At 65.5% G+C, this 57671-nt stretch carries 52 protein-coding genes, 1 tRNA gene and 1 pseudogene (1 of these 54 running past the window's edge); 22 read left to right on the forward strand and 32 right to left on the reverse strand.

The annotated features are described in order from the left end of the window. Positions 1-322: 322 nt before the first annotated feature. From surE to NX778_RS07300, 5 genes are all read right to left on the reverse strand, one after another. Positions 323-1060, reverse strand: a complete 738-nt coding sequence (surE, locus tag NX778_RS07280) for a 5'/3'-nucleotidase SurE (RefSeq protein WP_258811059.1) — start codon at positions 1058-1060, stop codon at positions 323-325. Between the two features lie 126 nt (positions 1061-1186). Further along, positions 1187-3457 (reverse strand): tetratricopeptide repeat protein, encoded by a 2271-nt coding sequence (locus NX778_RS07285; RefSeq protein ID WP_258811060.1) that lies wholly within the window; start codon positions 3455-3457, stop codon positions 1187-1189. Positions 3458-3466: 9 nt separating this feature from the next. After that, positions 3467-4075 (reverse strand): toll/interleukin-1 receptor domain-containing protein, encoded by a 609-nt coding sequence (locus NX778_RS07290; RefSeq protein ID WP_258811061.1) that lies wholly within the window; start codon positions 4073-4075, stop codon positions 3467-3469. Positions 4076-4313: 238 nt separating this feature from the next. Then, complete coding sequence (gene yoaA, locus NX778_RS07295; RefSeq protein WP_307727980.1) at positions 4314-6377, reverse strand: DNA repair helicase YoaA; 2064 nt, start codon at positions 6375-6377, stop codon at positions 4314-4316. A gap of 20 nt (positions 6378-6397) precedes the next feature. Beyond that, positions 6398-6595 carry a YdcH family protein gene (locus NX778_RS07300; RefSeq protein WP_258811062.1) on the reverse strand — a complete coding sequence of 66 codons (198 nt, stop codon included), beginning with the start codon at positions 6593-6595 and terminating at the stop codon, positions 6398-6400. A 184-nt stretch (positions 6596-6779) separates the two neighbouring features. Here NX778_RS07300 and NX778_RS07305 point away from each other — a divergent pair, with 184 nt between their 5' ends. After that, positions 6780-7586, forward strand: a complete 807-nt coding sequence (locus tag NX778_RS07305; RefSeq protein ID WP_258811063.1) for a PP2C family protein-serine/threonine phosphatase — start codon at positions 6780-6782, stop codon at positions 7584-7586. A 60-nt stretch (positions 7587-7646) separates the two neighbouring features. On the opposite strand, the gene NX778_RS07310 is transcribed toward NX778_RS07305, so the two are convergent. From NX778_RS07310 to NX778_RS07335, 6 genes are all read right to left on the reverse strand, one after another. Next, positions 7647-8336: a hypothetical protein gene (locus NX778_RS07310; RefSeq protein WP_258811064.1), complete on the reverse strand. Its 690-nt coding sequence runs from the start codon at positions 8334-8336 to the stop codon at positions 7647-7649. 20 nt (positions 8337-8356) lie between these two features. Beyond that, complete coding sequence (gene zapE / locus NX778_RS07315) at positions 8357-9454, reverse strand: cell division protein ZapE (protein WP_258811065.1); 1098 nt, start codon at positions 9452-9454, stop codon at positions 8357-8359. A gap of 141 nt (positions 9455-9595) precedes the next feature. Continuing rightward, complete coding sequence (gene lpdA / locus NX778_RS07320; protein ID WP_258811066.1) at positions 9596-11029, reverse strand: dihydrolipoyl dehydrogenase; 1434 nt, start codon at positions 11027-11029, stop codon at positions 9596-9598. Positions 11030-11190: 161 nt separating this feature from the next. Then, positions 11191-11517, reverse strand: a complete 327-nt coding sequence (locus NX778_RS07325) for a PspC domain-containing protein (RefSeq protein ID WP_258811067.1) — start codon at positions 11515-11517, stop codon at positions 11191-11193. Positions 11518-11577: 60 nt separating this feature from the next. Continuing rightward, a complete protein-coding gene (gene odhB, locus NX778_RS07330) occupies positions 11578-12816 on the reverse strand; it encodes a 2-oxoglutarate dehydrogenase complex dihydrolipoyllysine-residue succinyltransferase (RefSeq protein ID WP_258811068.1) in 1239 nt (412 codons plus the stop codon). 81 nt (positions 12817-12897) lie between these two features. After that, positions 12898-15753 carry a 2-oxoglutarate dehydrogenase E1 component gene (locus NX778_RS07335; RefSeq protein ID WP_258811069.1) on the reverse strand — a complete coding sequence of 952 codons (2856 nt, stop codon included), beginning with the start codon at positions 15751-15753 and terminating at the stop codon, positions 12898-12900. A gap of 358 nt (positions 15754-16111) precedes the next feature. Between NX778_RS07335 and NX778_RS07340 the strand changes: the two genes are divergently transcribed. The 5 genes from NX778_RS07340 to NX778_RS07360 all read left to right on the forward strand — a co-directional run bounded on the left by NX778_RS07340 (position 16112) and on the right by NX778_RS07360 (position 19449). Continuing rightward, on the forward strand, positions 16112-17629 hold the full coding sequence (locus NX778_RS07340; protein ID WP_258811070.1) for an ATP-binding protein: 1518 nt from the start codon (positions 16112-16114) through the stop codon (positions 17627-17629). Next, positions 17626-18282 (forward strand): response regulator, encoded by a 657-nt coding sequence (locus NX778_RS07345; protein WP_258811071.1) that lies wholly within the window; start codon positions 17626-17628, stop codon positions 18280-18282. Before NX778_RS07340 ends, NX778_RS07345 begins: the two co-directional genes overlap by 4 nt. A gap of 87 nt (positions 18283-18369) precedes the next feature. Next, positions 18370-18807, forward strand: a complete 438-nt coding sequence (locus NX778_RS07350; RefSeq protein ID WP_258811072.1) for a hypothetical protein — start codon at positions 18370-18372, stop codon at positions 18805-18807. 58 nt (positions 18808-18865) lie between these two features. After that, entirely contained in the window at positions 18866-19252 is a 387-nt protein-coding gene (locus NX778_RS07355) for a BlaI/MecI/CopY family transcriptional regulator (protein ID WP_258811073.1), read from the forward strand. Continuing rightward, entirely contained in the window at positions 19249-19449 is a 201-nt protein-coding gene (locus NX778_RS07360; protein WP_258811074.1) for an oxidoreductase-like domain-containing protein, read from the forward strand. Before NX778_RS07355 ends, NX778_RS07360 begins: the two co-directional genes overlap by 4 nt. Positions 19450-19521: 72 nt before the next feature. On the opposite strand, the gene NX778_RS07365 is transcribed toward NX778_RS07360, so the two are convergent. Further along, positions 19522-20484, reverse strand: coding sequence for a porin family protein (locus tag NX778_RS07365; RefSeq protein WP_258811075.1), 963 nt, complete (start codon positions 20482-20484; stop codon positions 19522-19524). A gap of 169 nt (positions 20485-20653) precedes the next feature. Here NX778_RS07365 and NX778_RS07370 point away from each other — a divergent pair, with 169 nt between their 5' ends. Next, a complete protein-coding gene (locus tag NX778_RS07370; protein ID WP_258811076.1) occupies positions 20654-21241 on the forward strand; it encodes a CHRD domain-containing protein in 588 nt (195 codons plus the stop codon). Here the strand turns inward: NX778_RS07370 and gluQRS are convergent. The 3 genes from gluQRS to NX778_RS07385 form a co-directional block, all read right to left on the reverse strand. Beyond that, positions 21238-22149, reverse strand: a complete 912-nt coding sequence (gene gluQRS / locus NX778_RS07375; RefSeq protein ID WP_258811077.1) for a tRNA glutamyl-Q(34) synthetase GluQRS — start codon at positions 22147-22149, stop codon at positions 21238-21240. The two genes, NX778_RS07370 and gluQRS, sit on opposite strands and share 4 nt — an antisense overlap. 63 nt (positions 22150-22212) lie before the next feature. Next, positions 22213-22701: a nuclear transport factor 2 family protein gene (locus NX778_RS07380; RefSeq protein WP_258811078.1), complete on the reverse strand. Its 489-nt coding sequence runs from the start codon at positions 22699-22701 to the stop codon at positions 22213-22215. Continuing rightward, complete coding sequence (locus tag NX778_RS07385; RefSeq protein ID WP_258811079.1) at positions 22698-23723, reverse strand: proline iminopeptidase-family hydrolase; 1026 nt, start codon at positions 23721-23723, stop codon at positions 22698-22700. Before NX778_RS07385 ends, NX778_RS07380 begins: the two co-directional genes overlap by 4 nt. Before the next feature lie 135 nt (positions 23724-23858). Between NX778_RS07385 and NX778_RS07390 the strand changes: the two genes are divergently transcribed. Beyond that, the gene (locus NX778_RS07390) at positions 23859-24233 is read left to right on the forward strand and encodes a hypothetical protein (RefSeq protein ID WP_258811080.1); all 375 of its coding nucleotides are present in this window, start codon (positions 23859-23861) and stop codon (positions 24231-24233) included. A gap of 119 nt (positions 24234-24352) precedes the next feature. Here NX778_RS07390 and NX778_RS07395 read toward each other — a convergent pair whose 3' ends face one another. After that, entirely contained in the window at positions 24353-30493 is a 6141-nt protein-coding gene (locus tag NX778_RS07395; protein WP_258811081.1) for an Ig-like domain-containing protein, read from the reverse strand. Positions 30494-30853: 360 nt separating this feature from the next. On the opposite strand from NX778_RS07395, the gene NX778_RS07400 reads away from it, so the two are divergent. Continuing rightward, on the forward strand, positions 30854-31099 hold the full coding sequence (locus NX778_RS07400) for a DUF3297 family protein (protein WP_258811082.1): 246 nt from the start codon (positions 30854-30856) through the stop codon (positions 31097-31099). Between the two features lie 54 nt (positions 31100-31153). Here NX778_RS07400 and NX778_RS07405 read toward each other — a convergent pair whose 3' ends face one another. The 9 genes from NX778_RS07405 to NX778_RS07445 form a co-directional block, all read right to left on the reverse strand. Beyond that, on the reverse strand, positions 31154-32080 hold the full coding sequence (locus NX778_RS07405; RefSeq protein WP_258811083.1) for a hypothetical protein: 927 nt from the start codon (positions 32078-32080) through the stop codon (positions 31154-31156). Between the two features lie 127 nt (positions 32081-32207). Next, positions 32208-32603, reverse strand: a complete 396-nt coding sequence (locus tag NX778_RS07410) for a hypothetical protein (RefSeq protein WP_258811084.1) — start codon at positions 32601-32603, stop codon at positions 32208-32210. Positions 32604-32984: 381 nt separating this feature from the next. Further along, entirely contained in the window at positions 32985-34286 is a 1302-nt protein-coding gene (locus NX778_RS07415; protein WP_258811085.1) for a citrate synthase, read from the reverse strand. Positions 34287-34332: 46 nt separating this feature from the next. Next, positions 34333-34599, reverse strand: a complete 267-nt coding sequence (locus NX778_RS07420; RefSeq protein WP_258811086.1) for an FAD assembly factor SdhE — start codon at positions 34597-34599, stop codon at positions 34333-34335. 173 nt (positions 34600-34772) lie between these two features. Then, positions 34773-35483: a succinate dehydrogenase iron-sulfur subunit gene (locus tag NX778_RS07425; protein WP_258811087.1), complete on the reverse strand. Its 711-nt coding sequence runs from the start codon at positions 35481-35483 to the stop codon at positions 34773-34775. 51 nt (positions 35484-35534) lie between these two features. After that, the gene (gene sdhA, locus NX778_RS07430) at positions 35535-37313 is read right to left on the reverse strand and encodes a succinate dehydrogenase flavoprotein subunit (protein WP_258811088.1); all 1779 of its coding nucleotides are present in this window, start codon (positions 37311-37313) and stop codon (positions 35535-35537) included. Positions 37314-37315: 2 nt separating this feature from the next. Beyond that, the gene (gene sdhD / locus NX778_RS07435) at positions 37316-37681 is read right to left on the reverse strand and encodes a succinate dehydrogenase, hydrophobic membrane anchor protein (protein WP_258811089.1); all 366 of its coding nucleotides are present in this window, start codon (positions 37679-37681) and stop codon (positions 37316-37318) included. Then, on the reverse strand, positions 37681-38106 hold the full coding sequence (gene sdhC, locus NX778_RS07440; protein WP_258811090.1) for a succinate dehydrogenase, cytochrome b556 subunit: 426 nt from the start codon (positions 38104-38106) through the stop codon (positions 37681-37683). Before sdhC ends, sdhD begins: the two co-directional genes overlap by 1 nt. A gap of 198 nt (positions 38107-38304) precedes the next feature. Beyond that, positions 38305-39069: a GntR family transcriptional regulator gene (locus NX778_RS07445; protein ID WP_258811091.1), complete on the reverse strand. Its 765-nt coding sequence runs from the start codon at positions 39067-39069 to the stop codon at positions 38305-38307. A gap of 266 nt (positions 39070-39335) precedes the next feature. Here NX778_RS07445 and NX778_RS07450 point away from each other — a divergent pair, with 266 nt between their 5' ends. From NX778_RS07450 to NX778_RS07470, 5 genes are all read left to right on the forward strand, one after another. Beyond that, positions 39336-40325, forward strand: coding sequence for a malate dehydrogenase (locus NX778_RS07450; RefSeq protein ID WP_258811092.1), 990 nt, complete (start codon positions 39336-39338; stop codon positions 40323-40325). Positions 40326-40419: 94 nt separating this feature from the next. After that, positions 40420-41409: an HpcH/HpaI aldolase/citrate lyase family protein gene (locus NX778_RS07455; RefSeq protein WP_258811093.1), complete on the forward strand. Its 990-nt coding sequence runs from the start codon at positions 40420-40422 to the stop codon at positions 41407-41409. Further along, positions 41409-41909 carry an MliC family protein gene (locus NX778_RS07460; protein ID WP_258811094.1) on the forward strand — a complete coding sequence of 167 codons (501 nt, stop codon included), beginning with the start codon at positions 41409-41411 and terminating at the stop codon, positions 41907-41909. The genes NX778_RS07455 and NX778_RS07460 overlap by 1 nt, the downstream gene beginning before the upstream one ends. Before the next feature lie 56 nt (positions 41910-41965). After that, positions 41966-44674 (forward strand): aconitate hydratase AcnA, encoded by a 2709-nt coding sequence (gene acnA, locus NX778_RS07465; protein WP_258811095.1) that lies wholly within the window; start codon positions 41966-41968, stop codon positions 44672-44674. Between the two features lie 205 nt (positions 44675-44879). Beyond that, positions 44880-46136, forward strand: coding sequence for a DUF2863 family protein (locus NX778_RS07470; protein WP_258811096.1), 1257 nt, complete (start codon positions 44880-44882; stop codon positions 46134-46136). Positions 46137-46431: 295 nt separating this feature from the next. On the opposite strand, the gene NX778_RS07475 is transcribed toward NX778_RS07470, so the two are convergent. From NX778_RS07475 to NX778_RS07500, 6 genes are all read right to left on the reverse strand, one after another. Beyond that, positions 46432-46701 carry a hypothetical protein gene (locus NX778_RS07475; protein ID WP_258811097.1) on the reverse strand — a complete coding sequence of 90 codons (270 nt, stop codon included), beginning with the start codon at positions 46699-46701 and terminating at the stop codon, positions 46432-46434. 118 nt (positions 46702-46819) lie between these two features. Next, the gene (locus NX778_RS07480; RefSeq protein WP_258811098.1) at positions 46820-47977 is read right to left on the reverse strand and encodes a serine hydrolase domain-containing protein; all 1158 of its coding nucleotides are present in this window, start codon (positions 47975-47977) and stop codon (positions 46820-46822) included. After that, positions 47974-48450: a CYTH domain-containing protein gene (locus NX778_RS07485; RefSeq protein WP_258811099.1), complete on the reverse strand. Its 477-nt coding sequence runs from the start codon at positions 48448-48450 to the stop codon at positions 47974-47976. The genes NX778_RS07480 and NX778_RS07485 overlap by 4 nt, the downstream gene beginning before the upstream one ends. 4 nt (positions 48451-48454) lie before the next feature. Next, on the reverse strand, positions 48455-49576 hold the full coding sequence (locus NX778_RS07490; protein WP_258811100.1) for a M14 family metallopeptidase: 1122 nt from the start codon (positions 49574-49576) through the stop codon (positions 48455-48457). A 79-nt stretch (positions 49577-49655) separates the two neighbouring features. Continuing rightward, positions 49656-50021 carry a hypothetical protein gene (locus tag NX778_RS07495; protein WP_258811101.1) on the reverse strand — a complete coding sequence of 122 codons (366 nt, stop codon included), beginning with the start codon at positions 50019-50021 and terminating at the stop codon, positions 49656-49658. Between the two features lie 193 nt (positions 50022-50214). Next, positions 50215-50526, reverse strand: coding sequence for a KGG domain-containing protein (locus NX778_RS07500; protein ID WP_258811102.1), 312 nt, complete (start codon positions 50524-50526; stop codon positions 50215-50217). Between the two features lie 329 nt (positions 50527-50855). On the opposite strand from NX778_RS07500, the gene NX778_RS07505 reads away from it, so the two are divergent. The 8 genes and pseudogenes from NX778_RS07505 to NX778_RS07540 all read left to right on the forward strand — a co-directional run bounded on the left by NX778_RS07505 (position 50856) and on the right by NX778_RS07540 (position 57106). Beyond that, positions 50856-51908: a hypothetical protein gene (locus tag NX778_RS07505; RefSeq protein ID WP_258811103.1), complete on the forward strand. Its 1053-nt coding sequence runs from the start codon at positions 50856-50858 to the stop codon at positions 51906-51908. A 262-nt stretch (positions 51909-52170) separates the two neighbouring features. Next, positions 52171-52692 (forward strand): annotated as a pseudogene (locus tag NX778_RS07510) (ATP-binding cassette domain-containing protein); the annotation flags it as partial. A 16-nt stretch (positions 52693-52708) separates the two neighbouring features. Beyond that, positions 52709-53716, forward strand: coding sequence for a glycosyltransferase family 2 protein (locus NX778_RS07515; protein WP_258811104.1), 1008 nt, complete (start codon positions 52709-52711; stop codon positions 53714-53716). A 9-nt stretch (positions 53717-53725) separates the two neighbouring features. Then, on the forward strand, positions 53726-54343 hold the full coding sequence (locus NX778_RS07520) for a glycosyltransferase (RefSeq protein ID WP_258811105.1): 618 nt from the start codon (positions 53726-53728) through the stop codon (positions 54341-54343). Beyond that, a complete protein-coding gene (locus NX778_RS07525) occupies positions 54340-55101 on the forward strand; it encodes an SDR family oxidoreductase (protein WP_258811106.1) in 762 nt (253 codons plus the stop codon). The genes NX778_RS07520 and NX778_RS07525 overlap by 4 nt, the downstream gene beginning before the upstream one ends. Next, positions 55092-55661, forward strand: coding sequence for a D-glycero-alpha-D-manno-heptose-1,7-bisphosphate 7-phosphatase (locus tag NX778_RS07530; RefSeq protein WP_258811107.1), 570 nt, complete (start codon positions 55092-55094; stop codon positions 55659-55661). The genes NX778_RS07525 and NX778_RS07530 overlap by 10 nt, the downstream gene beginning before the upstream one ends. Beyond that, positions 55658-56722, forward strand: a complete 1065-nt coding sequence (waaF, locus tag NX778_RS07535; RefSeq protein WP_258811108.1) for a lipopolysaccharide heptosyltransferase II — start codon at positions 55658-55660, stop codon at positions 56720-56722. Before NX778_RS07530 ends, waaF begins: the two co-directional genes overlap by 4 nt. 307 nt (positions 56723-57029) lie before the next feature. After that, positions 57030-57106: transfer RNA gene (locus NX778_RS07540), tRNA-Pro, on the forward strand. Positions 57107-57150: 44 nt separating this feature from the next. On the opposite strand, the gene polX is transcribed toward NX778_RS07540, so the two are convergent. Continuing rightward, positions 57151-57671, reverse strand: the 3' end of a protein-coding gene (polX, locus tag NX778_RS07545; protein ID WP_258811109.1) for a DNA polymerase/3'-5' exonuclease PolX. It continues 1213 nt past the right edge of the window; the window shows 521 of its 1734 coding nt (coding positions 1214-1734); the start codon falls outside the window, past its right edge — the gene reads right to left on this strand; the stop codon is at positions 57151-57153.

Here is a 57671-nt window from a genome sequence, read left to right on the forward strand (position 1 = left end):
CGGGGGGGGGGGGGGGGGGCGGGGGGGGGGGGCGCCCCGGGCGGGGGGGCGGGGCCCCCCCAGGCCGGGGTGCGGCCGGCGCTGCCCGTGGTGAACGCGGGCGCGCGCAGCGGCGCGGCGGTCGGCTGGGCATAGGCCGGGGCGCGCGGTCCGGGCTGGAGCGTGGCGCGCGGCACGCCGCCGGCGACCGCGGTGCGGGCCGCGTTCTGGGTCGCGGTCTGCGGCGTGGCCACGGTGGGCGCCGGCGCGGCGTTCTTGCGGCCAGTCCCCGTCACCGACGACAGCGGCAGCGGGAAATTGCCGGGGGCGCCGGACCGGTCCTTCATGCGAGCTCCCGCGCCAGCTGTTCGAGCTGGGTCCGGTGGGTCAGGTCGATCTGCAGCGGGGTCACCGAGATCTGGCCCTGCGCGGTGGCGTAGAAATCGGTGCCCTCGCCGGCGTCGCGGCACGCGCCGGGCGCGCCGATCCAGAAGATTTCGCGGCCACGGGGGTCCTGCGAGCGGATCACCGGCTCGGCCTGGTGGCGGCGCCCGAGGCGGGTCGGCACCAGCGGGCCCAGCTGCTCATACGGCAGGTTCGGAATGTTCACGTTCAGCAGGTAAGGCGCAGGCAGCGCGTCGAAGCGGCGCAGCACGATCTCGCGCGCCACGCGGGCGGCGGCGTCGACGTGCTCCCAGCCGTGGTGAACCTGCGAGAAGGCGATCGCCGGGATGCCGAACAAATAGGCTTCCGTGGCCGCCGCGACCGTGCCCGAATACAGCGTGTCGTCGCCCATGTTCTGGCCGTTGTTGATGCCGGAGACGACCAGGTCGGGACGGAAATCGAGCATGCCCGTCAGGGCCACGTGGACGCAGTCCGTGGGCGTGCCGTTGACGAAGTAAAAGCCGTTGGCGGCCTTGCTGACGGACAGCGGCCGGTCCAGCGACAGCGAGTTCGAGGCGCCGGAACGGTTGCTGTCCGGCGCCACGACGGTGATGTCGGCAACGGCGGCAAGCGCCTCGGCCAGGGCATCGATGCCGGGTGCGAGGTAACCGTCGTCATTACTGATTAGGATGCGCATACAGCGATTTTACCTGAAGCAACGCCGCCATCGCTCGTTCAGCGCCAACATAACTAACACTTAATACCCTGACTTTACTATTCAGAAACCTCCTGTAACAAGTTGGTAACGCTCTTGCCGATGGGTTCAGCGCATGGCCAGCGGCCGCCCGGTGCCGGCCTCGAACAAGGCGCCTTCGAGGCAGGTGACCTCCTCTTCCTTGAACGAAATCCAGGCGTCCTTATCCTCGTTTTGTAAATACACCTGCTTGATCATCTTGGCGCCGCGCCGGCGCAGCGGATGCGCGACACTGGGCCGCAGGATCACCTTGCGCAGGCTGTCGGCCAGGGCGCGGGCCTCGCGCGCGCTGCGGTTGTCGATCAGGCGCTGCAGCTGTGCCAGCTTGTCGTCGAGCGATTCGCCCGCGCCCAGTTCCCCCAGATCGGCCAGCGTGTGGCGCTGCCCGGGCGCGAACGCCTCGTGCGGCCCGGACGGGATCGAGTGGATGGCCTGCAATCCCCTGCTCACCTGCTGCACGCTCTCCTCTATCCGGGCAGCCAGGCGCAGCGGGACGCTGGGCGCGTCGGGCGGCGCGGGACCGAAGCGCCGCGCGCGGGCCTGGGCCAGCGTCTCCTGCATGCCGCGCACGGCGTCGAGGTCGCCCTGGGCCGCGAAGATTTCCGCCAGCACCTCGCGCGCCTGCGTGGTGGCGGCCGCGTCATGGCCGGCATGGCGCTCGCGCGCGCGCAGCACGTCTTCCTGCAGCTTGCGGGCATGCGCCAGGTCGCCCAGTTCGCACAGCAGCGCGGCCAGCTGCTCGGTGCAGCGCAGCGTGTCCTCGTGCTCGGTGCCAAGCAGGCGCTGGCGGCCTTCGAGCACGCGCTCGTACAGGGCGCGCGCCCGGCTCAGCTCGCCCTTGCGCCGCAGCGTGTCGGCCTGCGCCGCGACGCTGTCGAGCGTGGCCATGTGGCCGGCGCCGTGGCGCGCTTCGCAGCTGTCGGCGATGTGCGCCTGCAGTTCCAGCGCCTGCTCGACGTCGCCGAGCCGGGCCAGCGTGGCGGCCAGCGCGGCGCCGGCGGCCAGCGTGTCCGGATGATCCGCGCCCAGCACGCGGGTGCTGTCTTCCACCAGCATCTGCATCATGAAGCGCGCCTCGTCCAGCTTGCCGCCGTCGCGCAGCAGGGCCGCCAGCGCAGCGCGGGCGCAGCGGGTTTCCGCCGCATCGTTGCCAAGCTGGCGCTGGCGCAGTGCCAGGCTCTCTTCCAGCAATTCCTGCGCCTGGCGCGCACGGCCCTGCTCGCGGTACAGCGCGCCGAGGGCGGCCAGGTCGCGCGCCAGCGCCACCCCGGCCGCGTCGGCGCCGGCCTCGGGACCGGCGCGCGCCGCCTCGACCGCCGCCAGCAGTTCGATCTCGGCGCGCGCTTGCCACGGGAAGCGTCCGGGCGCGACCCAGGCCAACAGGGTCTCGAAGCTGCGCGTCAGCGAGAAGCGGTCGGGATCGGCTTCGGGATGCAGGCCGAGATGTTCGCCGCCCGCGGTGGCGCTGGCCAGCTGCAGCTGCACTTCGTCGAGATAGCTGTCAAGCGAGAGCCGGGCCAGGCCGTAGCAGGCGCGCAGCAGCTGTTCCAGCGCTGCCTGGTAGCCCGGCACGCCCTTGTGCGGATCGCCGCGCCGCCACAGCATGCGGCGCGCGCTGTCGCCGCTGTCGACCGCGCAGGGCAGCGGATACACCAGCAAGGGCCGCTGCTCCTCCTCGTGGCTGCAGCGGTAGTCGATGGCGCGCATGACCACGCCGGCCATGCCGTCCAAGCTGCGCTGGTTGGGCGTGAACAGGCCGACCAGCTTGTCCGGCAGCAGCGTGGTGCACACCGACACCGCGGCCGAGCGCCCGCCGCGCGCATCCACCAGCACGTGCTGAAAATGCTGCGCGAGGTGGGCGGCGAAACCACGGAACAGCGCCGGGCAGGCGGCGAACAGGCCGTCCCAGTCCATGCGGTCGGCGCGCTCGCCGTAGCTGTCGTCGAACACGCCGGCGCGCATCAGGTACAGCGGGCGGCTGTCGTCGACCCGCTCGATGTAGGCTTCCCAGTCGATCGCCTCGAGCGCGAGCTGCGCGCGTTCCTCGTCGCCGGCTTCGGGATGGGTGCGCGCCAGGCTGTCCAGCTGCTCGCGGCAGGCGCCGAAATATTCCAGCACGCCGGGCCGCTGGCCGCCCCGGCCGAACAGCTGGTGCAGGGCAGGCGCCTCGGTGTCCCAGTCGATCATCAGCACCGGCACGGTCGCGTTCTGCCTGCTCGCCAGCAGCACCGCCATGCTGCACAGCGCGACACTGCGGGCGGTGCCACTTTCGTAGGAATAGAAAGTGGTCACGGCGCCGGGCGCGCTGATGGGCGGAAGCGTTATGCGATTAATTTCCATGTTGCTCCTCTATTTTTTTGGGAAGGTCAGAACCGCTTGTTCTCGCCACTCGGGTGGGACATCGGGGAGCACGAATCGGTTGCAGTCATGTCCCGGCGGCGTGTACATTTTTTGGTATTGGTAGTGGGCGGCGATGCGCTTGACCATCTTGTCGATGTCGGGCAGGAAGTCCGGGTTGGACTTGATGTCGGCGGTGGCCATCGTGAAGTGCGAGAAGTCCACGTACAGGCTGGACTCCGTGACCTGCGGCGGCAGGCGGTCGGGATGGCGGGTCATGATGACCGGGATGATCAGGTGGCTGGGCATCGGGTACCAGCCGCTGCGTTCCTCCTCGAGCTTGCGCATGGCGGCGTATTCGCGGCGGGTGTAGGCATGCGCCTCGTACTTGGGTGTGTAAATGAGGATCATGCAGACGCTCTCGCACATCGCGCGGGCGATCTTGCGGTCGAGGTCATCGCCGCCGCCGAGTTGTTCGGTGTCGACGAACAGCTCGTCTTCGTTGTCGAAATACGGCTCGAGATAGCAGCGCAAGGCATCGGCCAGCGCTGCCTTGAACTTGTTCATCAGGTCGTGTTTGCCGTGGGCATAGCTGAAGAAACAGCCGTAACGGATCGCCATTTCATCCCCCCGCAAAATATGCTCACTGGCGCGCTCGCACCCGCAACTTTAACAAGGTGGGGATGGGGGATTTTGCGGGTGCACAAACGGCCGGGGGCGCGTGCAATCAGGCACGTCGTCCCGGCGCAGGCCGGGATCCATCGCCCCGTTGGGCAGTCGACATGTCGAACGCCGCAGGCCCGCAAACCCAGCATGGGTCACGGCGGGAACGCCGGGTCCGGAGCCGGGACGACGATGCTTACGTTTGCGACTTATTCTGCTGGCCGGCCGGATGGGTGTGGAAGAACTCGATGACTTCTTCCTGAACACGGGTACGCTTGAACGGCGGCAGGCTCTGCCAGATGCGCCTTCCGTACGGCTTGGAAATGATGCGCGGATCGCAGATCATCAGCACGCCGCAATCCTCGACGTCGCGGATCAATCGTCCCGCGCCCTGCTTCAAGGTAATGATGGCTTCCGGCAGCTGATGGTGCATGAAGCCGTTCATGCCCTTCTTCTCCATCACCTCGATGCGCGCGGCCAGCACCGGATCGTCCGGCGGCGCGAACGGCAGCTTGTCGATGATGACCAGCGACAGCGCATCGCCGCGCACGTCCACGCCTTCCCAGAAACTCTGGCTTCCCACCAGCACCGCATTGCCCGCGTTGCGGAAGGAATCGAGCAGCTCGGTGCGCCCGCGCTCGCCCTGCACGAACAGCGGAAAATTCAGCCCGCGCACCTCGAATTCGGCACGCAGTCTTTCCGCCACGCGATTGACCGCGCGAATGGTCGTGCACAGGAAGAAGGTGCGCCCGCCGGCCGCCTCGATCACCGGCAGCGCGCAATCGACCACCGCATCCGTGTAGCCCATCGCGTTCGGTTCCGGCAAGCCGGTCGGCACGTACAGGATGCCCTGCTCCTGGTAATTGAACGGGCTGGGCCAGGTCTGGGCCGGCTCCCCGGTCAGCCCCATCTGCGCGGCGAAATGCTTGAAGTCGTTCTTCACCGCCAGCGTGGCCGAGGTGAAGATCCAGCTGCGCGGCGTGCCGGCGCGCTGGCCGGCGAAGATCGGCGCGATCGACAGTGGCGTCTTGTGCATCTGCAGCGAGGACGAGAAGGCCTCGACCCACAGCACGGCCTGGTCGCCCTCGACGTCCTTGCCCTTGCCGTCCGGCTTCCATTCGTCGAGCGAGGCCGCCAGTTCGACCGCGCGCACGCGGCATTGCTCCACCGACTCGGCACGCTCGGCCTGCCCTTCCAGCACGTCGATCATGCCGGCCAGCTCCTCCTTGAGCTTGTCCAGCGCCGGGAAGAACGGCGAGCTGGGCGCGATCTGCGGCAGCGACAGGCGCATGCTGTCCTGCGGGAAGGTCAGGCGCAGGTCGCGCGCCGCCTTCTCGACCACGGTGACGACTTTCGCCCAGTCGGCGCCGCCGCGCGCATGCGCGAGGCCTTCGGCCAGCACGTCGCGGCACAGCTCCAGCACCTGCGAGGTCGATACGCTCTTGCCGAAGAACAGGGTCGCCGTGTCCGGCAGCTGGTGCGCCTCGTCGAAGATGATGGTGTTGGCCGACGGCAGCAGCTCGGCCACGCCGGTATCCTTCAGCGCCACGTCGGCGAAGAACAGGTGATGGTTGACCACCACCACGTCGGCCTGCTGCGCCTCGCGGCGCGCCTTCATCACGAAGCAGTCCTGGTAGTACTGGCACTCCTGGCCCATGCAGGTGTCGCGGGTGGAAGTGACCAGGTTCCACACGCTGGCCGTTTCCGGCACCTTGGTCAGCTCGGCCTTGTCGCCCGAGCCGGTCATCTTGATGAAGCGCGAGATCTCGCGCAGGTGCCCGACGTCGTCGCGCGAGGTCAGGCGCCCGTTCTGCAGCGTGCGCTCCAGGTGGAAGTGGCAGACGTAGTTCGAGCGGCCCTTGAGCAGCGCCACCGACACCGGCGCGCGCAAGGCCATCCGCACGTTCGGAATGTCGCGCAGGAACAACTGGTCCTGCAGATTCTTGGTGCCGGTCGACACGATGGTCTTGCCGCCCCACAGCAGGGCCGGCACCAGGTAGGCGAAGGTCTTGCCGGTGCCGGTGCCCGCCTCCGCCATCAGGGTCGATTGGTTCGCGATCGCGTTCGCCACCGCCTTGGCCATTTCGGTCTGCGACTGGCGCGGCTTGAACGCGCCCACCGCGGGCGCGAGCGGGCCGCCGGCGCCGAACAGCCGGTCGATCTCGGCATCGTATTTGCCGGGCGGCGCCTCAAGCACGGAGGAAAGCGATGGGCCGGGCTCGCCGGCTTCGGCGCCCGGTGCGGGAAGATGGTCAGTCAACTCAGGAACCTGGTGTGGACTCAGGCCGGCACGTCCGGCACGAGTTGCATTTTCAGCAGTGTGATGTGGTCTTTCAGCTGCAGTTTACGCTTTTTCAGGCGGCGCAGTTGCAGTTGGTCGGCGTGGCCGTCAAGCGTCAGCATGGCAATCACCGCGTCGAGGTCGCGGTGTTCCACATCGAGTTCGATTATGCGGCGCTGGATCTCCTGGACGTCCATGGCGAGCTGTTCCCAACAGGTTGTTACAAATAGTTCTGCTGGCGCGGTCCGTTGCCCATTAGAATCAGTGTGGCACAACGTAATGACGACTTGCAACATTTGTGTTTGTCAGTGCATAGTTTAATCTAGGCTGAGGTTGCCGCCAACAATCATTGGGGCCAGCGGTGACGGAATCGTCAAGTTTATGAGTTCATACAAGATCGAAGCGGGCACCGCGCAACATATCGGAAGCCGCCCACAGCAGAACGACCGGGTCGCCCTGATGACCGGCGCGCGCGCCCCCGGCTATGTGCTGGCGGTGCTGTCGGACGGCATCGAAGGCGCCCATGCGTCGGAACAGGTGCTGCACACAGCCAAGCACGTGTTCGACCAGTTCAAGCCGGGGGACCGGCCGAGCCTGGAGCGGCTAGGCGAGCTGATGCATGAAATCGTCGCCGAAACCAATCTCATCATCAAGATGAACGCGGTCGCGCACAAGCTTGATGCCATGGCCAGCTTCGTCGCGCTGGTGCTCGGGCCGCACGGCGACGCGGTGTGGGCGCACGTGGGCGATTCGCGGCTGTACCGCTTCGCCGACGGCAAATGCCTGGCGCGCACCAGCGATGCGGCCTATATCGAGCATCTGCAGGCCAGTGAGAACCTGCCGGCGGAGGCGGCGCGCAACCACCGCAAGTCCACCTTGCTGCTCAATATGATGGGCAATCGCAGCCGCGAGCCCTTCGTCACCATCGGCGGCGCCACCGGGATCGGGCCGGGCACCGTGTTCGTGCTGGCGTCAGATGGCTTATGGCATTACTTCGCCGATGCCGAACTTGGCGCGGCGACCGCGCGGGCGACGCCGCGGCAGGCTTCCGAAATGCTCATCAACAAGGCCAGCGAGCGCTCGCAGGGGCGCTGGGATAATTGTTCGATGGTGATTGTGAAGCTGGTGAAGCAGGAGGAGCCGGAGGTATCGCTGTCGCGCGCGCCTGTGCGGGCGCCACGCAAGTAAAAACCGTCGTTCCCGAGCTCGCCGGCCGCCTTGGCGGGAACGACGGTTTCAAGGGTGGGGTTACTGACCGTTCGGAGCGGGCTGCTGCTGCGGCGCCTGCCGTAGTGCGTCCGCCTTCTCGCCCTTCGCCTTCGCTTCCTTGGCGCGCTTTTCCTCCAGGCGCTCGCGCACGCGCCGCTGGCGCTCGTCCGATTCCTTCTTGCGCTCCTCGTAGGCGCGCACATTGGCCGCGCGCCTGGCGGCGTCGGCGGCTTCCTTCTGCTGCTCCTGCTTGATCTTCGCTTCGTGCTGGGCGACCCGCTCCGTCACCGGCGAAGGACGCGGCGGCGGCGCTTCGGTGACAGCACGCGGCGGCGCCGGAGGCTGCGCGGCGAGGCGCGCCTCGTCCGCGCGGTACCTGGCATCCGCTTCGGCCAGCGCACGGTCACGCTCATCGACGCGGACCTGGCGCTTGAAGCGCTCGGCATCGACCTCGATCGCGTGCTGCGCCGCCAGCGCGGTGCGGTGGCGCTCCTTGGCGTCGTCCAGGCAGCGGGTGACGAAGAACTTCTGGTAGCAGACGCGCTCGCGCTCGACGAAGCGGGCCTCGATCGCGGCCCGTTCCCGGGTCACGGCGGCCAGGCGCTGGTCGGCTTCCGCCACCGAGGTGGGCGGCGGCATGGTCGGCCCGGCCGCCACCACCGGCTCGTTCGCGCAGCCGGCCAGCAGCAAGCCGGCGCACAGCGCGGCGGAGAATGCCATCAGTTTCATCAAAGTCCTTTCAGCCATCTTCAAGCGATCGAGTCGGCCACCGCGCGCCGCTCGGAGAGCATGTATTCACGCGATTGCATCTCAATGATACGCGAGACCGTGCGGTGGAACTCGTTCGACAGCACGCCCTTGGTATAGAGCTCGTCGGGCGGGACCTCGGCCGACATCAGCAGCTTGACCTTGTGGTCGTAGAACACGTCGATCAGCCACGTAAAGCGGCGCGCCTCCGACGACTGCGCCGCCGACATCGCCGGCACGCCCGACAGGATCACGGTGTGGAAGCGCGTGGCCAGTTCCAGGTAGTCGTTCTGCGAGCGCGGGCCGCCGCACAGGGTCGCGAAGTCGAACCAGATCACGCCGCCGGCGCGGCGCAATGCGCGGATCTCGCGTTCCTCGATGTGCACGCGCGAGTCTTCGTCGGCGGTGTCGGCCAGCGCCGCGTAGGCGTCGCGCAGGGCCTTGTCGGAGGCCGCGTTCAAGGGCATGTAGTAGGCCTGCACCTGCTCCAGGGTACGGTGGCGGTAGTCGATGCCGGCATCGACGTTGAGCACGTCGAGCTTTTCCTGCAGCAGCCGGATGGTGGGCATCATGCGGTCGCGGTGCAGGCCGTCCGGATACAGCGTGGAGGGCTCGTAGTTCGAGGTCATGACGAAGGTGACGCCGTTATCGAACAGCGCCTTCATCAGGTTATACAGGATCATCGCGTCGGCGATGTCGGAGACGTGGAATTCGTCGAAGCAGATCAGGCGGTACTTCCTGGCGATGCGGCGCGCGACTTCGTCGAGCGGATCGGCCACGCCTTTGAGTTCGTCGAGCTGGCGGTGCACGCCGCGCATGAACTCGTGGAAGTGCAGGCGCGTCTTGCGCACCACCGGCACCACCGAGTAGAAGCTGTCCATCAAAAACGACTTGCCGCGCCCCACCCCGCCCCACATGTAGACGCCGCGCGGCACCTCGGGACGGTTGATCAGGCGCCGGAAGCTGGTCGAGCGCTTGGCTTTGTATGCCACCCATTCGTCGTACGCCTGCTGGAGACGGTCGACCGCGCGCTGCTGCGCGGGATCGGATGTATAACCGCGCTCTTTCAGCGCGTGCTGGTAGTACTCCTGGACGTTCATGGGCAAGGCTTTGTAATTGGGCCGACATGATCGCCGACCTCGAAAAACCGTCGTCCCGGCGAAGGCCGGGACCCATACTCCGCTTCCGAATCCGGACAGTCAGCATGGGTCCCGGCCTGCGCCGGGACGACGGGGTGATGCTTAGAAGTTCAGCGAACGCTTGTCAACCGCGAGCGCTGCTTCCTTGGTTGCTTCCGACAGCGACGGGTGCGCGTGGCAGATGCGGGCGATGTCTTCCGACGATGCGCGGAACTCCATCGCCACCACGGCTTCGGAGATCAGCTCCGAGGCCATCGGCCCGATGATGTGCACACCGAGGATTTCGTCGGTCTTGGCGTCGGCCAGGAACTTGACCATGCCGTTGGTATCGCCCAGCGCGCGCGCACGGCCGTTGGCCATGAACGGGAAGGTGCCGGCCTTGTACTGCACGCCTTCGGCCTTGAGCTGCTGCTCGGTCTTGCCGACCCACGCGATCTCCGGCGAGGTGTAGATCACCCACGGGATCGTGTTGAAGTTGACGTGGCCGTGCTGGCCCGCGATGCGCTCGGCAACCGCGACGCCTTCTTCTTCCGCCTTGTGCGCCAGCATCGGGCCGCGCACGACGTCGCCCACCGCCCACACGTTCGGCAGGTTGGTCTTGCACTCGTCGTCGACCACGATGAAGCCGCGCTCGTCGGTTTTCAGGCCGACCGATTCCAGCCCCAGGCCATTGGTATTCGGGACGCGGCCGATCGACACGATCAGCTTGTCGAACACGGCCTTCTGCGCTTCGCCCTTGGCGTCGGCGTATTCCACGGTGACGTTGTTGTCGCCCTTGGTGATCGCACCGATCTTGCAGCCCAGGTTGATCGACAGGCCCTGCTTGGTGAACAGCTTCTGCGCTTCCTTGGCGATGGTCTCGTCGACCGCGCCGAGGAAGGTCGGCAGGCCTTCCAGCACGGTGACCTGCGAACCCAGGCGGCGCCACACGCTGCCCATTTCGAGGCCGATCACGCCGGCGCCGATCACGCCCAGCTTGGCCGGGACGCCTTCGATCGCCAGCGCGCCGGTGTTCGACAGGACCAGCTTCTCGTCGAACGGGGTGCCCGGCAGTTCGCGCGCGTTCGAGCCGGTGGCGACGATCACGTGCTTGGCCTGCAGGGTCTCGGTGGACGGGCCGGTGACATTGATGGTGTAGCCACCTTCCGCAGCGCCGGCGAAGGTGCCGCGGCCGTGGAAGAAGCTGACCTTGTTCTTCTTGAACAGGTAGATGATGCCGTCGTTATTGGCCTTCACCACGCCGTCCTTGCGCTTCAACATCTGCGGCAGGTTCAGCGACAGGCCGGAGACGTCGATGCCGTGCTCCTTGAAGGCGTGGCCGGCGTGCTCGAAGTGCTCGGACGACTGCAGCAGCGCCTTGGACGGGATGCAGCCGACGTTGGTGCAGGTGCCGCCCGGAGCCGGGCCGCCCTTGGCGTTGGCCCACTCGTCGATGCAAGCGGTGTTAAAACCCAGCTGCGCCGCGCGGATCGCGGCGATGTAGCCACCAGGACCGCCGCCGATCACGACGACGTCGAATTGTTTTGCGTTGCTCATCATTGATTCCTTGTTTTGCGTTCAGCGCCAGCAATCACCACGTCGTCCCCGCGCAGGCGGGGACCCATAGACAGCTCGAACAGTGGTGCACTCGCCGCATGCCTGCAAACTCGGCATGGGTCCCCGCCTACGCGGGGACGACGGCTCTGAAGATATTGGTCTTATTCTTCCGGTACGAAAATCCAAAGCAGCAGGTAGATGCCGAAGCCGACGCCGAACACGCACACCGACAGCACGAACATCAGCCGCCACACCCACGACTCCACTTCCGTGGCCGCCGCGAGGCCGCCGCACACGCCGCCGATCCAGCGATCGGTGCGCGAGCGGCGCAGGCGGTTGATGTTGCTGGGCGCGGGCTGGGCTTCCTTCTCGAGGCTCGGCCCCGGTCCGGCGGACAATACCTTGGCCTTGGCCTGCTCGTACTCGGCATCCGTCAGGACGCCAGCCTCGTGCAGTTCGTGCAAACGCTTGAGTTCATCGGCGATCATCGATCACTCCCAAAACAGTCGGTCGGCACGCGCCGCACGGCAGGCCAGCGCGCTTGTGGATTACAGGTCGAGCAGCAGGCGGGCCGGATCTTCCAGCGCTTCCTTCATCGCGACCAGGCCCAGCACGGCTTCGCGGCCGTCGATGATGCGGTGGTCGTAGGACATCGCCAGGTAGTTCATCGGACGGATCACGATCTCGCCGTTCTCGACGACAGCGCGGTCCTTGGTGGCGTGGATGCCCAGGATCGCCGACTGCGGCGGGTTGATGATCGGGGTCGACAGCATCGAGCCGAACACGCCGCCGTTCGAGATCGAGAAGGTGCCGCCGGACAGGTCGTCCAGGGTCAGCTTGCCGTCCTTGGCCTTGGCGCCGAATTCACCGATCTTCTTCTCGATGTCGGCGATCGACAGCTGGTCGGCGTCGCGCAGGATCGGCACCACCAGGCCACGCGGCGAACCGACCGCGATACCGATGTCGAAGTAGCCGTGGTAGATGATGTCGTTGCCGTCGACCGAGGCGTTCAGGATCGGGTACTTCTTCAGCGCGGCCACCGCGGCCTTGACGAAGAAGGACATGAAGCCCAGCTTGACGCCGTGCTCTTTCTCGAACTTGTCCTTGTACTTGTTGCGCAGGTCCATGACCGGCTTCATGTTCACTTCATTGAACGTGGTCAGGATCGCGTTGGTCGACTGCGACTGCAGCAGGCGCTCGGCGATACGGGCGCGCAGGCGGCTCATCGGCACGCGCTCTTCCGGACGGTCGCCCAGGTTGGCGGCCGACGGTGCAGCCACTTGCTGCAGGGCCGGCTTAGCGGCCGGGGCCGGGGCGGCGGCCGGCTTGGAAGCGACGGCGGCCAGGGCATCGCCCTTGGTCACGCGGCCATCGCGGCCGGTGCCGGCCACTTGCGCTGCGTTCATGGCGTTGTCGGCCAGGATCTTGGCGGCGGCCGGCATGGCCACGCCTGCCTTGGATGCCGATTCGGCGGCGGCCGGTGCGGCTTCAGGCGCTGCCTGGACCGGGGCCGCTGCCACTTGCTGCGGGCTGGTCTGGGCCGATGCCTCGGTGTCGATGATCGCGATGGTCTCGCCCGCGACGACGGTGGCGCCGTCGCCCTTGATGATCTGGACGATCACGCCGGCCGACGGGGCCGGCAGCTCGAGCACGACCTTGTCGGTCTCGATGTCGATCATGTTTTCATCGCGCGTGACAGCCTCGCCGACTTTCTTGTGCCAGGCCAGCAGGGTCGCCTCTGCAACCGACTCCGACAGCTGGGGGACCTTGACTTCAACTTGTGCCATTTGTAACTCCGTAAATTATTCTTTAGCGCGTCGCGCTGTGATCTGCATTGCGCCGCACACGGGGTACGGCGCATCCTGGGCTTACTTGGTCAGAACAAAACCCTTGACCTTCGCGAACGCGGTCTCCAGCAGTTCCTTCTGCTGCGCGACGTGCTTGTCGCTGTAGCCGACTGCCGGCGCCGCCGATGCCGGACGGCCGGCGTAGGACAGGCGCTGGCCCGACTCCATGCTCTCGAAGACGTTGTGCTGGATCTGGAACCACGGACCCTGGTTCTGCGGCTCGTCCTGCGCCCACACGACATCGGTCGCGTTCGGGAACTTCTTCAGTTCGGCCGAGAACGACTTGTGCGGGAACGGGTACATCTGCTCGACGCGGATGATGGCCACGTCGTTTGCATTGCGGGTCTTGCGGGTGTTGACCAGGTCGTAGTAGACCTTGCCCGAGCAGGCGATCACGCGCTTCACCTTCGACGCGTCGATCTTCTCGTCCACTTCGCCGATCACGGTCTGGAAGCCGCCCTTGGCCAGTTCGCCCAGTGCCGAGCCGGCGTCCTTGTTACGCAGCAGCGACTTCGGGGTGAAGATGATCAGCGGCTTGCGGAACTGGCGCACCATCTGGCGACGCAGCAGGTGGAAGATCTGCGCAGCGGTGGTCGGCTGCACGACTTGCATATTGTTGTCGGCGGAGAGCTGCAGGAAACGCTCGATGCGTGCCGAGGAGTGCTCCGGCCCCTGGCCTTCGTAGCCGTGCGGGAGCATCATCACCAGGCCCGAGGCGCGGCCCCACTTGACTTCACCCGAGGCGATGAACTGGTCGATGACGACCTGCGCGCCGTTGGCGAAGTCGCCGAACTGGCCTTCCCAGATGGTCAGGGTGTTCGGCTCGGCGGTCGAGTAGCCGTATTCGAAGCCCAGCACCGCCTCTTCCGACAGCACGGAGTCGATGACGGTGAACGGCGCCTGGTTGTCGGACACGTTCTGCAGCGGCACGTAGGTGCCTGCATCCCACTTCTCGCGGTTCTGGTCGTGCAGCACGGCGTGGCGGTGCACGAAGGTGCCGCGGCCGGCGTCCTGGCCCGACAGGCGGATCGCGTAGCCCGAGGCCACCAGCGATGCGTAGGCCAGGTGTTCGCCCATGCCCCAGTCGAGGTTCATCTCGCCGCGGCCCATGGTGGCGCGGTCGGCCAGCACTTTCTCGACCAGCGAGTGCAGCTTGAAGTTTTCCGGCACGGTGGTGATGCGCTGGGCCAGGCGTTTCAGCTCGGTCATCGGCACCGCGGTGTCGGCGGCGTCGGTCCACTTCTTGCCCAGGAACGGCGCCCAGTCGACGGCGTACTTGTTCTTGAAGTCGGTCAGCACCGGATCATTGGTGTGCTTGCCGGCGTCCATGGCGTCGCGGAAGCCGGCGACCATGGCGTCGGCGAAGTCCGCTTGAATAGTGCCTTGCGTGGCCAGCTTGTCCGCGTACAGCTTGCGGGTGCCCGGGTGCTTGGCGATCTTCTTGTACATCAGCGGCTGGGTCAGGGCCGGGGTGTCCTGCTCGTTGTGGCCCAGCTTGCGGTAGCAGACGATGTCGACCACGATGTCCTTGCCGAATTCGGCACGGTAGTCCATCGAGATCTGCGAGGCCAGCACCACGGCCTCCGGGTCGTCGGCGTTCACGTGCAGGACCGGCGCCTCGATCATCTTGACGACGTCGGTGCAGTACAGGGTCGAGCGGGTGTCGCGCGGGTCGGAGGTGGTGAAGCCGATCTGGTTGTTGATGACCAGGTGGACGGTGCCGCCGGTGCCGTAGCCACGGGTCTGCGCCAGGTTCAGGGTTTCCATCACGACGCCCTGGCCGGCGAACGCGGCGTCGCCGTGCACCAGGATCGGCAGCACCTGCTTGCCGTGCGGGTCGCCGCGGCGGTCCATGCGCGCCTTGACCGAACCTTCGACGACCGGGTTGACGATCTCGAGGTGGGACGGATTGAAAGCCAGCGACAGGTGCACCGGGCCGCCGGTGGTGGTGATGTCGCTCGAGAAGCCCTGGTGGTACTTGACGTCGCCCGACGGCAGGTCGTCGGCGTGCTTGCCTTCGAATTCCTCGAACAGCTCGGCCGGCGATTTGCCCAGGGTGTTGACCAGCACGTTCAGGCGGCCGCGGTGGGCCATGCCGATCACGATCTCCTGAACGCCTTGTTCACCGGCGCGCTGGATCACTTCATCCATCGACGCGATGAAGGATTCGCCGCCTTCGAGCGAGAAGCGCTTGGCGCCGACATAGCGGGTGTGGAGGTAGCGCTCCAGGCCTTCGGCCGCGGTCAGGCGCTCGAGGATGTGCTTTTTCTTTTCGGCGCTGAAGGTCGGGGTCGAGCGGATCGACTCGAGCTTCTCCTGCAGCCAGCGCTTTTCGGTCTGGTCGGTCACGTACATGAACTCGGCACCGAGGGAGCGGCAGTAGGTATCGCGCAGCATGTTCAGCAGGTCGCGCAGCGAAGCGCTTTCCTGGCCGAAGTAGGTGTTGCTGATGTTGAACACGGTGTCGAGGTCGGCTTCGGTAAAGCCGTAGAACGACGGTTCGAGTTCAGGAATGGGGGGACGCTCGGTGCGCTGCAGCGGGTCCAGGTTGGCCCAGCGCACACCGACGTTGCGGTAAGCTGCGATCAGCTGGGTGACGGCGACGGCCTTGCGGGCGGTCTCCGGATCGGCGCCGGCGGTGACGGTGCGGATCGGGCCGTGCTTGGCGCGCTCGGCGAAGGAGGCGATCACCGACGAGTGGTCGACGTCCGGACGGCTGGAACCGTCGACGGCCGGGACGTGCTGCATGGCGTCGAAATAAGCACGCCAGTTGTCGGGGACGGAGCCTGGGTTATTCAGATAGGCTTCGTACAACTCTTCCACGTACGGCGCATTACCGCCGAACAGGTACGAGTTGGCTTCGTATTGCTGCTTCATTCTTGCTCACCTTTCTTCGCGTTTCGCGATTGTGGCGGGTTAATTCAACCTTCCGCGACACGGCCTGACCGGTTAGCGGATCGCACTTACTACATCAAGTTGTGGGGAAGGACTAAAAACTACAGAATCCGGGTGCTTGGGAAAGCTGCTCAGAATAGCACGCGACATTGTATCGCAACATCCCACAGTGCGGAAAAATGCCTATGTTTCAGCGCTTTCGCCACGCTGCAATACGCGGGAAAACCGAATTTTCCACGCCCTGATGAGCCGGACGGTTACCGGAATCCGTATAAAGTTTCTCTACCGCCACGATTGTCTTGCAATTACACTCACAGTTTTCTAGCTGGACATTACCATTTTGCGCTTTTCGATCGGCCACCGCCTGTTCCTGTCGGTTTTGCTCGCGATCCTCGTGGTGGCGGCGGCCGCCATCGCCCTCATGCGCCACAAGGTGATGGGCAGCTTCTCGGAGTACGCGGTCCAGATCGAGCTGGATCGGCTGGAGGAATTGTCGCAAGACCTGGCGCGCGGCTACGGGAAGCAAGGCTCGTGGGACTTCCTCCCGACCGGCGATTTCGCGCGCCAGCGCTTCATCGCGGCCGAGATGCGGCGCCTGCAGGGGGCGCGCGCGCAATCGACGGGCATCACGGCGCCGCCCGCTCCTCCCGCGCCACCTGCGCCGCCCGCCCCGCCGGCGCCGGCGCCCGCCAATCCGCTTGCCGTGCCGCCCCTGCCCGCGCTGCCGGTGCCGCCGGCGCCGCCGGTCCCCGGAGCCGGGATCGACCAGCTCGGGCTGCAGGACCGGGTAACGCTGCTGGACGCCTCCGGCCGCTACCTTGCGGGCCGCAAGCAGGGCGCCGAGCCGGGCGCGCAACGTCCGCTGGAATGGGCCGGCAAAGTGGTCGGCTACCTGCGCGTGGCGCGCGTGATGCGGCCCAGCGACGCGCTGGCCGCCGCCTTCCTCGGCGAGCTGAAATCGAGCCTGTGGGGGATCATCGCCGCCAGCGTCGCGCTGTCGGCGCTGGCGGCGGTGGCGCTGGCGGCGCACTTCCGCAAGCCGATCCGCGGCCTGGCCGACGGCGCGCAAGCGCTGGCCGAGGGCCGCTTCGACACGCGCCTGCCGGTCACGCGCAGCGACGAGCTGGGCGAGCTGGCGCACAGCTTCAACCGCCTGGCCGAACGGCTGGGCGCGGCCGAAACCTCGCGCCGCCAGTGGGTGGCGGACACCTCGCACGAACTGCGCACGCCGCTGGCCGTGCTGCGCGCCCAGCTGGAAGCGATCGAGGACGGCGTGCGCAGCGCCGACCCGGCCACCGTGGCGGCGATGCTGCGCCAGGTGCTCGCGCTGAATAAGCTGATCGACCAGCTGTACGCGCTGGCCCGGGCCGACGTCGGCGCGCTGGATTGCCAGCGCCAGCCAATCGATGTGTGGGCGCTGGCGCGCGAGAGCGCGAGCGCGTTCGCGGAGCGCCTTGCCGCGGCCGGGCTGGCGTTCGACATCGGGCCGGTGCCTGCGCCATGCACCGTGATGGGCGATCCGGACCGTTTGCGGCAGGTGTTCGGCAACCTGTTCGAAAACGCCCTGCGCTACACCACGCTCGGCGGCCGCGTCGTGCTGTCGGGCGCGCTGGCGGACGGCGCCTTGCAGCTCGTGCTCGAAGACAGTGCACCAGGCGTGCCGGACGACGCGCTCGACCGGCTGTCGGAACGCTTCTACCGCGTCGATGCGTCGCGCAGCCGCACCAGCGGCGGTGCGGGCCTCGGCCTCGCACTGTGCCAGCGGATCATGGATGCCCACGGCGCTACCCTCGCCTTCAGCCATTCGCCGCTGGGCGGGCTGCGCGTCACCCTCGCCTTCCCGTTGGCAGCGGCATGAGCCTGCAACTGTTCATCGTCGAGGACGAGCCGGAACTGGCGGCGCTGGTGGCCGACTATGCGCGCGCCTCCGGCTACGCGCCGGTGCTGTTCGACGATGGCGCCGCCGCGCTGGAGGCGCTGCGCACGTCCACGCCGGCGCTGGTGGTGCTGGACCTGATGCTGCCTGGCCTCGACGGCCTGTCGCTGTGCCGCGCGCTGCGCGCATTCTCGGACGTGCCGGTGGTGATGGTCACCGCGCGGGTGGAAGAGATCGACCGCCTGCTCGGACTGGAGGCCGGCGCCGACGACTACCTGTGCAAACCCTTCAGCCCGCGCGAGCTGATGGCGCGCATCAAGGCGATCCTGCGGCGCAGCGGGCATGGCGCGCGTCCGCTCGCGATCGACGAGGCGGCGCGCCGCGTCGCGATCCACGGCAAGCCGCTCGACCTCACGCCCAGCGAATTCGCGCTGCTGGCGGCACTGGCGCGGCGGCCGGGCCAGGTGTTCTCGCGCGCCCAGCTGCTCGACCTGGCCTTTCATGACAGCCTGGATGTCACCGACCGCGCGATCGACAGCCACGTCAAGAACCTGCGGCGCAAGATCGCGGCGGTGGCGCCGGAGCTGGAGCCGATCCATTCGATCTACGGGCTGGGTTACCGCTTCGACCTCTAGCGTCTTCATTTTTCCTCCACATTTGGCAGGCACGATGGTCTTCATCGGCGCCTGATGGCAGCGCGCCGGCACATGAGGAGAACGAACATGAAGAAGATCGCATCGCTCGCACTGATGACGGTACTGCTGGCTGCGGCCGGCGCCAGCTCGGCCACGGTGGACGTCACCTGCAACGTCAAGCACGGCAAGTGCGAAGCCCCGCCGGCTCCGCCTGCGCCTCCCGCACCACCGGCCCCGCCGGCTCCGCCCGCCCCGCCGCCCCCGTCCTTGCATGATGACGACGGCGCGGCCAGGCTGCCGCGGATGCCGCACATGCCGCATATGCCGGCCATGCCCGCGATCCCGGCGCCGCCACCGCCGCCGAAGGTGCCTGACGTGCCGGCCGCTGCCCATGCGGCCTGCGCCGGCAAGGCCGAAGGCGCCGAGGTCACGTACACGATTCGCGAGGGCGAGTGGATGCGCGGCGTGTGCGAGCGCGACGGCGCGCAGATGGCCTTCATGATGCGGCGCTATCACGCGGATTGAGTTGGAGCGCGCGGGGGACGGCATCGACTTTCGCACCTAGATCATTTATTCTAGGGCCATGCCGAAATCCCCCGCCCTTCCCAAGCCCACCCCGTCCGAACTCGAACTGCTGCGCATCCTGTGGCAGCTCGGCCCGTCCACGGCGCGCCAGGTGCACGACGCGGCGGTGGCGACGCGGCCGGACATGGGCTACGCCAACGTGCTGCGCCAGCTGCAGGTCATGCACGCCAAGGGCCTGCTGACACGCGACGAAAGCCAGCGCGCGCACGTGTACACGCCGGCGCAGGCGCAGGAGTCACTGCAGACCAACCTGGTCAAGGAGCTGATCAACAAGGCGTTCTCGGGCTCGGGCAAGGAACTGGTGCTGGCGGCCCTGCGCGGCCACGTCAGCCAGAAGGAACGCGAGGAGATCCAGGCGATCCTCAACAGCGACAAACGATCATGAAGCGTCCCGTCGAGCCGGAACTGGAAGACTGCTGCCGCAGCGGCTGCATGCCGTGCATATTCGACATTTATGCGGAAGAGCTGGAGCGGTACGAGGAGTGGGCGAAGGAGCATCCGGAAGAGGCGGCCAGGCAGGAGCGGGAAGCCGTCCAACAAAGCGAAAATGACCGTCGTTCCCGCGCAGGCGGGAACCCATAGACAGCTCGCGTGAAGCCTGCCGGCGCGGGGACGACCTTGATTTGATGAGGTGGCCGATGTTGCGGCGCCGGCTCAGTAGAGCCAGCCCACCCCCAGCAGGAACACATCCGAATCCCGATGGTAGTCGGTGATCACCCTGCTCCAGCTCAGCTGCGCCCGCATCATCGGCGTCAGCCGCCAACGCATGCCGATCGACGCGATCGGCGCGAAATGGGTCTTCGGCTCCTCGCGGATATTGTCGCGGTCGATCTGGTCGCGCATCACATAGCCACCCATGCCCAGCTCCAGCACCGTGTGCTCGGTGAAGGGCCGCAGCAGCCATAGCTGGCCAGCCACGCCCTTGCGTTCGGCCACGCCGATGCGTCCTTCATTCATCGCCGTCAGGCTCCACTCGACATTCGGATTGACCGTGTGCCGGTACTCGACGCCGTAGCCGGTCGCCTTCTCCGACTTGAAGCTGTTCACGATCGAGCGGCCGGCCAGCGCCATCACCATGTTCTCGCCGCTGTCCGCGTTCTCCTCCTTGATCACGGTCGGCAGGTTGCGCAGCTCGTAGCCGAGACCGACCATCACCAGCGTGCTGTCGTGCTCCTTGCGGCCGTTGATGTGCGACAGCCGCACCTCGGCGTAAGTGCGCTTGTCGCCCAGGTGGTATTTGGCGCTGGCGTTGACCATCGTGCCCCAGCCATGTTCGTTGCGGTAGTCGGCCAGCGAGCCGTTGCCGGTGGTGGTGTCGAAGTAGTAGTACGGCCCGGCGCCGAGCGCGAACGACCAGTCCTTGGCCGGCGCCAGCGTGTGCAGCCACAGCTGCGGCGACAGGCCGTCGCGGTGGTGCAGCGGCGGATGGCCCTCGTTGGTGTATTCCAGGCTAGCCGCGAAATACGGCGCGAGGCGCTGGGTGTAGCTGAGGTTGACGGCGAAGGACTTGTCGCCGGTCTTGTCGACGTTCATGGTGCCGGCCAGCAGCGTAGCGTCCTGTGCCAGCGCACAACATGATACGGAAAGCAGGATCAGGGTCGAAAAAATGTATCGCATCGGATGCCACCAGTAATTTACATTTTGGCATCATGCATGTTATTGAAAGCCAGAGTCGCACGGGACACTTCCCAGCCGTACGGTGTGTACCCAGCCTTCTCACGAATGCTACTTTTTTAGGCAGCGCTGCAATAGGGGCGCTGTTTCCTGTTCAAGATGAGGAGGTACCATGAAACATGTTCTATCCGTCCTGGCACTGGCGGCTGCCGCAGTCGCGGCGTCGTCGGTGCAGGCAGCGCCGGTCGGTGACCGGTTCCAGGCCGTCGCGGCGGGCGCGCTCGAAAGTCCGCCAAACGCCTCGCCCGGCTTCAGCCTGACCGAAGTCGACATCGCAGGCGCCAAGCTGTTCGTCGATTCCCGCTTCAGTGAGCTGATGAGCGGCACCACGGCCGCCCACATCCACTGCTGCACCACCGCCGCCTTCACCGGCAATGCGGAGATCGCCGTGCCGTTCACCGGCTTCCCGACCGACGTCAAGGCCGGCCAGTTCACCGGTTCGGTCGATTTGACGAAGGACACATCCTTCACCGCGCCCTTCCTGACCGCGAATGGCGGCACGGCGGCAGGAGCGGCCGCGGCGCTGATGACGGCGATTAATGCCAACGAGGCCTATGTCAACATCCACACCAGCAGCCATCCCAACGGCGAAATCCGCGGCTGGCTGGTGGCGGCGCCGATTCCCGAACCGGCGTCGTGGGCGATGCTGGGGATCGGACTTGCCGGGCTTGGCCTGATGGCCCGGCGCCGGGTTGGCTAGCCGGGTGGGTTGAGGGAAGCAGCTTCGCGCACCGACAGCAGCCTGGCCCAGGCCGGGACGGCTGCTTGCCAGAATCCGGCGAGCGAAGCGACAGGCTCGACTTGCAGGCCGAGGAAACGGGCGGCATCCTGCAGCGCGGCGACGGCGCCAGCCTCGTCGCCTGGCTCGACCGCGACCGCCCCGGTCTGCTTGGAGAGCTTTTCGCCGGCGGCGTTGCGCACCACCGGCACGTGCAGGTAGCGCGGGGTCGGGACGCCGAGCAGGCGTTGCAGGTAGATCTGGCGCGGGGTCGAATCGATCAGGTCGGCCCCACGCACGACGTCGGTGACGCCCTGCTCGGCGTCATCGACCACCACCGCCAGCTGGTAGGCCCAGTAGCCGTCGGCCCGCTTCAGGACGAAGTCGCCGGACTCCACGGCCAGGCGCTGGCGCACGAGGCCGGCGAAGCGGTCAGTGAATTCAATCAGGTCGGCGCCCTCTTCCGGCACGCGCAGGCGCAGGCTGCGGGTAGTGCGGCCGGGCGCCAGGCCATCGCGGCAGGTGCCGGGGTAGATCGCGGACCCATCCGGGGCCAGGCCCAGGCGCGAATCGGCGATCTCGCGGCGGTTGCAGCCGCATGGGTAGGCGTGTTGGGCCAGGCAGTCGAACGCGGCCTGGTACAGCGCCTTGCGGCGGCTCTGCCACACCACCTCGCGGTCCGACTCCATGCCGAGCGCGTGCAGGAGCTTGAGGATCCCTGCGGCCGCGCCGGGCACGCTGCGGCCTTCGTCGATGTCTTCGATGCGCACCAGCCAGGTGCCGCCGTGGGCGCGCGCGTCGAGGTAGCTGGCGACGGCGGCGACCAGCGAGCCCGCGTGCAGCGGGCCGGTGGGAGATGGCGCGAAACGCCCGACGTAGGAAGTGCTCAAGGGTGAAGCCTGGTGGTGTCCAAGCTTCACATTATGGCATGGCGATGAGGGCTGGCTTAAGCCTCAGTGCTGCTTCGATTCGAAGTCCTTGACCAGTTTGGTCACCTGCCCCGCCAGCTCGTTCGGGATCGCGAACGACAGCTGGAAGTGCAGGATCTCGAAACCGGTGGCCGTCTTGCGGATCACGCCGCTGGACATGCACGGCCCCATGTTGGGCGTGTCGAGGATTTCGTCGAACCAGATGAAGTTGCCGTCGGGCGAAGCATAGACGTTGCGGCGCACGGCCTTGAACGACCACGCCGAGCCGCGCTCGAAATACTTCTTCGCCCATTCCTTGAACTGGGGCTGGTGCCACAGCTCGCTCTTGTCGGTGCCGATGTAGACGCCGTCGGGCGCGATCTTGTCGAAGTAGGCCGGGCGCGCATGCGCGGCGTCGTCGTGCCATGCGTCGACGAAGGCGTTGACGGCGCGCGCCAGCGCCGGATCGGCCTGTTGCGCCGATGCCGACAGGCTGGCCGCGAACAGGCACAGCGCAATGAACAGCCGCTTCATTTGAAGTTCCCGCTATCGACGTCTTTCAGGAACTTGATCAAGCCGTCGAAGTAGACCTTCTGGTCGTCATACATATCCATGTGGCCGCCGTTGGTGAGCAGGTAGCGGCCATGCTGCACCTTCTGCGACACCATCTTCATGTGCGCCGGATCCATGGTGTCGTACTTGCCGGCGATGACCAGCGTCGGCACCGCGATCTTCGGCAGGTCGGCCACGCGGTCCCAGTGTTCGAGCTTGGAGTTGTGCGAACCCATTTCGCTCGGGCCCTGCATCGGCACGTAGATCTTCTTGTTCATGCGGGCGAAGGAACGCACGACCGGCTCCGGCCATTTGTCCATTGGCATGCGCAGGATGTGCGCTTCGTAATACGGGACCAGCAGTTCCTCGTAGCGCGGATCTTCGTACTTGCCGGCCTTTTCCATCTTCAGGATTTCGGCCAGCGCCTTCTGGTTCATCTGCGGCATCAGTACCTTCTCGGCGTACACGTTGTACGCGGGGATGCTCATCATCATGTTGGAGATGATCATGCCCTTCAGGTTCTGGCCGTACTTCAGGGCGTATTCGGCCGCGAGGATGCCGCCCCAGGAGTGGCCCAGCAGGTAGAAATTGTCCTTGTTCAGGCCGAGCGCCTTGCGCACCTGCTCGACTTCCTCGACGAAGCGCGGCAGTTCCCACAGCGCGGGCTGGTCCGGCTGCTCGCTGTAGGCCGAGCCGAGCTGGTCGTAGTAGTAATACTCGATGCTGGCGCCGGGGAAGTAGCTGTCGGCCGCCTCGAAATATTCGTGGGTCGCGCCCGGGCCGCCGTGCAGCAGCAAGACCTTGATGGTCGGGTTGTTCCCGACGCGCTTGGCCCAGACCTTGAAAGTTCCCTTCGGCGTGGTGACCGGGATCATGCGCACGCCGCCGGACAGCACATCGGTACGGCCACTGTTATCGAAATAGCGTGTGGCGTTGGCGGACAGCGCGGCGGGGCTGACGAACAGCATCAGCGCGGCGGTGAACAAGGCGGCAAAAGTCTTCATCCATTCCTCGATGACTTGTTAAAAAAGTCATTGTAATTTGGAAAGAACAAAAATTGTGCATATATGCACATTGCATTTACTGTAACGAAATGTTCAGGGAAGCAGGCGCTGCAAAAAATCCTGTACATTCGTCCCATGAAACCGCATCGCTCACCGTTGCTAGCCGCCTTCCTGAGCGTGGCCGTGGCCGGCACCGCGCAGGCGCAGGCGCGCGCGCCGCAGGCGGACCCCGCACCGCAGCGCCCTCCCCTGCGGATCGCGCTGAGCGATGAGGTGGTCAGGCAGGCGGTGAAGGAAACGCTGGCCGCCGAAGAGAAAGCCGCCGAGCAGGATCGTGGGCGAGCACTGAGCGGGGACCGCTACGAGAATTTCTCGCGCCAGTTCGACGAGGCCAAAGTTCCCGGCTGCCTGCGGCCGGACGGGCTCAAGAACCAGCCAACCTACATCTTCGGCGGCCTGCTGGCCGCGCCCTTCGTCGCCATCGCCGCCCTGCGCGGCAAGTGCAACTAAAGCCGAAACCAAGAGATATCGTCGTTCCCGCCTGCGCGGGAACGATGTTCGTGTTTAACAAAAACAGGGCGAAAAAAAGCGGGCCTCGCGGGCCCGCTTTTGCTCACGCCACGTTCCTCTTAAGGCAGGAAGCGGCCGTGGTACTCCGGCGAAGCGATGAAGGAGCCGACCAGGCTGGCAACGCTGGTGCCGTGGTCGAGGACGTTGATCCAGTAGTCCTGTCCCGCCTGCTCCGGCGCGCGGACCAGCATGTCGTAGTAGCCGAGCGCAACTGAAATCAGGTGGCTGGTAGCCGCGACGTTCTCGGCCGAACCCGCCAGGTTGGCCAGCAGGTCGCCACGGCTCGCGCCCTTGTCCAGCGCCGCCGTCCACTGCGCCAGTTCCGCCTGGCCCGCGCCACGGTGCAGCACGTCCTGGAACAGCTGGCTGGTGAAGGCCGCGTTGCCCAGCGCGCCGTATTTGGCCTGGAACTCGGTGCCGGCGGCGATATTGCCGGCCAAGGCGGTGATCGTCGAACCGGCGTGCAGCACATCGACAAAGTTGTGCAGGACATCCATCTCGGGCATGTGCCCCAGGCCGCCCACGAACAGGCGCGCAACCGCCGCGGTGCCATCCGTTACTTCCTGTGATTCCAGGAAGGACGCGGCCACCTGCGCCTTGCTCAATTTGCCGCTGTCGATCTGCGCCTGCCAGAAGCCCAGGCCGGCGCCGTCCGCTTCGCGGTACAGGATGTCGCGGTACAACTGCATCACGAACAGCTTGCTGCTGCCGAAGACGTCGTTGTCCCGCGTGCCGACGGTCAGGCCGTTGGCCGCTTCCAGCGCATCCGGGAAGCCGTCCAGGTCGCTGTCGAGCATGCCCGGCCGGTAGCCCGCTGCGCCCGGATCGGTGATCACGCCATCGGCCTTGCCGTCGGCGTCGAACTGGCCACCATCGGTGATCGAGAAGTCGAGGCGGATCTTGCCGCCATCCATGGTCATGCTGCCGCCGAATTTGGCGCTGGCCAGGTTGACCCAGTCGCCGTTGGCGGCCTGCTTCCAGTAACCATTGATCGCGAGGCCGTTGTCGACGAACAGGCTGAAGTGTTCTGTCGCGCCCGCCTGCACGGAGGCCTGGAAACTGATCTGGCCCAGCGGCATTTTCAGGTCGGCCGGCCGGATGAACGGCGCGTCGAGCTGGGTCACCGATTGCAGCACCGCATGTCCCGCCGCGTCGGCCTTGCCGGCGAGCGAATCGGCAACCAGGCTCACGTAGGTTTGCGCCGACGTGCCCGGATTCGACTGGGCCGTGCTGCTCTTCAGGAAAGGCGCCGAGGTCACGTTGCTCTGGGCACTGTCGGCAATGCCATCGCCGTTGCCGTCGCCGGCCACGTACTGGCCGTTGGCCGAGCGCTGCACCGGCACCTGCTGCTCGACGATGTTGGCGATATTGTCGCCGTCGTCGCCCGGGCCCGGCTGCACGGTGCCGTGGACCACCTGCACCGTCATCTCGCGGCTGATCGAGTGGCCGACGATGTCGGTTGCGCTCACGAAGATATGCTTGGTGCCGGCGCCGAGGTGGGCCGGATCGAGCGCGACCAACTGGCCGCCGACGATCGCGAACGCACCGTTGTCGGCGCTGCGGCCATCACCGCTGCTGACCAGGGTGATGTCGACCACGTCGTGCGGCGTCGGGTCGAGCGCGGTCAGCGTGCCGACCACGGAATTGCGGCCAGCGCTGTCGAGGACCCAGTTGGACGACAGCAGGATGTCGGTCGGCGCGAGGTGGTCGACCAGGTAGGCCTGGCTGGCGACCGGACCGGTCTGGCCGGCGCCGTCAACCACTTCCAGTTTCAGGGTGCCGTTGTCGGGCAGGGTCACGCCGGTCCAAGCCAGCGTGGTGCCGCTCACCTTGCTGGTGATGTCGATCCAGTGCGCGCCGCCGTCCAGCGAGCCGAGCACCTTCTGGCCGCGCAGCAGCGCCGTGCTCAGGGTCGCGCGGACGGTCTGTTCGGACACGCCGGTGACGAAATCGTGCGGCGTGCCGGTATCCTGGCTCAGGGCCAGGCTGCCGAAGGTGATGGCCGGTGCGGTCGTGCTGAACGGCAGCGGGGCCAGCGCCGCGGCCGCGCCGTCGTTGCCGGCGGCATCGCTGTAGGCGCCGGCGGCGACCGATACCGAGGCGGTGCCGGCGCTGTGCGCGGCCGGCGTGAACACCACCGTGCGGGTCAGTCCGGAACCGGCCAGGCTGGCGACCGTGCCGCCGGAGACGGCGATGTCGGCCAGCGTGAAGCTGGCGCCCGGGTCTTCGCTGAAGCTGAAGGTGATGGTCGCGGTTTCGGCAGCGACCAGGTCGGCCATGCTGCTGGTAATGGCGAGCACGGGCGGCTTGGTGTCGACGGCGATCGCCAGCGAGGCCGCGGCACCGGTGTTGCCGGCGGCGTCAGCGTAGTTGGCGCCGGCGACTGCGATATGGGCGGTGGTCTCGGTGTTGATGGACGGCGTGAACACGGCGGTCCGCACCAGGCCGGTGCCGGACAGCGCGCCCAGCGTGCCGCCGGAGACGGCGACGCCGTCGGCGCTGAAGCTTGCACCCGGATCTTCGCTGAAAGTGAAGGTCACGGTCGCGGCCTGGCCTGCCTTCAGGGCAGCCATGTCGCTGCTGATCCCCAGCACCGGCGGTTTGGTGTCGACCGCGATCGCCAGCTGCGAGGCCGAACCGGTATTGCCGGCGGCGTCCTTGTAGTTGGCGCCGGCGACCGCGATGTTCGCGGTGGTCTCGGTGTTGGCGCTCGGCGTGAACACGGCCGTGCGCACCAGGCCGGTGCCGGAGAGCGCGCCCAGCGTGCCGCCCGACACGGCGATGCCGCTGGCGCTGAAGCTGGCGCCCGGATCTTCGCTGAACGTAAAGGTGATGGTTGCGGCCTGCCCTGCTTTCAGCGCGGCCAGGTCGCTGCTGATGGCGAGCGACGGCGGCTTGGTGTCGACCGCAATCGACAACGAAGCGGCAGAACCGGTGTTGCCGGCGGCGTCAGCATAGTTGGCAACCGCGATACTGGCCGTGGTTTCGGTGTTGGCGCTCGGCGTGAACACGGCGGTGCGCACCAGGCCAGTGCCCGACAACGCGCCGAGCGTGCCGCCCGCGACCGCAATGCCATCGCTGGTGAAGCTGGCGCCCGGGTCTTCACTGAAGGCAAACGTGACCGTCGTGGCCTGCCCGGCCTTCAGCGCCGCCGTGTCGCTGGTGATCGCCAGCACTGGTGGTTTGGTATCGACCGCGATTGACAGCTGCGACGCGGATCCGGTATTGCCGGCGGCGTCGGCGTAGTTGGCGCCTGCGACCGCAATATTCGCGGTGGTTTCGGTGTTGATGCTCGGCGTGAACACGGCCGTGCGCACCAGGCCGGTGCCCAACAGCGCGCCCAGCGTTCCGCCCGACACGGCGATGCTGTTCGCTGTGAAGCTCGCGCCCGGGTCTTCGCTGAAGGTGAAGGTCACGGTCGCGGCCTGGCCTGCTTTCAATGCGGCCATGTCGCTGCTGATCGCCAGTGCCGGCGGCTTGGTGTCGACCGCGATCGACAGCTGCGCCGACGCGCCGGTGTTGCCGGCGGCGTCAGCATAGTTGGCGCCTGCAACCGAGATATTCGCGCTGCCTTCCAGGTTGGCGGTCGGCGTGAACACGGCGGTGCGGACCAGGCCGGTGCCCGACAGCGTGCCCAGCGTGCCGCCGGACACCACGATGTCGCCGGAAGTGAAAGTCGCTCCCGGGTTCTCGCTGAAGGTGAAGGTCACCGTTGCCGCCTGGCCGGCTTTCACCGCCGACAGGTCGCTGCTGATGGCCAAGGTCGGCGGTTTGGTGTCGACCGCGATCGCCAACTGCGAGGCCGAGCCGGCGTTGCCGGCGGCGTCGGCGTAGTTGGCGCCGGCGACGGAAATCGTGGCGGTGGTCTCGGTGTTGGCGCTCGGCGTGAACACAGCGGTGCGCACGAGGCCGGTGCCGGTCAGCGCGCCCAGCGTGCCGCCGGAAATGGCGATGCCGCCCGCCGTGAAGGTCGCGCCCGGATCCTCGCTGAACGTGAAGGTAACCGTTGCGGCCTGCCCTGCTTTCAGCGCAGCCGCATCGCTGGTGATGGCGAGCGTCGGGGCCTTGGTGTCGACTGCGATCGACACCGAGGAAGCCGAACCAGTGTTGCCGGCGGCGTCGGCGTAGTTGGCGCCGGCCACCGCGATGCTGGCGTTGCCTTCCATGTTGGCATTCGGCGTGAACACGGCAGTACGCACGAGGCCGCTTCCCGACAGCGCGCCCAGCGTGCCGCCGGAAACGGCAACACTACCCTGCGTAAAGCTCGCGCCCGGGTTTTCGCTGAAGGTGAAGGTGACCGTGGCGGCCTGCCCTGCTTTCAGCGCCACCATGTCGCTGGTGATGGCCAGGGTCGGCGGTTCGGTGTCGATGGCCAGCGAGAGCGACGAGGCCGAGCCGGTATTCCCCGCCGCATCCGCGTAACTGCCCGCGGTGACCGCGATACTGGCGCTACCCTCAAGGTTGGCAGCCGGCGTGAACACGGCGGTACGGACCAGGCCCGTGCCGGACAGCGCGCCCAGCGTGCCGCCGGTGACGGCGATGTCGCTGCTGGTAAAGCTTGCGCCCGGGTTCTCGCTGAACGTGAACGATACGGTCGCCGCCTGGCCCGCCTTCAGTGCGGACAGGTCGCTGCCGATCGCCAGCGTTGGCGCCTTGGTATCGACAGCGATCGACAGCGACGATGCCGAACCGCTGTTGCCGGCGGCGTCAGCGTAGCTCGTGCCGGCGACCGCGATGCTGGCGGTGGTTTCGGCGTTGGCGCTCGGGGTGAACACGGCGGTGCGGACCAGGCCGGTGCCCGACAACGCGCCGAGCGTGCCGCCGGCGACGGAAATCGCATTGGCGTTGAAGCCAGCGCCCGGGTCGTCGCTGAAGGTGAAGGTGACCGTCGCCGACTGCCCCGCTTTCAGTGCCGCGGCGTCGCTGGTGATGGCCAGGGTCGGCGCTTTGGTGTCGACGGTGAGCGAGAGCGAGGAAGCCGAACCGGTATTGCCTGCGGCATCTGCATAATCCGCGCCCGCAACGGCAATGCTGGCCGTGGTTTCGCTGTTGGCGCTCGGCGTGAACACGGCGGTGCGCACAGTGCCGCTGCCCGACATCTGGCCCAGCGTGCCACCGGCGACGGAAACGATGCCGGATCCGAAGCCGATGCCCGGGTCTTCGCTGAACGTGAACGTGACCGTGGCGGTATCGCCCGCCTTCAGTGCCGACAGGTCGCTGCTGATGGCCAGGGTGGGCGGCTTGGTGTCGACCGGAATCGAGAGCGCCGAGGCCACCACATTGTTGTTGCCGGCGGCGTCAGCATAGGTGCCGGCGGCGACCGAAATGCTGGCGCTGGCTTCAGTGCCGGCGGCCGGCGTGAACACGGCGGTGCGAACCATGCCGGTGCCGGTCAGCGCGCCCAGCGTGCCGCCGTTGACGGCGATGTCGCTGGCAGTGAAGGTCGCGCCGGGGTCTTCGCTGAAGGTGAAGGTGACGGTCGCCGTCTCGCCCACTTTCAGCTTGGCCAGGTCACTGGTGATCGCCAGCGTCGGCGGCGTGGTGTCGACGGGGGCCGGACCGAGGAAGGAAAACAGGTCCTTGGCGCTGACCGCCTGGTTCTGGAAGCCGATCGAGAAGGTGCGGGCCTCGGTGCCGCTGTTGCTGATCTGGTAGCCCCAGCGCAGGTCGACCGTCACACCGGTCACACCGGCCGCGATGTTGAGGTCGGTCGACATCAGGACCTTGAACGGGCCGCCGCCGTCGGCCGGATAAACCACGCCCTTGTCGCTGTTGGTCGTCTTCGACGCAAACGCGGCGCCGTAGCCGGTGTAGATCGAATTCGCGTTGGTGTAGACGTTCCAGGTGCGCCCGGCGTCGCCGGTGAACTGGGCGGTTTTCTCGCCAGTGGTGGTCGGCAAGGTGCCAGTCCAGGTATTGAACTCCTCGTTGACCAGCACGTTGCCGTTCGAGTCCTTGATGATCACCGCGTACAGGTACATCGCACCCGGGCCGGTATAGTTTTGTGGCACATAGCTGCCGAAGCCGATGGTGGCCTGCCCGGCGGTGACCGGGATATTGATCAGGCCGGTGGTGCTGTCATAGGATGCACCGCTGTAACCCGAGGTGACCAGGTGAGAGTCGTGGCTGAAGTCGGTCGGGGTGGTGGTGGATGTATTGGTGCGTGAGCCAAAACTCAGGAGTGTCGCGGAGGAGGTCATTGTCAAAAGCTGGAAGCGAAAAGTTGCAAATGCAGAAAAACGCATTACCTTTAGGAAACAAGATGATTTTAATGGCCATCTCGCCAGCCGGGGGCAACTTCCGGTTAAATTATTTAATTACTAATATTGCATAATTTGCACACAAATGACACATCATGCCGCTCTTCAAGCACGAACGCGATTACAACGTCGCGCATATCTCACTCGACCAATTGCTACCGTTAGTTACATTACGCATTCTCGTTACAGTTTCTGGAACAATTTTTTACTGACTGTTGCCACGCGACAACGACAATCAGGCACCGCCCGAATGCGTGATGGCTCGCCTTGCGGTCCTGATTCGTGGATAATTGCGAAACCATGAACGACACCACCAAACCCACCCTCCCCGACCGCCTGTCCATCGATCCGAAGAGCCCGCATCACGTGCGGGAAGTGTTCCAGCACGACGTCGGCATCCGCTTCAACGATACGGATCGCCACGACGTCGAGGAATACTGCATCAGCGAAGGCTGGATCAAGGTCGCCGCCGGCAAGGTCCTGGACCGCAAGGGCAAGCCGATGCTGATCAAGCTGAAAGGCAAGGTCGAGGCGTTTTACCGCTGAACTAAACGCACCTTCAACGGGGGCGGCCGCCGGAGCAATCCGGCGGCCGTTTTTTTATGGGGCGCGCCGGATCGCCACGGTCGCAGCGAGGGGGATGAGGAAAGGATACAGGCCCCAGATCGCGCGGCCGTCGATGCGCACGCTCATGGCGGCATATAACAATGGCAGCGTCATCAGCAGCATCAGTCCCGCCAGCGGCTTGAGCTGGGCAGGCGCCCGCCACAGCCCGAACAGGCCAAGCGGCAGCACCACGCCGGCACATCCCGCCATCGAGAGCAGCGAGGGAATATCCTGCAGCGCATGGCGCACGGTCCACCAATTGGGGCGCCAGGTGTAGCTCGGGAGCCCGCCGATGATCCACCAGCGCACCGCAAGCAGCCACAGCGCTGCGGCGGCCAGCGCCGCGAAACCGGCGCGCAGCGAAACCCGGCCGCTCAGGAGCAACCAGCCCAGCAGCAGGATATTTTCTTCACGGACCGCGGTCGCGACCAAGCCGGCGAACAGCGCGAGCCAGGGCTGCCCGGCCAGCAGCGCGAACACGAACAGCGAGCGGGCGCACACCGAACCGGGATCGACCAGCAAATACGGTGCGTACCAGTAGACCGGCAAGGACAGGAGCATCAGCAGCCCTGCCAGCAGCGCCCGCGCGTTACCTGCGCCAACGGCGAGCACGGTCTGCCACATCAGGACGGCGGAGGCTGTCACCAGCGCCCAGTTCAGGGAAGCGAAGGCGTGATGCAACTCTCCCGGCAGCATTGCGGCGATGCCCGGAACCAGCAGGCGGTAGGGAAACGGCGCCCGCAGCTCCGTCACTGGAATCTCACCGCGCAGGTGGCGCGCGGTGTCGAAATAAGCCAGTGAATCCTCGACGGTTCCGCCCCAGCGCCAGGCCATCAGCAGATAGGCCAGCGTGCCGAACGCGGTGATGGTCAGGAGCGGAAGTTGGGCGGGAGCCCGCACGCGGATAGCGGTCGAGAGCATTCAGTCAGCATGGCCTTCCATCGATCGGTCGGCCGCATATTATCGGACCAGCAAGAATAAAGAATGGATGCCGGGATGGCAACATGCATACTGAGCCAAGAGCGCGCTGGTGCTGTGTTAAAAGTGCTTATCGGGCGGCGACATGCAGACCGGGGTGCTTATGAAGAATCAGCGCACTTCCTCTGGATTCTGCTGGCGCCAGCCCCAATTCGTCCAATACGTCCAGTGGCAAATCCGCCTCGCTTACGCCGAATATCCGCAACTCGTTGTAGGGTCGAGATGAGCTCCATGGCCCATGGTGCTCGTCGATATCGTATAGAGCTTGTGCACAGGTCGCAGACCTGTCGCCCGCGCGCCGGGGGACAAACGAGGTGACATCAATCGCGCCCTTGAACTTACGCCGCGTCTCTTCGACAGCGACGTCATTCGTCGGACTCGACAAGACCCACACCGGCATCTCACGAGCGATCCGTTCGACGCCCTGACCGAACTCGGGGTTAAGAATTAGGGCAACTGGGTTCATAAATGCTCCGATATGGCACGCAACGCCCGCGTGGAAAGGAACACATCCGAACGCCGGGCCCTCGCCTCCTGCCGACCCAGTTGTGTCCGTGTGGAATTCCATTGCCATGGTCGTGGCTCCAGTCGATATCATACTCGGGCCATCCGTCCGCTCCGTACCTGCGCTCCTGTCCATTATCCGAATTTTCAAACCATGAATGCGGTGCACCAAGGATTGGCGTAGCGGGCATATTCAGCAGGCCTCTTCGGGAAAGAACTGTTGACACTGCCGAGAACGGACAATTCGCGGAAGCACGATGGCGTCTGGCCTGCCTCAAAGTCCTCGCCGAAAAGAAAAAAGCGAGCCGAAGCTCGCTTTTTTGCTGGTGCCCGAGACCGGCGATTAACGCTTGTCGATGCTCGGCACGTCGCGGCGGGTGGCGCCGACGTAGAGCTGGCGCGGACGGCCGATCTTCTGCTCCGGATCGGCGATCATCTCGTTCCACTGGGCGATCCAGCCGATGGTGCGGGCCATCGCGAAGATACCGGTGAACAGCGAGACCGGAATGCCCAGCGCCGACTGCACGATGCCCGAGTAGAAGTCGACGTTCGGGTACAGTTTGCGCGACACGAAGTAGTCGTCGTTCAGCGCGACCTTTTCCAGCTCCATCGCCAGTTTGAACAGCGGGTCGTCATGCAGGCCCAGCTCGTTCAGCACTTCGTAGCAGGTCTCGCGCATCAGCTTGGCGCGCGGGTCGAAATTCTTGTACACGCGGTGGCCGAAGCCCATCAGCTTCACGCCCGAGTTCTTGTCCTTCACCTTGGCGATGAATTCGGGGATCTTGTCAGCGGTGCCGATTTCTTTCAGCATGTTCAGTGCCGCTTCGTTGGCGCCGCCGTGTGCCGGGCCCCACAGGCAGGCGATGCCGGCTGCGATACAGGCGAACGGGTTGGCGCCCGAGGAACCGGCCAGGCGAACGGTCGAGGTCGATGCGTTCTGCTCGTGGTCGGCGTGCAGGATCAGGATGCGGTCCAGGGCGCGCACCAGCACGTCGTTGACCTGGTACTCTTCGCACGGGTTGCCGAACATCATGCGCATGAAGTTGGCGCTGTACGACAGGTCATTGCGCGGGTACACGAAAGGCTGGCCGATCGAGTATTTGTAGGCCATCGCGACCAGGGTCGGCAGCTTGGCGATCAGTCGGATGGCCGAGATTTCGCGCTGGGCCGGGTCGTTGATGTCGAGCGAGTCGTGGTAGAACGAAGCCAGGGCGCCGACGGTACCGACCAGCACCGACATCGGGTGCGCGTCGCGGCGGAAACCACGGAAGAAGAAGTTCATCTGCTCGTGCACCATGGTGTGGCGGGTCACGGTCTCGACGAATTTGTCTTTCTCGGCCTTGTTCGGCAGTTCGCCGTTCAGCAGCAGGTAGCAGGTTTCCAGGAAGTCGGCGTTCACGGCCAGCTGCTCGATCGGGTAGCCGCGGTACAGCAACTCGCCCTTGTCGCCATCGATGTAGGTGATGGCCGACTGGCAGGCGGCGGTCGACATGAAGCCCGGGTCGTAGGTGAACGTGCCGGTCTGGCCGTACAGCTTGCGGATGTCGAGGACGTCCGGACCGATCGTGCCCTTGTAAACCGGGAAGTCGATGGACTTGCTACCGTCCGAGAACGACAGCGTGGCTTTGGTATCAGAGATGTTCATGGCACTTCCTTCTTGGGAGTGAAATCTACAATTAAAAAAACGGGTACTACGCTTGCCGCAGGCGCGCCAGCAAGGCTCGCACATGCGGCTGGTCGACTTCCCCTTCGGGTTCGGCGCGTCCCAGCAGCAGGTCCATCAGTGGATTATCCGCCAGGTCCAGCAAGCGGGTGAGCGCATCCACTTCCTCGTCCGTCATCTCTTCTTCGTGCGCATCAAGGAAGCGCGTGAGGATCAGGTCGTTTTCGAGCAGTCCCCGGCGCGAACGCCAGCGCAGGCGTGCACGGTTGGTCGGGTCCGATTGATGCGTTTTCACTCTGGGGTCCGTTGTTTCGGTCAACACTATACATCGGCTGCCGCGGTTCGGCAGTACGGTATTTTTACTGTATTTGCGGCGTTTTGCGGGCTAACGTGGTGCTAATTAGCGCCGATTGGCGTGCTTGAGAAATGAGATTCCCGCGCACGCGGGAACCCCATTTGACTGTGCCTTCAGATCGCGCGTCGAACCAGCATTTCCTTGATCTTGCCGATCGCCTTGTTCGGATTCAGGCCCTTCGGGCACACGTCCGTGCAGTTCATGATCGAGTGGCAGCGGAACAGGCGGTACGGGTCTTCCAGGTTGTCCAGGCGCTCGTTGGTCGCTTCGTCGCGGCTGTCGGCGATGAAGCGGTAGGCCTGCAGCAGGCCGGCCGGGCCGACGAACTTGTCCGGGTTCCACCAGAACGACGGGCAGGAGGTCGAGCAGCAGGCGCACAGGATGCACTCGTACAGGCCGTCGAGCTCTTCGCGCTCTTCCGGCGACTGCAGGCGCTCTTTCTCCGGCGGGATCGAGTCGTTGATCAGGTAGGGCTTGATCGAGTGGTACTGCTTGAAGAAGTTGGTCATGTCGACGATCAGGTCGCGCACCACCGGCAGGCCGGGCAGCGGACGCAGCACGATCGGCTCGGTCAGCTCCTTCAGGTTGGTGGTGCAGGCCAGGCCGTTCTTGCCGTTGATGTTCATCGCGTCCGAACCGCACACGCCTTCGCGGCAGGAGCGGCGCAGGGCGAGCGAGTCGTCGACGTCGGACTTGATGCGCTGCAGGACGTCAAGCAGCATCTTGTCGGTGTCTTTCAGCTCGACGGTGACGTCTTGCATATAGGGCTTCGTATCCTTGTCCGGATCGTAGCGGTAGATCTTGAGTTGGACTGTGCGTGCCATGTTTTACCTATCTTTTCAAAGCCGGGGGCTGGCCCCGGCCGCAGGAATTTTTTAGAAAGTACGTGCCTTCGGCTTGAAGGTCTCGACGGTCAGCGGCTTGGTGCGCACCGGCTTGTACTCGAGGCGGTTGCCGCTCGAGAACCACAGGGTGTGCTTCATCCAGTTTTCGTCGTCGCGCTTCTCGAAGTCGCTGTGGGCGTGGGCGCCGCGCGATTCCTTGCGCGCCGCGGCCGAGATCATGGTCGCCTTGGCGGTCTCGATCAGGTTCTCCACTTCCAGCGCCTCGATACGGGCGGTGTTGAAGACCTTCGACTTGTCCTTGAACGAGATATTCTTGACGCGCTCGTCCAGCTTCAGGATTTCCTGCACGCCGGCATCCATCAATTCCTGGGTACGGAACACGCCGCAGTATTTCTGCATCGCGGCGCGGATGTCGTTGGCCACGTGCTGCACCTTCTCGCCGCCGGTCGAATTCTCGAGGCGGTTCAGGCGGTCCAGCGCGTAGTCGGCGGCATCGGCCGGGGCCGGCTTCTGGTCCTTCTCGTGCAGGTTCTGGGCGATGATGTGGTTGCCGGCGGCGCGGCCGAACACCACCAGGTCGAGCAGCGAGTTGGTGCCCAGGCGGTTGGCGCCGTGCACCGACACGCAGGAGCATTCACCGATCGCGTACAGGCCGTTGACGATCTTCTCGCCGCCCATGCCGTCCGGGGTCACGACCTGGCCGTGGATATTGGTCGGGATGCCGCCCATCTGGTAGTGGATGGTCGGCACGACCGGGATCGGTTCCTTGGTCGCATCGACGTTGGCGAACTTGTGGCCGATTTCCAGAATCGAAGGCAGGCGCTTCTTGATGGTGTCGGCGCCGATGTGGCGCAGGTCGAGCAGCACGTGGTCTTTGTTCGGACCGACGCCGCGGCCTTCCTTGATTTCCTGGTCCATCGAACGCGACACGAAGTCGCGCGGCGCCAGGTCTTTCAGGGTCGGCGCGTAACGCTCCATGAAGCGCTCGCCATTGCTGTTGATCAGGATGCCGCCTTCGCCGCGCACGCCTTCGGTGATCAGCACGCCCGCGCCGGCCACGCCGGTCGGGTGGAACTGCCAGAATTCCATGTCCTGCAGGGGGATGCCGGCGCGCGCCGCCATGCCCATGCCGTCGCCGGTGTTGATGAAGGCGTTGGTCGAGGCCGCGAAGATACGGCCGGCGCCGCCGGTGGCGAAGATGGTGGTCTTCGCTTCCAGGCGCATGACTTCGCCGGTTTCCATTTCCAGCGCGACCACGCCGAGCACGTCGCCGTCCTGGTCGCGGATCAGGTCCAGCGCCATCCATTCGACGAAGAAGTGGGTGCGGGCGCGCACATTCCGTTGATAGAGCGTATGGAGCAGGGCGTGGCCGGTACGGTCGGCCGCGGCGCAGGCGCGCTGCACCGGCTTCTCGCCGAAGTTGGCGGTGTGGCCGCCGAACGGACGCTGGTAGATGGTGCCATCGGGGTTGCGGTCGAAGGGCATGCCGAAGTGTTCCAGCTCGTAGACGACCTTCGGTGCTTCGCGGCACATGAATTCGATCGCGTCCTGGTCGCCCAGGTAGTCGCCACCCTTGACGGTGTCGAACATATGCCAGTACCAGTCGTCCTCGCTCATATTGCCCAGCGAGGCGCCGATGCCGCCCTGGGCGGCGACCGTGTGCGAGCGGGTCGGGAAGACTTTCGACAGCACCGCCACGTTCAGGCCGGCTTCGGCCAGCTGCAGCGATGCGCGCATGCCGGAGCCGCCGGCGCCGACGATCACCACGTCAAAGTGGCGGGTAGGAATTGCAGATTTGATTGCTGCCACGATTAAACGCTCCACAGAATTTGTACCGTCCAGGCGGCGCAGGCGATCAGCCAGAGCAGCGTGGCGATTTGCAGGGCCAGGCGCACGCCGACCGGTTTGATGTAGTCCATCCAGATGTCGCGGATGCCGACCCAGGCGTGATAGAACAGGCCGAACAGGGTCACCAGCGAGAACAGCTTGAACCACTGTTGCGAGAACAGGCCGGCCCAGCCTTCATAGGAAAAATTGTGGGCGCTGAAGAAGGACACCAGCAGGACGATGGTGTAGATCGCCATCACGATGGCGGTGACGCGCTGCGCCAGCCAGTCCTTGACGCCGTAGTGGGCGCCGACGACCAGGCGCTTCGGTCCGATATTATTCTTAGCCATTAAAACACTCCAAACAATTTGAGGGCGACCAGCGCAGTCAGCACCAGGCTCACGATCAGCACCCAGCGCGCGGTGCGCTGCGATGCGTCCTTGTCCAGGGCCATGTGGTTGTCCATGAACAGGTGGCGGATGCCGGCGCAGAAATGGTGCAGGTAGGCCCAGGACAGGCCGAGGATGATGATCTTGACGAACACGTTGTCGACGATGCCGGCGAAGTGCGCGAACGAGTATTCGGAGCGCAGGCTTTCCTGCAGGAGGTAGAGCAGGAACGGCAAGAACAGGAACAGTCCGGCGCCGGCGACCCGGTGCAGGATCGAAACCATCGCGGACGGCGGCATCTTATAGTTAGAAGTAATATCCGCAAACGTGACGTTTCGGAATTCCGGCCGTTCCTTTTTTGGGACTTCTCTCACGGCTTCGGACATACAACACCTCCCTTAACTGACAAATTGTAAAGAACCCTGCATTGTCGCCGATCTCCGGTGCCTGGACCAAGCTCCGGCGGCGCTACCATCGGAATAATGCGGCGAAACCGGGTTTCGTGACGCCGCTTTCCAAAGAATCAAACTATTTTACTCTTGGGCAGCCAAGCTTGCCCTGCCCCCAGCCATTTTGCGCCACACTCACGACAGCTCGCTCAGGTAATGGTGGTGCGCCGTCAGGTACATCCCGCGGCGCAGCTCGACCGCCTTGTCGCCATAGGTGAACGAGACGCGCTCGGCCACCAGCAGCGGCGTGCCTTCGGGCACGGCGAGCAGCTGGGCGGTGCCGGCGTCGGCGGCCACTGCCTTGATTTTCTCGGTCGCGCGGATCATGCGCGTGCCGAATTCCGATTCGAACAGGCCGTACATCGGGCCCTTGTATTCCACCAGCCGCTCGGCCGTCAGGCCCTTGAACAGCTGCCCGGGCAGCCACAGTTCCTCGAGGATGGTGGGGGCGCCGTCGAAGGCCATCAGGCGCTTGACGTAGACGACCGCGTCGCCCGACTTCAGTTCGAGCAGGCGCGCGACTTCGGCCGGCGCGCGGATGCGTTTGACTTCAAGGATGCGGTTGTCGGCCTGGTGCGGCACGCCCTCGTCGGGCATCAGGCGCAGGAAGCGGAAATGGGCCCGCTCTTCATGGTGGGTGGCGACAAAGGTGCCTTTGCCCTGGCGGCGCAGCACCAGGTTCTCGGCGGCAAGCTCGTCGATCGCCTTGCGCACCGTGCCCTGGCTGACCTTGAAGCGGGATGCCAGCTCGACCTCGCTGGGCATCAGCTCGCCGGGCTTCCACTCGCCCGACTGCAGGCTCTGCGTGATCAAGGCCTTGATCTGCTGGTACAGCGGGCTGAAGGTTGGGGAGGCGCCGGGGCTGGCGTCACCGCCCGGATTGGACGATGCTGGGTTCATAGACCGCGATTTCACCACAAAAGCCCCTCCCCGTCCAGTGAAAAGGTGCTCAGTCCACTGTCTTATATAAGACATATGATATGAATTGACAGATGGAATAGCGCGGGTCTACACTCGCGATCGATCCGGCCCCCCGCGTGGCCCCGGCGTGGCCGATTTTGCACACGCGCGCTGCCCGATCCTGGATACTGTTTTGGTATCATTGTGGTTTCCCGAACAGACACCTCCCTCGGCCCCGTTTTCATTCCCACTTTTGGAGATTCATCATGGCTAAAAACCCCAAGCGCGTCGCGGTAACCGGCGCGGCCGGCCAGATCGGCTATTCGCTGCTGTTCCGCATCGCCAACGGCGACCTGCTGGGCAAGGACCAGCCGGTCATCCTGCAGCTGCTCGAGATCGACAATGAGAAGGCACAGAAAGCGCTCAAGGGCGTCATGATGGAACTGGAAGACTGCGCGTTCCCGCTGCTGGCCGGCATGACCGCCCACAGCGACCCGATGACCGCCTTCAAGGACGCCGACGTGGCCCTGCTGGTCGGCGCCCGTCCGCGCGGCCCGGGCATGGAGCGCAAGGACCTGCTGGAAGCCAACGCCCAGATCTTCACCGTGCAGGGCAAGGCCCTGGACGCGGTCGCTTCGCGCGACGTCAAGGTGCTGGTGGTCGGCAACCCGGCCAACACCAACGCCTACATCGCGATGAAATCGGCCCCGGGCCTGCCGGCCAAGAACTTCACCGCCATGCTGCGCCTGGACCACAACCGCGCGCTGTCGCAAGTGGCCGCCAAGACCGGCACCGCCGTGGGCGACATCGAGAAGCTGTGCGTGTGGGGCAACCACTCGCCGACCATGTACGCCGACTACCGCTTCGCCACCGTCGGCGGCAAATCGGTCAAGGACATGATCAACGACCAGGAATGGAACCGCGACGTGTTCCTGCCGACCGTCGGCAAGCGCGGCGCAGCGATCATCGAAGCGCGCGGCGCCTCGTCGGCCGCTTCGGCCGCCAACGCCGCGATCGACCACGTGCATGACTGGGTGCTGGGCACCGCCGGCAAGTGGACCACCATGGGCGTGCCGTCGGACGGTTCGTACGGTATCCCGGAAGGCATCATCTTCGGCTTCCCGGTCACCACCGAGAACGGCGAGTACAAGATCGTGCAGGGCCTGCAGATCGACGAGTTCTCGCAAGAGCGCATCAACAAGACCCTGGCCGAGCTGGAAGAAGAGCGCGCCGGCGTCGCCCACCTGCTGAAGTAATCATCCACGCGGCGCAGCGGATCGTCCGCCGCGCCGCCCGTGCCGTGCCGCCGGCCAAAGGCGGCACGGCAGCTTTGCCATAACGAACACGCGCATGCATCCGTCCGAGGTTTTATTCCAGGGTAAACGCCAGCCGCTGCTGCTGCCGGCCTGCGACCATTACGCAGGGTCCGACAGGCTGATGCGCAAGTCGATGGCCCTGCAACAAGAGCTTGGCCCCCTGTTCGACATCACCTTCGATTGCGAGGACGGCGCCGAGGCCGGCCGCGAGACCGAGCACGCACAGCTGGTTGCCGATCTGCTGAACAGCGAGGACAACCGCTTCAAGCGCATCGGCGCGCGCCTGCACGACCTGTCGCATCCGCATGTCGAGCAGGACGTGGCCATCATCGTCGGCCAGGCCGCGCAGCAGCTGGCCTACGTGGTGCTGCCCAAGCCGAACGGCATCGCCGACGTGCGCCAGGCGCTGGAAATCATCAACAAGCACGCGCTGGCCGCGGGCCGCGAGGCGCTGCCGGTGCACGTGCTGATCGAAACCCACGGCGCCCTGCACGACGCCTACGAGATCGCCGCCCTGCCCCAGGTCGAGTGCCTGTCGTTCGGCATCATGGATTTCGTGTCGGCCCATTTCGGCGCGATCCCGGCGGCCGCGATGCGCACGCCGGGCCAGTTCACGCACCCGCTGGTGGTGCGCGCAAAGCTGGAGATGGTTGCGGCAGCTCATGCGCACGGCAAGGTCGCCTCGCATAATGTGACCACCGAGATCAAGGACAGCGCGGTGGTCGCCAACGACGCCCAGCGCGCCGCCGGCGAATTCGGTTTCACCCGCATGTGGAGCATCCACCCGGACCAGATCAAGCCGATCATCAAGGCGTTCACGCCGCGTATGTCCGAGGTGAACGAAGCAACGCATATCCTGCAGGACGCGATGGCCGCGAACTGGGGACCGATCGCCCAGCATGGCCGCTTGCACGACCGCGCCAGCTACCGATATTATTGGACGGTGTTGCAGCGCGCGAAGCTGGCAGGACTTGCGCTGCCGGAATCCGCGGCGGCAATCGTCAACCAACCGGAATCTGTCTAATGGCCATCCTGTCCCAACACTCCCTCGCCGCCAGCCTCATCGCGCTGGCGGCCGCCAGCGTGTGCGCCCTGCCCGCGCACGCCGCCACCGAAATCCATCCGAAAGCGACCAAGGTCCTGAAGCACAAAGCCGCCAAGAAAAAGGCTGAAGCCAAGACCGACGCCGAGGACAAGAACGACCCGGAACCGGACATCACCGATACCGTCGTCCAGCAATACAGCTGCGAGCTGGGCAACAAGATCACGATCTACACCAACGCCAACGATAACGAGCACATCGCGCTGCGCTGGAAGAACCGCGTGCACCGCATGAGCCGCGTGGCCACCACCACCGGTGCGCAGCGCTTCGAAAACCCGGTGTATGGCATCGTCTGGATCGGCATTCCGGCCAAGGGCATCCTGCTGGACTCGAAGCACAACCACCAGCTGGCGAACGAATGCAAGGGCGCCGAGCAAAGCAAGCCGATGGCGGCAGTCGCGCCGGACGCGAAACAAGGCTGAGCCGAGGCCGGCCCGCACTGATTTAGCAAGAAAAAACATCCACTGAAGGAGAAGTCATGTCTCGCAACACACTGAATACGCTCAAGGATTTCCCGCTATCGGCCGGCCAGCAAGGCCAGTTCTACTCGCTGCCGGCGCTGGGCGAAGCCCTGGGCGTCAATATGTCGCGCCTGCCGGTGTCGATCCGTCTGGTCCTTGAGTCCGTGTTGCGTAACTGCGACGGCAAGAAGGTCACCGAAGAACACGTCAAGCAGCTGGCCAACTGGGGCCCGACCGCCGAGCGCACCGACGAGATCCCCTTCGTCGTCGCCCGCGTCGTGCTGCAGGACTTCACCGGCGTGCCGCTGCTGGCCGACCTGGCCGCGATGCGCAGCGTGGCCGCCAAGACCGGCGCCGACCCGAAGAAGATCGAGCCGCTGGTCCCGGTCGACCTCGTCGTCGACCACTCGGTCACCATCGACCACTTCCGCGAGCCGCAAGCGCTCGACCTGAACATGAAACTGGAATTCCAGCGCAATAACGAGCGCTACCAGTTCATGAAGTGGGGCATGCAAGCCTTCGATACCTTCGGCGTGGTGCCGCCGGGCTTCGGCATCGTGCACCAGGTCAACCTGGAATACCTGGCGCGCGGCGTGCACAAGGCCGATGGCGTGTACTACCCGGACACCCTGGTCGGCACCGACTCGCACACCACCATGATCAACGGCATCGGCGTGGTCGGCTGGGGCGTGGGCGGCATCGAGGCGGAAGCCGGCATGCTGGGCCAGCCGGTCTACTTCCTGACCCCGGACGTGATCGGCGTGCACCTGAAGGGCAAGCTGCGCGAAGGCTGCACCGCGACCGACCTGGTGCTGACCATCACCGAACTGCTGCGTAAAGAAAAAGTCGTCGGCAAGTTCGTCGAATTCTTCGGCTCGGGCACCGCCTCGCTGTCGCTGACCGACCGCGCCACCATCGGCAACATGGCCCCGGAATACGGCGCGACCATGGGCTTCTTCCCGGTCGACGACGCCACCATCGACTACTTCCGCGGCACCGGCCGTACCGACGACGAGATCACCGCCTTCCAGAACTACTTCAAGGCACAGGGCCTGTACGGCGTGCCGGGCGAAGGCCAGATCGACTACACCCGCGTGGTGGAACTGGACCTGGCGACCGTCACCCCGTCGCTGGCCGGCCCGAAGCGCCCGCAGGACCGTATCGAGCTGGGCCACGTGAAGAACACCTTCACCGAGCTGTTCTCGAAGCCGACCAAGGAAAACGGCTTCAACAAGGCCGCCGAAGACCTGTGCAAGGTCTACGAGACCGCCGACGGCGTGCGCGTCAAGAACGGCGACGTGCTGATCGCCGCGATCACCTCGTGCACCAACACCTCGAACCCGAGCGTGCTGCTGGCCGCCGGCCTGCTGGCCAAGAAGGCCGTCGAAAAAGGCCTGACCGTCGCCCCGCACATCAAGACCTCGCTGGCCCCGGGCTCGCGCGTGGTCACCGAGTACCTGCAGAAAGCCGGCCTGCTGGACTACCTGTCCAAGCTGGGCTTCGAGCTGGCCGCCTACGGCTGCACCACCTGCATCGGCAACGCCGGCGACCTGACCCCGGAACTGAACGCGGCCATCACCCAGAACGACATCGTCGCTGCGGCTGTGCTGTCGGGCAACCGTAACTTCGAGGCGCGCATCCACCCGAACATCCGCTCGAACTTCCTGGCCTCGCCGCCGCTGGTGGTCGCCTACGCGATCGCCGGCAACATCACCAAGGACCTGATGAGCGAACCGGTCGGCCGCGGCGCCGACGGCGTCGACGTCTACCTGGGCGACATCTGGCCGAGCTCGCAGGAAGTCGAGCAACTGATGGGCCTGGCGATGAACGCCGAGATGTTCAAGAACAACTACGCTGACGTCAAGGGTAACCCGGGCAAGCTGTGGGAGCACGTGTCGTCGGTCGCGGGCCAGGTCTACAACTGGCCGGATTCGACCTACATCGCCGAGCCGCCGTTCTTCGCCGGCTTCGAGATGGCGCCGAAGGCCGCGTCGGCCGGCATCGCGGGCGCCCGCGCGCTGGCCGTGTTCGGCGACTCGATCACCACCGACCACATCTCGCCGGCAGGCTCGATCAAGGAAGACGGTCCGGCAGGCAAGTGGCTGAAGGAACACGGCGTGCAGAAAGCCGACTTCAACTCCTACGGCTCGCGCCGCGGCAACCACGAGATCATGATGCGCGGCACCTTCGCCAACGTGCGCATCAAGAACAAGATGATCCCGGCCAAGGCTGACGGCTCCGCGGTCGAAGGCGGCATCACCCTGCACCAGCCGACCGGCGAGCAGATGTCGATCTACGACGCCGGCATGAAGTACATCGCCGACGGCGTGCCGACCATGATCTTCGCCGGCGAAGAGTACGGCACCGGTTCGTCGCGCGACTGGGCCGCCAAGGGCACCCAGCTGCTGGGCGTGAAGGCCGTGTTCGCCCGTTCCTTCGAGCGCATCCACCGTTCGAACCTGGTCGGCATGGGCGTGCTGCCGCTGCAGTTCATCGGCAACGACAGCGTCGAGTCGCTGGGCATCACCGGCACCGAGCGTTTCGACCTGACCGGCCTGGAAGGCGAGATCAAGCCGCAGCAACTGGCGACCCTGGTGATCCACCGCGCCAACGGCGAGACCACCGAAGCCAAGGTGCTGCTGCGTATCGACACCCCGATCGAAGTCGACTACTACAAGCATGGCGGCATCCTGCCGTTCGTGCTGCGCCAGCTGCTGGCAGCGTAATCGCCCCGCTCCCTGCCCGCCGCGCGCGGGCAGCATGACGCCGGATTCGTCCGGCGTTTTTCATTTTGGGAGGCCGGCCGCCGCGTCCCGCCCGGCACCGTACTGATGGCTTGTAGCCGAATCAACTACAATACCGGGGATATGGGTTTATCATCGAACCCGAACCATACGAATACCAACCACCGTAAAGAGACTGTTTAGCGCCATGCGTCGTCCGTCCAAAGATTCATCCCACAAACTGTCCACCGAGAGCCAGCGGCTTTCCAGCATCGCCCAGGCGGTGGTGCAGGCCGCCAGCCGCGTCGAGGAACGGGCCTGGGAGCGGCAGCTGGATACGCATCTGCAGAAGCTGCTCAAGACCAACCACCAGGAAAGCATCGACGCCGCCCTCAACGCCCTGTTCAAGGACGACCTGGCGGGCTACGACGTGCTGATGGACGGCGTGGAAGCCGTCAGCGAATCGTCCACCATGGTCGAGGAAGCGGACGGCGCCGAAGTGACCTGGCAGGCCTTGCTGGTCGCCGCGCCGATCCTGGCCTGGACCCGCTTCTCCATCGCGTCCGGCAATATCCCGTCGGACCAGCTGCACACGCTGTCGGCCCACTTCTCGGCCCACCTGCTGGCCGAGGGTACCCGCATGGCGATGGCGCCGACCCTGTACGCCATCGACCAGCTGCCGCGCACCCATGCCGAAACCTATGCGATGACGCACCGGCTGGCAGCCGCCGCGCACAAGGGCAGCAGCGTCAAGCCGGCCGTGCGCGCGCCGGATACCGCGCCCTTCCTGGCCGATACGCGCTACCTGCTGGTGGCAGTGATCGCCCCGGTGGGCGCGCCGATCTTCCGCTGGCAGGAAGCGCAGCACCACATCAACTTCATGGCCGAACGCGCCAACGCGCTGGAACAGTGGCGCGCGCAGGCCACGCCCAATGTGGCGCGCCTGATGCCAGGCTGCGGCGTCGAGCTGCTGCTGCCGGAGGCCTACTACGTGGCTTGCCGCGAGGCGGACAAGCTGATCCGCCCGGTGTCGATCCGCGCCGCCGTGCATTACCTGACCAACACGCTGGATGTGGAAGCGTCGGATCTGCGCGCCGTGATCGCCGGCTTCGGCGAAGAAGCGACCGACGGCCAGATCGACGAGTACCGGGTCGGCTTCACGCTGCGCCAGTCGCAGGAAGTGGTCTACGGCATCGTGTGGCCGCTGTACGGGCAGGAAGATGAGGAAGGCACGCCGATGGAAGGTCCCGCGCTGAGCGGCGGCCCGGCCCCGGTCACGCCGATCAACGAGATCATCGCGCACCTCAATTCGGCCGGCATCACCCACGTCAAGCGCATCAACGAGCGCTATGTCGCGGAATACTGCGATGACTGCGGGGCGCCGCTGTTCGCCGATCCGACCGGCGAACTGGTGCATGCGGAGATGCCGGAGGATACAGCGTCGGGGTCAGAGCATTTCCATTGATCGATGCATGCGCGAGTGGCATTCAGTCAGAATGCTGCTCGGGTAACATGGTTGACGAAAGGCGGGTACGTCCAGCTCCATCTCTACGGAACGCTTCGATTACCTTGCCTTTTCGAGGCTGAAGGCGTGGACCCGCTGACTTTCCGGGTAATGTGCCGAAACAGGCCCCGAACCGCCTTGTACAGGAGAATGAGGGGCGCGAAGTAGAGGCGTGGCCCTTCCCTGACTCCTCGGATGAACCCGTCCCAAAAAGTCAGTCCGTCCCGTTCTTTCGGGGCTGCATCAATCCCTGGCTTCATTTCCATACCTCCCGTATCGCCCGAACTCCTTCGACCACAAAGAGCACGAGGAAGAGCACGGCGTCGATCAGCAAGATGGCATCCGCCAGCCCGCCCAAGATCCAGACTGTGAACGTCGGCACGTCAAACTTCGTTTCAAGTGCTTGCACCAACAGCGACAGGCTGATCGAAGCGAAACACAGTAAAAGGAAAGTCGCGGCGCCCACCACCAGATGTCCGACGAACGCGCCGAAGGACTCCCAAGGCACCAAGCTTCGCTTTGCCACGTTCGCTTCCTTTGGACCGTAGACGTGTCTACAAAGTTCGTTAGACCGCCCTAGGCAAAATTTTGTCGAGTTGGCGGCATGAAGCTGGTCAAGCTCCGCGTTTGGAACAAGCGCGCGCTCAGCGGATCGCGGCGATGACGCGCTTGGCGAATTCGGCCGGGTTGCCAGCATGCCAGCGCCACACGATCACGAGCTCATGATCCGGTGAGACGACGATGTCGTTGCTGCCCGCGCCCAGCGCGGCGAAGGCGTTCGCCGGCAAGCCAGGCAGGTTCTTGCCCTTGGTGTTCAGCCACCACAGGTAGCCGTAGTCGGGGCCGTGCGCACTGGGCGCCAGCGCCGCTTTCACGTAGCCCGGCGGCAGGATCTGCTGGCCGGCCCAGTTGCCGCCGCGTAGCCAGAGGTAGCCGAAGCGCGCCATGTCCCAGGAGTTGATCCACATGCCGCCGCCCCAGCGCGTGCCGCCACTGACCGAAGCTGCCAGCTTGCCGTTCAGCTCGACGTAGCTGTTGTGGTAGGGCACCCACTTCCAGGTGTTCGACGCGCCGATCGGCGTCATGACTTCGTCTTCGAAGACCTCGGGCACCGGCTTGCCGAACACGCGCAGCAGCGAGAGCGCAAAGCGGTTGATGCGCACGTCGTTGTATTCGTAGAAGGTGCCCGGCTGCTGGAATTCGCGCGGCTTGCGTTCGCCCGCGCCGAAGGCTTCGTGGCCGATGAAGTTGGCGTTCTTGCCCCACAGCTCGCCTTCCCACTCGCTTTCCTGCTGCAGGTGCTGCTTCCAGGTGATCGGGGCGTTGTGGGCCGAGGCGTAGCCGCCGTCGGCCACGAGCTTCGCGACCGCCTCGTCGAGATTGCCGATGCGGCCATCGCGCACGGCGATGCCGGCCACGGTCGACAGCATGCTCTTGGCGACCGAATAGGTCGGATCGACAAAACTGGTGTCGCCAAATTCCGCGACCACATAGCCCTTGTAGATGACCACGCCGTTGGTCGCGGCGCGTTTGGTCGGCAGGGAGCCGAGCGGCGTGCCGAAAGTCTTTTGCTGGTCCGAAAAGTCGCGCGCCCGCTCGGTCTCGTGCGATTGCGCGAATGCGACCGCCTCGGCCAACCTGGCCGGATCCATGCCCAGGTCCGCGGGCGCCTTGCGCACCCATTCCCGGGCCGCCGGATAGTAGGCGGCGCCTGGCGCGTCGGCGGCGGAGGCGTGCAAGCTCAGTGCGAATCCAAGGGCGACAGGCAAGCCGAGGAAGACGCGGCGCGGCAGTCTCGTCATGTTTTATCGTTCCACTTTGAAAACGGCAAACGGATCAGGCTGGAGTTGTAGTAGCGTGGATCGCCCGTCACCTCGGCGCCGATCCAGTCCGGCCGGGCGAAGGCTTCGGCTGCGTCGGACAGTTCAATTTCGGCGACCGCGAGGCCCGCGTTCTCGCCGAGGAATTCGTCGACTTCCCAGGTGTGGCCCTGCCAGTCGATGCGGCGGCGATATTTTTCGATCAGGGGACGCTCGCACAGCTGGTCGAGCAATTCGGCGGCTTCCTGCACGGGGATCGGGTACTCCCACTCGCCGCGGGCCGCGCCCACATTCTTGCTTTTGATGGTGAGGAATGCCGCCTGCCCTTCGATCCGCACGCGCACGGTGCGCGCAGGATCGGCATTCAGGTAGCCCTGGCGCAACAGGCTGGGCGTACCGAGCGCGCGCCAGGCATCGCCGGCGAGCAGGAACTTGCGCTCGATCTCGACGCCCACGGGGTCAATCCAGCGATTGCAGTATCGGTTGCAGCATGGCCGCGCCCAGCGCCGCGCTACGGGCGCCGTTCCAGCCGGTGTAGGTGTCCGGCAGGTTGGCGTTGTCCTTGAACGGCATCTCCAGCGTCAGCGACAGGCATTTGAAGGTGTGGCCGATGTACTTCGAGGCCAGCGTGAGCAGTTCCTCGTTGTACTTGCTGGCGGCGTAGCCGACCACGTTCTGGAAATCCGGGCTGGCCGCCATATAGCATTCGACGAAGGCGTTCTGGCGCGCCAGGCGCTCCTCCGAGAAGTCGGCCAGCATTTCGTTGCCCGCAACGAAATTGTACGGCAGGGCCTCGTCACCGTGGATGTCGAAGAACATGTCGACCCCCGTTTCGTGGATCTTGTTCTTCACGCACAGGACTTCCGGGCTGCGCTCGGCCGACGGGGTCATCCACTCGCGGTTGAGGTTGGCGCCGGCCGCGTTGGTACGCAGGTTGCCGCGCACCGAACCGTCCGGGTTCATGTTCGGGACGACGTAGAACACGGCGCGTTGCAGGAGCTTGCGCGACACCGGGTTGGCGTTATCGAGCAAGGCATCCATCATGCCCTCGACAAACCATTCGGCCATCGACTCGCCCGGGTGCTGGCGGGCGATCACCCAGATCTTCTTTTCCGCCGCGGGGTTGCCGATCACGACCAGGTTCATGTCGCGGCCGTCGACGGTGGTGCCGATGTCGTGCACGCGCGCGACCGGGTTGTCGGCCACTTCACCCAGCAGGCGCAGGTGACGTTCCCAGCTGTAGGGCTCGAAGTAGGCGAAGTAGACGCTGTCCAGTTCCGGGGTGAAACGGACCGTCATCACCTGGCCATCGAAGGTGGTGGGGACGCGGAACCAGTTCTCGGTGTCATAGCTGGCGCACACCTGGTAGCCTTCGAAACCCTTGGGGTAAGTGGCTTGGCCGGCATTCAGGAAGCGCATCGTGCAGGGCTGGCCGGCCGCGCCCTGGAGGCGGAAGTGGAACCACTGGCGGATGTCGGCGTGCGAATCGCTACGCAGGTTGAGCTCGATCTGCTCGGCGCGCTCGGCGCTGACAACGTCGATCGCGCCGGAGTCGAACATCTGGCTGATTTTGATGGGCATGGCGAATCCTTGCTGAATGGTACTGGTCGCGCTCCATGATACCGGAGACGGGACTGCCGCCCCCGGGCCACGGGCGGTCTTACTCGGCGTCGAGGTCGATCAGGTCGTTGCGGTAGTTCATGAAGATCTGGCGCATCAGCTCGACGTTGGAGCGGTCCAGCACCATGGTCAGGTCCGGCTTGCGGTCGACCTGGAACGTCATGCGCAGCGTGCCCGGGAACTCGCGGCACTGCACCGTCATCGCGCGCGGCGTGTCCGGATTGTCCCAGTCCCATTGCGTGATCTGGGGCGGCGGCGGCGGCGCCTGCAGGGTCGGGTCCTGGTTCACCGGGAGGTGCCGCAGCAGCCAGAACACGATATTGGCCGGGATCAGCACGCAGGCATCCGCCGCGTCTTTCGCCGAAAACTTGGCCAGCAAGAGATTGCCAACCCTGTCGCACGACATGCTGTGGCTCTTGACTTGACGGATAACGACCGCTGGTTTCACGCTATTCCTCGTTGAATCAGGTTGAAAAGTGCGCTGCGATTCTAACCCATCCGTTTCGCATTTTGGCAAAATCGGCAAAGAAAACGGGGAGCTGGCAGCTCCCCGTTCGATTTGCACGGCGCACTTCCAGCACGGGCCGGAAGCTTGCCGCTTACTGCTTGTTGCCGCCGCGGCTGCTTTGGCGATTGCCGCCGCTGCTGCTCTTCGACGAGCTGCGCGATGCGCCACCCGAGCTTGCGCTTGCCGACTGGCGGTTGCCGTGGCTCATGCTGCCGGCGCGACGCGCCTCTTCCGAAGTGAACTCGTGCGCGGTGCCTTTGGCGTGCGCTGCCTTGCCACCCTGGCTCGCAATTTCACGTTGACGTGCCGGGTCCATCGATGCGAAGCCGCGATTGCGGGTGCCGCTACTCTGGCTGTTGCCCTGGTTGCCGCTTTGCTTGTTGCCTTGGTTTGATGAAGCCATGGTGCTCTCCTCTTCTCGATAAAACCGCCGCGTCCTGCGGCAGGCCTGGTCCCTCGCCCGCCAGGCAACACGCTTGATGAGTGAGGGTCAAAATCATCTTAGGCATGCATGGTGGATGAGACTATAGGACGCCTTCAGATGACTTTGTAGGAATTCACGAGACAGAAAATGCACTTTCGAAAGCTACTTCCACTCGTCAATTTCATAGGGCCGAAATCCTCCTACAACGCACCGTTCCGCCTTCCTATACCGGCCCTCTGCGCGCGCGCGCATGATGGCGGATCGAGGCAGCGTCAAGCGGCGCTTGTCTTTTTTCGAAAGGAAATGACATGGACGCGAACCAACGCAGCGAAGCAAACAAGCAGACCAATAACGGCGGCAATGAAAAAGGAACGCCGGGCGCACAAGGCAAGACGCGCGCGGGAGGCGCGCTCGATCACACCTACCCGAAAGGCGCCGAAGCGGCGCCCCGCGTCACCGGCGCCGGGCACAAGGAGGGCAGCATGCAAAGCGGCGTCGGCCCCGGCGTGTACGACAGCAGCTACCAGCGCAGCGACGGCAAGGGAGAAGATTTGAAAGGCGGCTCGATGCAGACGCAGCAAACCGGCGGCAGCGGCGCGCAACAAGGCATTACCGACAGCCACCAGCAAGCGATGGAGCAGCGCTCCGGCGCCTACGGCAAGCTGGAGCAGCCTGTAGGCGACCGACCTAGGGATCAGGGCGTTTCCCTACAAGGTGATCGGCACGGCGGTAAAACCCCGGCCACCGAACGCATGAACCCGCAAAATGCGGCGCAGCCGGAACTGCAAAGCGGATCCGCGGGCGGCGTCCACGGCAACCAGCAATCATCGACGCAAGGGGGCGGGCAGCGTGGCCCCAACGCCGCGCTGCCGCGCAACCTGGGCGGTTCGATGGGGCAGCAATCGGCAAGCACGCAAGGCACCCAGGGCGGCGGCCAGGCGGGACCGCAGTCTGATCCCGGCAGCGTGCAGCGTGGCGGATCGATGCACCAGCAGTCGGCGCGCGGACAGAGCGGCACGCAGCCGGACCAGCGTTCGGGCTCGGGACAAGGCCACGACAGCACCGACCGCATCGGATCGCAGACGGGCAATTACCAGCGCGAAATGGGTGTGCACCAGTCGAACGATTTGCAAGGCGGCTTGCCGCGCAGTCCCGGGAATGCCGGGCCGTATCCGGACGCGGGCAGCACGCACCAGACGGGACCGGACAATCATGCCGACCTGCTGCGCAACGATCGCGGCATCCACGAGTCGAACAATTCGTCCGGCGGCTTGCCGCGCAGCCCTGGCGGGGCCAACAAATTGGCGGCGGACGAGAAGATGGATGACGATACCGGGTTCTCGAATCCACGGCGCAGATAGTGTTGTTAACCTGTGCGGGATGCCAGTGGAGGATCCGCCGGCTTCCCGCACTGCGCATTTCGGCCTGCCTGCACGGGGCGCAAGTGCTCGCACGTACGCAATGATGTCGCGCGACGCTGCCCGACATAGGCGATCGCCCGGCGCAAGCCCTCCTCCAGCCGCGTGGCGGGCGACCCATCCAAGCATTTGCTGCGCCAGGCTGATGTCGGGCCGCCGACGCCGGGTCGTCCGCTGCCGTCTCCGCGCACGCGATGGGAACCAGGCGATCGGCGTGGCGCCGCAAGAAACCGGCCTGTTCAACGACACCCTGGGCGCCAACATCGCCTACGGCCGCATCGGCGCCACCCGCGGCGAGGTCGTCGGCGCCGCCCGGGCCGCCCAGCTGCATGATGTGATCGCTTCCCTGCCGGAGCAGTACGACACGCCGGTCGGCGAGCGCGGGGTCACGATTCCCGGCGGCGAAAAGCAGCGCATCGCGATCGCCCGCGCCATTCTCAAGAACCCACCCATCCTGATTTTCGACGAGGCGACGTCGGCGCTTGATTCAGATTCAGAGCACGCGATCACGCAGGAACTCGACCGTTTATCCCGCAATCGAACCACTCTCATCATCGCGCACCGGCTGTCCACGGTCGTCAACGCGCACGCCATCATCGTGATGGAGCGCGGCCGCATCGTCGAGCGTGGCAACCATGCCGAGCTGCTGCGGCGCAAGGGCATGTACGCACGGCTGTGGCTGCTGCAACAGCGGATGGACCAGGACGCCAGGCGGGTTTCATCGTAGAGCACGGAGAGCAACAATGCCAACAACGACCAGCGCCACCGATACCGCCGCCGCGATCGCGGTGTCGGTCGTGGTACCGACCTGCGGCCGGCTCGACTTGCTGGACCGCTGCCTTGACGCCTTGACCCGCCAGACCCTGCCCGGTGCGCGCTACGAAGTCATCATTGTCGACGACGAACCCAATCACAACACCCTGCACCTGGTGGCGGGCTGGCGCGCGCGCACGCTCGAACGCGGGCCCCGGCTGGTGTACGTGTCCAACGCCGGGCCGCACGGGCCGGCCGCCGCGCGCAACCGCGGCTGGCGCGTCGCCCAGGCCGCCATCGTCGCCTTCACCGATGACGACACGGTGCCCGCGCCGGTCTGGCTGGCCAGCGGCCTGGCCGCCTTCGCCGACCATATCGATGCGCTGTGCGGCAAGATCGAAATGCCCCTGCCCGCCGTACCCACCGACTACCAGCGCGACGCGCGCCTGCTGGAATGCGCGGAATTCGTCACCGCCAACTGCTTTTGCCGCAAGGGCGTGCTGGAACGCCTGGATGGCTTCGACGAACGCTTCACCAGTCCCTGGCGCGAAGACAGCGACCTGCATTTCCGTCTCCTGAAAATCAACGCCACCATTGCCCGCGCGCCGGAAGCGCTGGTGGTGCATCCGGTACGTCCCGCGCCCTGGGGCGTGAGCCTCCTGCAGATCAAGAAAGTCACCTTCGACGCCTTGCTCTACAAAAAACACCCGGAGCTATATCGGCAAAAAATCCAGGGCGCGCCACGCTGGGATTACGTGATCGTTGCCGCGCTGCTCGCCGTGCTGGCCGGCTGGCTCGGCAACGTCGTGTGGCTGGCCACGCTGGGCGGCGCCGCCTGGATCACGCTCACCTTCCGCCTGTGCATGCGGCGCCTGTCCGGCACCGCCAAAACCGTCTCCCACATCGCCGAGATGATTGTCACCTCGGCCCTGATCCCGCCGCTCGCCGTGTTCTGGCGCATCGCCGGGGCCATCCGCTACCGCGTCCGTTTTGCCTGAAAGCCCATCATGCGCAGACTCAGGGTCCTGCAACTGGGCCGCATGGTGCCGCGCAATGGCGTCGACACCGTGATCCAGGGCGTCGCCCTGCTGCGCGGCCGCCATCGCATCGATGCCGAGCTGCTGGTGGTGGGCGGCGACATCGACCATCCCCATGGACGCGACAACGTCGAAATGGCGCGCGTGCGGGCACTGGCCGGGCAGCTGGAGGTGAGCGCCCACCTGCGCTTCACCGGCCAGAAGGCCCGCAGCGAGCTGCGCTACTACTACAGCGCCGCGGACGCCTTCGTCACCACGCCCTGGTACGCACCTGTCGGCATCACCCCGGTGGAAGCCATGGCCTGCGCGCGCCCGGTCATCGGATCCGAAGTGGGCGGCATCAAGTGCTCCGTGGCCGACGGCCTCACCGGCTTCCTGATCCCGCCGCGCGATCCGCAGGCGTTGGCGGCCCGGCTCGCCACCCTGCACGGCAAGCCGGGACTCGCGCGGGCCATGGGCGAACGCGCCCTGCGCCGCGCATACCAGCATTTCACCTGGCGCATCGTCGCCCAGCAGGCTGCCGCGATCTACGCCGCCGTGCTGCAGGAACAACAGGTCGCCAACTACCAGCCACAGGAGAGCGCATGACACCCCTCGCCAGCACTTCCCATGCCCTGCCGCATCAGGCCCTGCGTGGAAAAACAGCCTTCATCACCGGGGCCGGAAGCGGCCTCGGCCTCGCGTTGGCCGAAGCCTTGTCCGCGGCCGGCGCCGACATCGTGGCTGCCGACATCGCGGCGCACAAGCTCGAACTCACCTGCGACCGGGTACACGCCATGGGCACGCGCGTCCTGCCGGTCGCGCTCGACGTGGCCGAACCGGCCTCCGCGCGGCGCGCCATCGCGCAGGCGCTGGACATGCTGGGCCGGCTCGACATCCTCGTCAACAACGCGGGCACCGACGTCACCCGCCCCATCGATGAACTGTCCGAGCACGACTGGCTGCGGGTGATCGGCACCAACCTCAACGGCCCGTTCCTGCTCGCCAAATATGTCTCCGCCCATATGCGCGGCGCCGGCGGCGGCCACATCATCAATATCGCCTCCACCGCTTCCAAGCGCGCCTGGCCCAATGCCGCCGCCTACCATGCCAGCAAGTGGGGCCTGCTCGGCCTGTCCCATGCCCTGCACGCCGAGTTGCGCCCGCACGGCATCCGCGTGACAGCCGTCATCGCCGGCGGTATGCGCACGCCCTTCCTGCTGGAACGCTTCCCCGACCTCGACCCGGCCGCATTGCAAGACCCGGCCGCAGTCGCCAACGCCATCCGCTCGGTGCTGCTGTTGCCGGAAGATACTGTCGTCGCCGAGCTCACGGTCCTGCCCGTACAGGAAACCTCATGGCCATAAAAGCGATATTCCTCGACCAGGACGGCACGCTGGTCGACAACGTCCCGTACAACGTCGAACCGCACCGGATCACGCTGGCGAGTGGCGCCGGGCCGGCGCTGCGCCTGTTGTCGCGGCTCGACTATCGCTTCTACGTGGTCAGCAACCAGGATGGCATCGCCCACGGCAAATTCGGTGCGCGCACCATGGAACGCGTGCAAGACCGCCTGGCCGACCTGCTGTTCCGGGAAAATCTCTCGCTCGACGGCTTCTATTTTTGTCCACACCACCCGGACGGCGCGATCGCTCGCTACGCCAAGCCTTGCGATTGCCGCAAACCCCGTCCCGGCATGCTGCTGCAGGCCGCCCAGGATCACGATATCGACCTGGCCGAATCGTGGATGATCGGCGACATCCTCCACGACGTCGAGGCCGGCAACCGCGCCGGCTGCCGCTCGGTCCTGATCGACAACGGCAACGAGACCGAGTGGCGGCTCGGCCCCAAGCGCATTCCCACCCGCATCGCGCCCGACCTCTACTCGGCCGCGGTACTCATCGCCAGCCACACCAGGTCACCATGAAACCTAGCTGGAACAAAGCCACCAGGATGCTGTGCGTGCGGCTCGATTCGCTGGGCGACGTGCTGATGTGCACACCTGCCCTGCGTGCGCTGCGCGAAAGCCTGCCCGGTCGCACCATCACCCTGCTCACATCGCCGGGTGCGGCCGCCGTGCAGCCCTACATTCCTGAGGTCGACGACGTCATCGCTTACGGCGCGCCGTGGACGAAGGCCAGCGGCCCCCATGCTCCTAATGTCGACCTCGCTTTCGCCGCCGAGCTCGGCGCGCGCGGCTTCGACGGCGCCATCATCTTCACCTCCTACAGCCAAAGCCCGCTGCCGGCGGCACTGCTGTGCTATCTCGCGAACATTCCCTTGCGCGTCGCCCATTGCCACGAGAACCCCTACCACTTGCTCACCCACTGGCTGGCCGATCCGGAACCCGACCAGGTGATCCGTCACGAGGTGCGCCGCCAGCTCGACCTGGCGGCCCACATCGGCTGCCAGCCGAGTTCGACGCGGATGTCGTTTGCCGTGCGCCCCACCGACCTCGACGTGGTCCGGGGCCGCCTGTCGCGGCTCGGCATCGGCGAACCGCAGCCCTGGATCGCCCTGCATCCCGGCGCCAGCGCCGCATCGCGCCGCTATCCGCCGTCCCACTGGATGGAGGTGATCCGCCAGCTCGACGCCCGCCTCGGCTGCCCGATGGTACTGACCGGCAGTGCCGACGAGCAGACGCTCATCGACCAGATTCATGAAGGCTGTGGCGTGCCCGTCCGCTCACTTGCAGGCCAGCTCGGCCTCGGCGAGCTTGGTGCGGTGCTGCAATTGGCAACCGTCGTAGTGAGCAATAACACCGGCCCCGCCCACATTGCCGCGGCCGTCGGCACGCCACTGGTCAGCCTGTACGCGATGACGAATCCCCAGCACACGCCCTGGCACGTGCGCAATCGCCTGCTCTACCACGACGTCCCCTGCCGTTTCTGCATGAAGAGTATTTGTCCACAAGGACACAACGAATGCCTGGAAAAGATTGCGCCCGAACGCGTGGTGGACGCGGTGTATGAGCTGCTGCAGAAATAGGCCGGCCCGCGCAACCCACCAATTGCGCGAGCCGTACTCCCCTGTTTTTCTTAACTGCGCGGGATGCATCCCATCCCGTTCGCATATTCTAGGCAGATGAGCCCTGCCCGACAAGGGCGAGCCAGGCAGAACAATTGCGCGGGATCATGCGCAGCGCAAAGGGATAATTCGTTCAGAGAATTTTCTTGTCTCGACGCAAAGCAAGCCCAAAAACAACATTTCCGGACGGCCTCAACCGGCATCGAAAACCCGTCGGCATGACAGGATTCCAAGTACCGAACCTTCTCTGGTATAATTCCGGCCCAGTCGGGGCGTAGCGCAGCCTGGTAGCGTACCTGCATGGGGTGCAGGTGGTCGGAGGTTCGAATCCTCTCGCCCCGACCAGAAGAATCAACGACTTAGGCCAGCTTTCGAGCTGGCCTTTTCGTTTAGTGCGTCCGTCGCTTGCGCCTGAAGAAAGCCCTGACCTGCGCCAGCGAGCGCGTGTTCAGCACATCGCCCGCCTCCAGCCATCCCCGCCTGCCCTGCCCGACGCCGAAACGGATGTCGTCGAAATCCTCCACCTTGTGCGCATCGGCATCGATGACCACCATCGCGCCCATGTCCTTGGCCATGCGGCAATGGATGTCGTTCAAGTCCAGCCGCATCGGCTGGGCATCCAGTTCCAGCGCGCAGCCGCAGTCATGGGCATGGCGAATCACCCTTTCGATGTCGAGCACGTTCGGCGAGCGCTCGAACAGCAGCCGCCCGGTCGGATGGCCGAGGATGGCCACGCTGGGATGATCCATCGCCCGCATGATGCGCGCGGTCTGCTGCTCGCGCGTCAGGCCCGACCAGTCATGCACCGACGCGATCGCATAATCGAGCCGCGCCAACACGGCATCCGGCAAGTCCAGCGAGCCGTCCTCCAGGATGTCGACTTCCACGCCCTTCAGCAAGGTGAACCCCG

This window comes from Massilia terrae, from assembly GCF_024753145.1.
GTDB lineage: Bacteria > Pseudomonadota > Gammaproteobacteria > Burkholderiales > Burkholderiaceae_D > Telluria > Telluria terrae.

Coding starts and splice junctions, on each gene's coding strand:
- surE (WP_258811059.1), bottom strand. CDS start 1,060: ATGCGCATCCTAATCAGTAATGACGACGGTTACCTCGCACCCGGCATC.
- NX778_RS07285 (WP_258811060.1), bottom strand. CDS start 3,457: ATGGAAATTAATCGCATAACGCTTCCGCCCATCAGCGCGCCCGGCGCC.
- NX778_RS07290 (WP_258811061.1), bottom strand. CDS start 4,075: ATGGCGATCCGTTACGGCTGTTTCTTCAGCTATGCCCACGGCAAACAC.
- NX778_RS07300 (WP_258811062.1), bottom strand. CDS start 6,595: ATGGACGTCCAGGAGATCCAGCGCCGCATAATCGAACTCGATGTGGAA.
- NX778_RS07305 (WP_258811063.1), top strand. CDS start 6,780: ATGAGTTCATACAAGATCGAAGCGGGCACCGCGCAACATATCGGAAGC.
- NX778_RS07310 (WP_258811064.1), bottom strand. CDS start 8,336: ATGAAACTGATGGCATTCTCCGCCGCGCTGTGCGCCGGCTTGCTGCTG.
- zapE (WP_258811065.1), bottom strand. CDS start 9,454: ATGAACGTCCAGGAGTACTACCAGCACGCGCTGAAAGAGCGCGGTTAT.
- lpdA (WP_258811066.1), bottom strand. CDS start 11,029: ATGAGCAACGCAAAACAATTCGACGTCGTCGTGATCGGCGGCGGTCCT.
- NX778_RS07325 (WP_258811067.1), bottom strand. CDS start 11,517: ATGATCGCCGATGAACTCAAGCGTTTGCACGAACTGCACGAGGCTGGC.
- odhB (WP_258811068.1), bottom strand. CDS start 12,816: ATGGCACAAGTTGAAGTCAAGGTCCCCCAGCTGTCGGAGTCGGTTGCA.
- NX778_RS07335 (WP_258811069.1), bottom strand. CDS start 15,753: ATGAAGCAGCAATACGAAGCCAACTCGTACCTGTTCGGCGGTAATGCG.
- NX778_RS07345 (WP_258811071.1), top strand. CDS start 17,626: ATGAGCCTGCAACTGTTCATCGTCGAGGACGAGCCGGAACTGGCGGCG.
- NX778_RS07350 (WP_258811072.1), top strand. CDS start 18,370: ATGAAGAAGATCGCATCGCTCGCACTGATGACGGTACTGCTGGCTGCG.
- NX778_RS07355 (WP_258811073.1), top strand. CDS start 18,866: ATGCCGAAATCCCCCGCCCTTCCCAAGCCCACCCCGTCCGAACTCGAA.
- NX778_RS07360 (WP_258811074.1), top strand. CDS start 19,249: ATGAAGCGTCCCGTCGAGCCGGAACTGGAAGACTGCTGCCGCAGCGGC.
- NX778_RS07365 (WP_258811075.1), bottom strand. CDS start 20,484: ATGCGATACATTTTTTCGACCCTGATCCTGCTTTCCGTATCATGTTGT.
- NX778_RS07370 (WP_258811076.1), top strand. CDS start 20,654: ATGAAACATGTTCTATCCGTCCTGGCACTGGCGGCTGCCGCAGTCGCG.
- NX778_RS07380 (WP_258811078.1), bottom strand. CDS start 22,701: ATGAAGCGGCTGTTCATTGCGCTGTGCCTGTTCGCGGCCAGCCTGTCG.
- NX778_RS07385 (WP_258811079.1), bottom strand. CDS start 23,723: ATGAAGACTTTTGCCGCCTTGTTCACCGCCGCGCTGATGCTGTTCGTC.
- NX778_RS07390 (WP_258811080.1), top strand. CDS start 23,859: ATGAAACCGCATCGCTCACCGTTGCTAGCCGCCTTCCTGAGCGTGGCC.
- NX778_RS07395 (WP_258811081.1), bottom strand. CDS start 30,493: ATGACCTCCTCCGCGACACTCCTGAGTTTTGGCTCACGCACCAATACA.
- NX778_RS07400 (WP_258811082.1), top strand. CDS start 30,854: ATGAACGACACCACCAAACCCACCCTCCCCGACCGCCTGTCCATCGAT.
- NX778_RS07405 (WP_258811083.1), bottom strand. CDS start 32,080: ATGCTCTCGACCGCTATCCGCGTGCGGGCTCCCGCCCAACTTCCGCTC.
- NX778_RS07410 (WP_258811084.1), bottom strand. CDS start 32,603: ATGAACCCAGTTGCCCTAATTCTTAACCCCGAGTTCGGTCAGGGCGTC.
- NX778_RS07415 (WP_258811085.1), bottom strand. CDS start 34,286: ATGAACATCTCTGATACCAAAGCCACGCTGTCGTTCTCGGACGGTAGC.
- NX778_RS07425 (WP_258811087.1), bottom strand. CDS start 35,483: ATGGCACGCACAGTCCAACTCAAGATCTACCGCTACGATCCGGACAAG.
- sdhD (WP_258811089.1), bottom strand. CDS start 37,681: ATGGCTAAGAATAATATCGGACCGAAGCGCCTGGTCGTCGGCGCCCAC.
- sdhC (WP_258811090.1), bottom strand. CDS start 38,106: ATGTCCGAAGCCGTGAGAGAAGTCCCAAAAAAGGAACGGCCGGAATTC.
- NX778_RS07445 (WP_258811091.1), bottom strand. CDS start 39,069: ATGAACCCAGCATCGTCCAATCCGGGCGGTGACGCCAGCCCCGGCGCC.
- NX778_RS07450 (WP_258811092.1), top strand. CDS start 39,336: ATGGCTAAAAACCCCAAGCGCGTCGCGGTAACCGGCGCGGCCGGCCAG.
- NX778_RS07455 (WP_258811093.1), top strand. CDS start 40,420: ATGCATCCGTCCGAGGTTTTATTCCAGGGTAAACGCCAGCCGCTGCTG.
- NX778_RS07460 (WP_258811094.1), top strand. CDS start 41,409: ATGGCCATCCTGTCCCAACACTCCCTCGCCGCCAGCCTCATCGCGCTG.
- acnA (WP_258811095.1), top strand. CDS start 41,966: ATGTCTCGCAACACACTGAATACGCTCAAGGATTTCCCGCTATCGGCC.
- NX778_RS07470 (WP_258811096.1), top strand. CDS start 44,880: ATGCGTCGTCCGTCCAAAGATTCATCCCACAAACTGTCCACCGAGAGC.
- NX778_RS07480 (WP_258811098.1), bottom strand. CDS start 47,977: ATGACGAGACTGCCGCGCCGCGTCTTCCTCGGCTTGCCTGTCGCCCTT.
- NX778_RS07490 (WP_258811100.1), bottom strand. CDS start 49,576: ATGCCCATCAAAATCAGCCAGATGTTCGACTCCGGCGCGATCGACGTT.
- NX778_RS07495 (WP_258811101.1), bottom strand. CDS start 50,021: ATGTCGTGCGACAGGGTTGGCAATCTCTTGCTGGCCAAGTTTTCGGCG.
- NX778_RS07500 (WP_258811102.1), bottom strand. CDS start 50,526: ATGGCTTCATCAAACCAAGGCAACAAGCAAAGCGGCAACCAGGGCAAC.
- NX778_RS07505 (WP_258811103.1), top strand. CDS start 50,856: ATGGACGCGAACCAACGCAGCGAAGCAAACAAGCAGACCAATAACGGC.
- NX778_RS07515 (WP_258811104.1), top strand. CDS start 52,709: ATGCCAACAACGACCAGCGCCACCGATACCGCCGCCGCGATCGCGGTG.
- NX778_RS07520 (WP_258811105.1), top strand. CDS start 53,726: ATGCGCAGACTCAGGGTCCTGCAACTGGGCCGCATGGTGCCGCGCAAT.
- NX778_RS07525 (WP_258811106.1), top strand. CDS start 54,340: ATGACACCCCTCGCCAGCACTTCCCATGCCCTGCCGCATCAGGCCCTG.
- NX778_RS07530 (WP_258811107.1), top strand. CDS start 55,092: ATGGCCATAAAAGCGATATTCCTCGACCAGGACGGCACGCTGGTCGAC.
- waaF (WP_258811108.1), top strand. CDS start 55,658: ATGAAACCTAGCTGGAACAAAGCCACCAGGATGCTGTGCGTGCGGCTC.